At 59.5% G+C, this 55,563-nt stretch carries 57 protein-coding genes and 2 pseudogenes (2 of these 59 running past the window's edge); 17 read left to right on the top strand and 42 right to left on the bottom strand.

All coding sequences use genetic code 11. The features are described 5' to 3' along the window. Positions 1-204, top strand: partial view of a DNA polymerase III subunit psi gene (locus tag I6L37_RS07855; protein WP_216993692.1) — the 3' portion only. It extends 201 nt beyond the left edge of the window; only the last 204 of its 405 coding nucleotides appear in the window; its start codon lies beyond the left edge, outside the window; its stop codon occupies positions 202-204. A 130-nt stretch (positions 205-334) separates the two neighbouring features. Then, positions 335-784 (top strand): ribosomal protein S18-alanine N-acetyltransferase, encoded by a 450-nt coding sequence (rimI, locus tag I6L37_RS07850; RefSeq protein WP_216993691.1) that lies wholly within the window; start codon positions 335-337, stop codon positions 782-784. A gap of 29 nt (positions 785-813) precedes the next feature. Here rimI and I6L37_RS07845 read toward each other — a convergent pair whose 3' ends face one another. After that, entirely contained in the window at positions 814-1,356 is a 543-nt protein-coding gene (locus I6L37_RS07845; protein ID WP_216993690.1) for a thioredoxin family protein, read from the bottom strand. A 186-nt stretch (positions 1,357-1,542) separates the two neighbouring features. On the opposite strand from I6L37_RS07845, the gene I6L37_RS07840 reads away from it, so the two are divergent. Then, a complete protein-coding gene (locus tag I6L37_RS07840; protein ID WP_216993689.1) occupies positions 1,543-3,333 on the top strand; it encodes a long-chain fatty acid--CoA ligase in 1,791 nt (596 codons plus the stop codon). A 154-nt stretch (positions 3,334-3,487) separates the two neighbouring features. Next, on the top strand, positions 3,488-4,210 hold the full coding sequence (locus I6L37_RS07835) for a lipopolysaccharide kinase InaA family protein (RefSeq protein WP_216993688.1): 723 nt from the start codon (positions 3,488-3,490) through the stop codon (positions 4,208-4,210). A gap of 46 nt (positions 4,211-4,256) precedes the next feature. On the opposite strand, the gene gshA is transcribed toward I6L37_RS07835, so the two are convergent. The 4 genes from gshA to I6L37_RS07815 are packed head-to-tail and all read right to left on the bottom strand — an operon-like array spanning position 4,257 to position 10,177. After that, positions 4,257-5,855, bottom strand: a complete 1,599-nt coding sequence (gene gshA, locus I6L37_RS07830) for a glutamate--cysteine ligase (protein WP_201941666.1) — start codon at positions 5,853-5,855, stop codon at positions 4,257-4,259. Between the two features lie 59 nt (positions 5,856-5,914). Continuing rightward, the gene (locus tag I6L37_RS07825) at positions 5,915-8,728 is read right to left on the bottom strand and encodes a pitrilysin family protein (protein ID WP_216993687.1); all 2,814 of its coding nucleotides are present in this window, start codon (positions 8,726-8,728) and stop codon (positions 5,915-5,917) included. A 25-nt stretch (positions 8,729-8,753) separates the two neighbouring features. After that, positions 8,754-9,191 (bottom strand): YqaA family protein, encoded by a 438-nt coding sequence (locus I6L37_RS07820; protein WP_216993686.1) that lies wholly within the window; start codon positions 9,189-9,191, stop codon positions 8,754-8,756. Then, the gene (locus I6L37_RS07815; protein ID WP_216993685.1) at positions 9,188-10,177 is read right to left on the bottom strand and encodes an NADP-dependent oxidoreductase; all 990 of its coding nucleotides are present in this window, start codon (positions 10,175-10,177) and stop codon (positions 9,188-9,190) included. The genes I6L37_RS07820 and I6L37_RS07815 overlap by 4 nt, the downstream gene beginning before the upstream one ends. Positions 10,178-10,221: 44 nt before the next feature. Here I6L37_RS07815 and I6L37_RS07810 point away from each other — a divergent pair, with 44 nt between their 5' ends. Both I6L37_RS07810 and fos read left to right on the top strand, forming a co-directional pair. After that, positions 10,222-10,389 (top strand): hypothetical protein, encoded by a 168-nt coding sequence (locus I6L37_RS07810; protein WP_167335326.1) that lies wholly within the window; start codon positions 10,222-10,224, stop codon positions 10,387-10,389. Positions 10,390-10,421: 32 nt separating this feature from the next. Beyond that, positions 10,422-10,823 (top strand): fosfomycin resistance glutathione transferase, encoded by a 402-nt coding sequence (fos, locus tag I6L37_RS07805; protein ID WP_042025825.1) that lies wholly within the window; start codon positions 10,422-10,424, stop codon positions 10,821-10,823. A 7-nt stretch (positions 10,824-10,830) separates the two neighbouring features. Here fos and I6L37_RS07800 read toward each other — a convergent pair whose 3' ends face one another. Then, entirely contained in the window at positions 10,831-11,835 is a 1,005-nt protein-coding gene (locus I6L37_RS07800; protein ID WP_042025826.1) for a hypothetical protein, read from the bottom strand. Between the two features lie 257 nt (positions 11,836-12,092). Between I6L37_RS07800 and I6L37_RS07795 the strand changes: the two genes are divergently transcribed. Beyond that, complete coding sequence (locus tag I6L37_RS07795) at positions 12,093-12,389, top strand: hypothetical protein (protein ID WP_082037476.1); 297 nt, start codon at positions 12,093-12,095, stop codon at positions 12,387-12,389. A 33-nt stretch (positions 12,390-12,422) separates the two neighbouring features. Continuing rightward, entirely contained in the window at positions 12,423-12,743 is a 321-nt protein-coding gene (locus I6L37_RS07790) for a hypothetical protein (protein ID WP_082037480.1), read from the top strand. Between the two features lie 53 nt (positions 12,744-12,796). Here I6L37_RS07790 and I6L37_RS07785 read toward each other — a convergent pair whose 3' ends face one another. The 4 genes from I6L37_RS07785 to rpsF all read right to left on the bottom strand — a co-directional run bounded on the left by I6L37_RS07785 (position 12,797) and on the right by rpsF (position 14,787). Next, the gene (locus I6L37_RS07785) at positions 12,797-13,540 is read right to left on the bottom strand and encodes a ferredoxin--NADP reductase (protein ID WP_042025827.1); all 744 of its coding nucleotides are present in this window, start codon (positions 13,538-13,540) and stop codon (positions 12,797-12,799) included. Positions 13,541-13,640: 100 nt separating this feature from the next. After that, entirely contained in the window at positions 13,641-14,087 is a 447-nt protein-coding gene (rplI, locus tag I6L37_RS07780; RefSeq protein ID WP_026456575.1) for a 50S ribosomal protein L9, read from the bottom strand. A 52-nt stretch (positions 14,088-14,139) separates the two neighbouring features. Beyond that, positions 14,140-14,370: a 30S ribosomal protein S18 gene (rpsR, locus tag I6L37_RS07775; RefSeq protein ID WP_005308890.1), complete on the bottom strand. Its 231-nt coding sequence runs from the start codon at positions 14,368-14,370 to the stop codon at positions 14,140-14,142. Positions 14,371-14,400: 30 nt separating this feature from the next. Then, complete coding sequence (rpsF, locus tag I6L37_RS07770; RefSeq protein WP_026456576.1) at positions 14,401-14,787, bottom strand: 30S ribosomal protein S6; 387 nt, start codon at positions 14,785-14,787, stop codon at positions 14,401-14,403. Between the two features lie 237 nt (positions 14,788-15,024). Between rpsF and I6L37_RS07765 the strand changes: the two genes are divergently transcribed. Together I6L37_RS07765 and I6L37_RS07760 are read left to right on the top strand one after the other, a co-directional pair. Next, positions 15,025-16,248, top strand: coding sequence for an Nramp family divalent metal transporter (locus tag I6L37_RS07765; protein WP_042025828.1), 1,224 nt, complete (start codon positions 15,025-15,027; stop codon positions 16,246-16,248). 112 nt (positions 16,249-16,360) lie between these two features. Beyond that, a complete protein-coding gene (locus tag I6L37_RS07760; RefSeq protein WP_042071108.1) occupies positions 16,361-17,212 on the top strand; it encodes a hypothetical protein in 852 nt (283 codons plus the stop codon). A gap of 99 nt (positions 17,213-17,311) precedes the next feature. Here I6L37_RS07760 and hupA read toward each other — a convergent pair whose 3' ends face one another. Next, positions 17,312-17,584, bottom strand: coding sequence for a nucleoid-associated protein HU-alpha (gene hupA / locus I6L37_RS07755; protein WP_005340484.1), 273 nt, complete (start codon positions 17,582-17,584; stop codon positions 17,312-17,314). A 328-nt stretch (positions 17,585-17,912) separates the two neighbouring features. On the opposite strand from hupA, the gene I6L37_RS07750 reads away from it, so the two are divergent. Next, positions 17,913-18,395, top strand: a complete 483-nt coding sequence (locus I6L37_RS07750; protein WP_042071106.1) for an Rsd/AlgQ family anti-sigma factor — start codon at positions 17,913-17,915, stop codon at positions 18,393-18,395. Positions 18,396-18,493: 98 nt separating this feature from the next. Continuing rightward, positions 18,494-18,874 (top strand): PilZ domain-containing protein, encoded by a 381-nt coding sequence (locus tag I6L37_RS07745; RefSeq protein WP_026458689.1) that lies wholly within the window; start codon positions 18,494-18,496, stop codon positions 18,872-18,874. Positions 18,875-18,939: 65 nt separating this feature from the next. On the opposite strand, the gene radA is transcribed toward I6L37_RS07745, so the two are convergent. Next, complete coding sequence (gene radA, locus I6L37_RS07740) at positions 18,940-20,307, bottom strand: DNA repair protein RadA (RefSeq protein WP_042025830.1); 1,368 nt, start codon at positions 20,305-20,307, stop codon at positions 18,940-18,942. Between the two features lie 100 nt (positions 20,308-20,407). Between radA and I6L37_RS07735 the strand changes: the two genes are divergently transcribed. Then, positions 20,408-22,786, top strand: a complete 2,379-nt coding sequence (locus I6L37_RS07735; protein WP_216993684.1) for a PilZ domain-containing protein — start codon at positions 20,408-20,410, stop codon at positions 22,784-22,786. A 103-nt stretch (positions 22,787-22,889) separates the two neighbouring features. On the opposite strand, the gene I6L37_RS07730 is transcribed toward I6L37_RS07735, so the two are convergent. After that, a complete protein-coding gene (locus I6L37_RS07730) occupies positions 22,890-23,795 on the bottom strand; it encodes an alpha/beta fold hydrolase (RefSeq protein ID WP_201979547.1) in 906 nt (301 codons plus the stop codon). 61 nt (positions 23,796-23,856) lie between these two features. Further along, a complete protein-coding gene (gene serB, locus I6L37_RS07725; protein ID WP_216993683.1) occupies positions 23,857-24,864 on the bottom strand; it encodes a phosphoserine phosphatase SerB in 1,008 nt (335 codons plus the stop codon). A 118-nt stretch (positions 24,865-24,982) separates the two neighbouring features. Here serB and I6L37_RS07720 point away from each other — a divergent pair, with 118 nt between their 5' ends. Together I6L37_RS07720 and I6L37_RS07715 are read left to right on the top strand one after the other, a co-directional pair. Beyond that, complete coding sequence (locus I6L37_RS07720; RefSeq protein ID WP_042025835.1) at positions 24,983-25,603, top strand: AhpA/YtjB family protein; 621 nt, start codon at positions 24,983-24,985, stop codon at positions 25,601-25,603. A 55-nt stretch (positions 25,604-25,658) separates the two neighbouring features. Then, positions 25,659-27,905: a PAS domain S-box protein gene (locus tag I6L37_RS07715; protein WP_216993682.1), complete on the top strand. Its 2,247-nt coding sequence runs from the start codon at positions 25,659-25,661 to the stop codon at positions 27,903-27,905. Between the two features lie 60 nt (positions 27,906-27,965). Here the strand turns inward: I6L37_RS07715 and deoD are convergent, their stop codons facing one another. From deoD to I6L37_RS07670, 9 genes and pseudogenes are all read right to left on the bottom strand, one after another. After that, positions 27,966-28,682: a purine-nucleoside phosphorylase gene (gene deoD, locus I6L37_RS07710; protein WP_216993681.1), complete on the bottom strand. Its 717-nt coding sequence runs from the start codon at positions 28,680-28,682 to the stop codon at positions 27,966-27,968. A 78-nt stretch (positions 28,683-28,760) separates the two neighbouring features. Further along, complete coding sequence (locus I6L37_RS07705) at positions 28,761-29,969, bottom strand: phosphopentomutase (RefSeq protein ID WP_042071093.1); 1,209 nt, start codon at positions 29,967-29,969, stop codon at positions 28,761-28,763. 14 nt (positions 29,970-29,983) lie between these two features. Further along, a complete protein-coding gene (gene deoA, locus I6L37_RS07700; RefSeq protein WP_026458151.1) occupies positions 29,984-31,315 on the bottom strand; it encodes a thymidine phosphorylase in 1,332 nt (443 codons plus the stop codon). A 106-nt stretch (positions 31,316-31,421) separates the two neighbouring features. Next, the gene (gene deoC, locus I6L37_RS07695) at positions 31,422-32,195 is read right to left on the bottom strand and encodes a deoxyribose-phosphate aldolase (protein ID WP_042025838.1); all 774 of its coding nucleotides are present in this window, start codon (positions 32,193-32,195) and stop codon (positions 31,422-31,424) included. A gap of 390 nt (positions 32,196-32,585) precedes the next feature. Continuing rightward, a pseudogene (locus tag I6L37_RS07690) lies at positions 32,586-32,681 on the bottom strand (XapX domain-containing protein); the annotation flags it as partial. Between the two features lie 38 nt (positions 32,682-32,719). Beyond that, positions 32,720-33,807 (bottom strand): IS3-like element ISKpn10 family transposase gene (locus I6L37_RS07685; RefSeq protein ID WP_099368947.1). Its coding sequence is split into 2 segments (ribosomal slippage): positions 32,720-33,555 and positions 33,555-33,807, totalling 1,089 coding nucleotides; the frame shifts between segments, so codons are not numbered across the junction. A gap of 58 nt (positions 33,808-33,865) precedes the next feature. Further along, a pseudogene (locus tag I6L37_RS07680) lies at positions 33,866-33,958 on the bottom strand (XapX domain-containing protein); the annotation flags it as partial. A 124-nt stretch (positions 33,959-34,082) separates the two neighbouring features. Beyond that, positions 34,083-35,357 carry a NupC/NupG family nucleoside CNT transporter gene (locus I6L37_RS07675; protein ID WP_061476227.1) on the bottom strand — a complete coding sequence of 425 codons (1,275 nt, stop codon included), beginning with the start codon at positions 35,355-35,357 and terminating at the stop codon, positions 34,083-34,085. A gap of 216 nt (positions 35,358-35,573) precedes the next feature. Then, positions 35,574-36,353 carry a TatD family hydrolase gene (locus I6L37_RS07670; RefSeq protein ID WP_216993679.1) on the bottom strand — a complete coding sequence of 260 codons (780 nt, stop codon included), beginning with the start codon at positions 36,351-36,353 and terminating at the stop codon, positions 35,574-35,576. 47 nt (positions 36,354-36,400) lie between these two features. Between I6L37_RS07670 and I6L37_RS07665 the strand changes: the two genes are divergently transcribed. Then, a complete protein-coding gene (locus I6L37_RS07665; protein WP_042025841.1) occupies positions 36,401-37,033 on the top strand; it encodes a prepilin-type N-terminal cleavage/methylation domain-containing protein in 633 nt (210 codons plus the stop codon). Here the strand turns inward: I6L37_RS07665 and I6L37_RS22215 are convergent. From I6L37_RS22215 to I6L37_RS07620, 9 genes are all read right to left on the bottom strand, one after another. Continuing rightward, complete coding sequence (locus I6L37_RS22215; protein ID WP_082043404.1) at positions 37,002-37,181, bottom strand: DUF5363 family protein; 180 nt, start codon at positions 37,179-37,181, stop codon at positions 37,002-37,004. The two genes, I6L37_RS07665 and I6L37_RS22215, sit on opposite strands and share 32 nt — an antisense overlap. A gap of 159 nt (positions 37,182-37,340) precedes the next feature. Beyond that, positions 37,341-37,850, bottom strand: a complete 510-nt coding sequence (luxS, locus tag I6L37_RS07655) for an S-ribosylhomocysteine lyase (RefSeq protein ID WP_216993678.1) — start codon at positions 37,848-37,850, stop codon at positions 37,341-37,343. An 18-nt stretch (positions 37,851-37,868) separates the two neighbouring features. Then, a complete protein-coding gene (locus tag I6L37_RS07650) occupies positions 37,869-38,462 on the bottom strand; it encodes a transglycosylase SLT domain-containing protein (RefSeq protein WP_061476378.1) in 594 nt (197 codons plus the stop codon). Between the two features lie 5 nt (positions 38,463-38,467). Further along, positions 38,468-38,806: a nitrogen regulatory protein P-II gene (gene glnB, locus I6L37_RS07645; RefSeq protein WP_026455772.1), complete on the bottom strand. Its 339-nt coding sequence runs from the start codon at positions 38,804-38,806 to the stop codon at positions 38,468-38,470. A gap of 9 nt (positions 38,807-38,815) precedes the next feature. After that, entirely contained in the window at positions 38,816-40,438 is a 1,623-nt protein-coding gene (locus tag I6L37_RS07640; RefSeq protein ID WP_216993677.1) for an NAD+ synthase, read from the bottom strand. A 73-nt stretch (positions 40,439-40,511) separates the two neighbouring features. Continuing rightward, complete coding sequence (locus tag I6L37_RS07635; RefSeq protein WP_216993676.1) at positions 40,512-42,620, bottom strand: prepilin-type N-terminal cleavage/methylation domain-containing protein; 2,109 nt, start codon at positions 42,618-42,620, stop codon at positions 40,512-40,514. 8 nt (positions 42,621-42,628) lie between these two features. Next, complete coding sequence (locus I6L37_RS07630; protein WP_061476233.1) at positions 42,629-43,735, bottom strand: PilX N-terminal domain-containing pilus assembly protein; 1,107 nt, start codon at positions 43,733-43,735, stop codon at positions 42,629-42,631. Between the two features lie 4 nt (positions 43,736-43,739). Continuing rightward, positions 43,740-44,327, bottom strand: a complete 588-nt coding sequence (locus I6L37_RS07625) for a PilW family protein (protein WP_026455775.1) — start codon at positions 44,325-44,327, stop codon at positions 43,740-43,742. A gap of 20 nt (positions 44,328-44,347) precedes the next feature. Next, positions 44,348-44,881, bottom strand: coding sequence for a GspH/FimT family protein (locus I6L37_RS07620; RefSeq protein ID WP_216993675.1), 534 nt, complete (start codon positions 44,879-44,881; stop codon positions 44,348-44,350). A 95-nt stretch (positions 44,882-44,976) separates the two neighbouring features. Here I6L37_RS07620 and I6L37_RS07615 point away from each other — a divergent pair, with 95 nt between their 5' ends. After that, the gene (locus I6L37_RS07615) at positions 44,977-45,366 is read left to right on the top strand and encodes a type IV pilin protein (protein WP_026455777.1); all 390 of its coding nucleotides are present in this window, start codon (positions 44,977-44,979) and stop codon (positions 45,364-45,366) included. 3 nt (positions 45,367-45,369) lie between these two features. Here the strand turns inward: I6L37_RS07615 and tppA are convergent, their stop codons facing one another. The 10 genes from tppA to ileS all read right to left on the bottom strand — a co-directional run. Further along, the gene (tppA, locus tag I6L37_RS07610) at positions 45,370-45,771 is read right to left on the bottom strand and encodes a type IVa pilus pseudopilin TppA (protein WP_216993674.1); all 402 of its coding nucleotides are present in this window, start codon (positions 45,769-45,771) and stop codon (positions 45,370-45,372) included. Between the two features lie 8 nt (positions 45,772-45,779). Further along, on the bottom strand, positions 45,780-49,106 hold the full coding sequence (locus I6L37_RS07605; protein ID WP_216993673.1) for a pilus assembly protein: 3,327 nt from the start codon (positions 49,104-49,106) through the stop codon (positions 45,780-45,782). 10 nt (positions 49,107-49,116) lie between these two features. Beyond that, positions 49,117-49,593 (bottom strand): PilX N-terminal domain-containing pilus assembly protein, encoded by a 477-nt coding sequence (locus tag I6L37_RS07600; protein ID WP_223379144.1) that lies wholly within the window; start codon positions 49,591-49,593, stop codon positions 49,117-49,119. An 11-nt stretch (positions 49,594-49,604) separates the two neighbouring features. Then, positions 49,605-50,699 carry a PilW family protein gene (locus I6L37_RS07595; RefSeq protein ID WP_216993672.1) on the bottom strand — a complete coding sequence of 365 codons (1,095 nt, stop codon included), beginning with the start codon at positions 50,697-50,699 and terminating at the stop codon, positions 49,605-49,607. After that, positions 50,696-51,109, bottom strand: coding sequence for a type IV pilus modification protein PilV (gene pilV / locus I6L37_RS07590; RefSeq protein ID WP_216993671.1), 414 nt, complete (start codon positions 51,107-51,109; stop codon positions 50,696-50,698). Before pilV ends, I6L37_RS07595 begins: the two co-directional genes overlap by 4 nt. After that, positions 51,106-51,609, bottom strand: coding sequence for a type IVa pilus pseudopilin TppE (gene tppE, locus I6L37_RS07585; RefSeq protein WP_216993670.1), 504 nt, complete (start codon positions 51,607-51,609; stop codon positions 51,106-51,108). The genes pilV and tppE overlap by 4 nt, the downstream gene beginning before the upstream one ends. 256 nt (positions 51,610-51,865) lie before the next feature. Continuing rightward, a complete protein-coding gene (gene ispH / locus I6L37_RS07580; RefSeq protein ID WP_216993669.1) occupies positions 51,866-52,801 on the bottom strand; it encodes a 4-hydroxy-3-methylbut-2-enyl diphosphate reductase in 936 nt (311 codons plus the stop codon). Next, the gene (gene fkpB, locus I6L37_RS07575) at positions 52,801-53,253 is read right to left on the bottom strand and encodes an FKBP-type peptidyl-prolyl cis-trans isomerase (RefSeq protein WP_042071069.1); all 453 of its coding nucleotides are present in this window, start codon (positions 53,251-53,253) and stop codon (positions 52,801-52,803) included. The genes ispH and fkpB overlap by 1 nt, the downstream gene beginning before the upstream one ends. Beyond that, on the bottom strand, positions 53,250-53,765 hold the full coding sequence (gene lspA / locus I6L37_RS07570; protein ID WP_042025854.1) for a signal peptidase II: 516 nt from the start codon (positions 53,763-53,765) through the stop codon (positions 53,250-53,252). The genes fkpB and lspA overlap by 4 nt, the downstream gene beginning before the upstream one ends. After that, positions 53,765-55,563 carry the 3' portion of an isoleucine--tRNA ligase gene (gene ileS, locus I6L37_RS07565; protein WP_216993668.1) on the bottom strand. It continues 1,063 nt past the right edge of the window, so 1,799 of the gene's 2,862 nt are visible here — the last part of the coding sequence; its start codon lies off the right edge, out of view; the stop codon is at positions 53,765-53,767. The genes lspA and ileS overlap by 1 nt, the downstream gene beginning before the upstream one ends.

Genomic DNA, 55,563 nt, shown 5'->3' with positions numbered 1-55,563 from the left:
GATATCTGCCAGCTGCTCGGCATTACGCCGGAGGAGGTGTCACTGCTTGGGGAGATGCCCGCCGGCGAGCCGCCCCTGCTCTGGTTGACCGAGGGCGATCCCCGCTGGCCCGACGCCCTGATCTGCCCGCTCGCGCCCAACGGGACGCAGAAGCGGGCGCTGTGGCAACAGCTGCGTCAACGACTGGCCGCGACGGCGGCATAAGAGGGCATCTTGTCGCAAGCCGGCCCGGTGATGCCGCTCTTTTTACCTGATTTTACAAAGGCGGCACGCCACCTGGTTCGGCGGATGCCAGTGCGGCTTGTCGCCATTTTTCCCTAGTTTCGGAGTTTCCATGGCTGAGTTTCGTCCCCTGCTCGAGAGCGATTTCGAGCTTGTCTATCCCATTGAGCAGGCCGCCCACAAGGAGCCCTGGAGTCAGGCCAACCTGCTCTCCTGCTTTGGCCCCCGTTATCTCAACGGCCTGATGCTGGTGGATGGCCGCCCGGCCGGTTTCTACATCTCGGATCTGGTGGCCGGCGACAGCTCGCTGATGAACATCTGTGTGCTCCCTGATTTTCAGGGCAAGGGGCTGGGCCGGGCGCTGCTGAAGGAGTATCTGGCTCGCAGCAAGGCGAAGGGGGCCGAGGCCTGGTTTCTCGAGGTGCGCGCCAGCAATCTGGCCGCCATCGGCCTCTACGAGAGCGCCGGCTTTGCAGAATATTGTCGCCGGGCCGACTACTACGGCACCGGCAGCGAGCGGGAAGATGCGATCCTGATGTCGCGCCTGTTCGACTTCGGCTGACATCAGGGCTTTGGTGACCTGCCTCGGCATCACTCCAGCGGGGCATTGTCTAGGGCGGGATCCTGCAGCGCCAGGGTGGTCTCGAGCACGGCCTCGAAGGCTGCCGCCGAGAGCGGCATATAGAAGCCCCGCTGCCAGGTCTTGCCCGGCATCCAGATCTGGTTGATATCCACCACCAGCTTGATGGGCTTCAAGGGTTCACCCGGTCGCTGTACGTAGATGCCGGGCGGCGTCGCCACCCTGGGGAAGCGGCGCAGGATCTGCTCGCTGCCATCCCCGCTCCCCGGATTGAGCCTCACCTTCACCAGTCGCGAGAGGGGGCCCACCATCTCGTCGCTCTGCCAGAAGCGCTGATCCAGCGCCTTGCAGCGGCGGCACTTCGGGGTTTCCAGTACATAGAGCAGCGGCTGGCCAGATGACAGCGCCTGGCGCTGCGCGCTCTGATACCCCTCATCCCCCTGATACCAGGCGCTGGCAGCTTGATCCGCCTCACTGCCCGAGAAGAACCAGGCGACGCCCCCCGCCACCATGAGCCCCCCGGCGGCCAATCCCCCTTTAAGCCATAAATTCATATTGTTACCTCCACTGTACACACTTTTTTTATATCGGCTGCCCTGTGCAGAGATAGAGCTATTTGCACTCTTTGTGATCCAGAACAAACAGCGAACACTTGTAAGCCGTAATGGTCGAGTTTAAACTCTAGCCCGATTTTTAGTGCCCTCGCGGGCGTACAACTTTAATTAAAGGATGTTTGATTGATGCCGAAGCTTCATCTGGTTCGACTGATGCGTGAGCGCATTGCCCAGCTTGGCAACAAGGCCGCCCTGCGGGTTCAGCAGGATGGTCAATGGCGTGCCATCGGCTGGCGCACCCTGGGCCAGGCCATGGACTACTGCGCCCAGGCGCTGATCCGCGCCGGCCACCAGCCCACCGAAATGGTCGGCATCTATGCCCGCAACATGCCGGAGTGGACCCAGGCCGATCTCGGCATCCTTGCCGCCCGCGGCGTCAGCGTTCCCATCTATCCCACCAGCACCCTCGATCAGCTGCGCTACATAGTACGCGATGCCAACATCGGCCTGCTGTTCGTCGGTGAGCAGCCCCAGTTTGATCAGGCGCTGACCCTGCTGCAAGCCGGCGAGATCCGCCAGATCGTCGCCCTCGATGGCACAGTCGATCTGCGTGGCTGCCCGCAGGCCAGCCACTTCCAGACTTTCCTGGTTTCCGGCAACCATCAGGCCAGCGAACAGGAGCTGCGGGAGCGCGAAAGCCAGTACCGGATGGACGACCTGCTGACCCTGATCTACACCTCGGGCACCACGGGCGAGCCCAAGGGGGTCATGCTCGATTTTGCCAACATCGCCGCCTGCTTCGAGATGCACAACAGCCGCCTCGATCTGAACGAGCAGGATGTATCGCTGTGCATGCTGCCGCTTAGCCATGTATTCGAGCGCGCCTGGACCTATTACGTGCTCTATTGCGGTGCCGAGAACGTCTACATCCGCGACCCGCAGAAGGTGATGGAGGTCATCGGCGAGGTGAAACCGACCGTGATGTGCGCCGTGCCGCGCCTCTACGAGAAGGCCTACGCCATGATCCAGGCCAAAGTCGCCCAGGCGCCGCGCCTGCGCCGCACCCTGTTTGGCTGGGCCACCCGGGTCGGCAAGCAGATGGTCGCCACCCGTCAGCAGGGCAAGTCCGCTTCCCCCTGGCTCTACGCCCAGCTGGCCCTGGCCGAACGCCTGGTATTTCGCAAGCTGCGCGCCCGCTTCGGCGGTCGTACCCGCTTCCTGCCGGTGGCTGGCGCCCGCCTGGCCGATGACGTGAACCTCTTCTTCCAGGCCATGGGGCTCAACCTCAAGTACGGCTACGGCATGACCGAAACCACCGCCACTGTCTGCTGCTACGAGGATAGCCAATTCAAGCTGGGATCCATCGGCACCGCCCTGAACGGCATCGAAGTGAAACTCGGCGAGAACAACGAGCTGCTGGTGCGCTCCCCGACCGTGATGCGCGGCTACTACAACAAACCCGAGGCCACTGCCGAGGTGATGACCGAGGATGGCTTCCTGCGCACCGGCGATGCCGGCGAGCTCGACGGCGAGGGCAACATCTACTTCACCGAACGGCTGAAGGAGCTGATGAAGACCTCCAACGGCAAGTACGTGGCCCCCCAGCTGGTAGAAGGGACCCTCGGCAAGGATCGCTTCATCGAGCAGATCGCCATCGTCGCCGATGCCCGCCACTTCGTCTCGGCGCTGATCGTGCCCTGCTTCGAGTCACTGGAGGAGTACGCCCGCTCCATCAACCTGCAGTACCAGTGCAAAACCGAGCTGCTGCGCCACTCCAAGGTGGTGACCTTCTTCGAGGAGCGGATCCACGAGCTGCAAAAAGAGCTGGCCAAGTTCGAGCAGGTGAAGAAGTTCACCCTGCTACCGAGCGCCTTCTCCATGGAGCTGGGGGAGCTGACCCCGACCATGAAACTGCGCCGCAAGATCATCGAGGCCAAGTATCAGGACGAGATCGAGGCAATGTACAACCACGTCTGATCCCGCCGCTTCGCACCAACAAAGAGCCGCCCCTCCCCGGGGCGGCTTTTTTGTTGTTCATTCAGCTCCGGTCAGCAACAGGGTCGCACACTGGTACAGATAATCATCATCCCCTCGGGGATGGTACCTATCGTCCCGATCAACGCCCAATCCCATGACGCTGACCACACTCGACTTGCACGGCAAGAAACACTATTACCTGCTGCTCCATGACCAGCTCGAACTGGATCACTGGTCACTGCAGCAGACCGAGCAGACCCGCCGTCTGGAGCGCATCGCCAGCAGCCAGTTCTGGCTCCATCCCGCCAGCAACAGCCTGTGCAAGATAGTGCCCGACAAGTACCCGCGCTGGACCCTCGGCTGGTGGTGCCGGGATCAGCTCAGCAAGCGGTTGATCGGTCATATCGACGCCCTGCGCGAGTGGCAGAGCAATCGCCGCCTGCGCAAAGCCGGGCTCCAGGTTGTCCCCTGCAAGGCCGCCGGTATCGCCCTCAATCCGCTCAACCCCCACGCCTCTTTCCTGGCCGTGCACTACCTGGCGGAGCACAGCTCCGGCGAGCACTACTTCAAACAGGCAGGCGAGAGCGATCGCCTGGCCCTGTTGCACCGGCTCGCCAAGGATATCTATCACCTGGCAAAGCACGGCTACTATCATCGGGATCTTCATCTGGGCAACCTGATGCTCTCCCCTTCCGGCAACATCGTCTGGATCGATACCCATGTGCGCCGCCTGCCCAGCAATCTGGAGCGGCTGCGCCAGACGGTGATCGCCTCCCTCGAGCCCGGCAAGCTGTTCGGGCAGTTCTACCGGGATTATCTGCTGACCCAGCTGCGCCGTCTGGCTGGCCTGTCTCAGCCAGAATCCATGAAGCCTTAACCCATAAAAAAAGCCGCTCATCGAGCGGCTTCTGGTGTGCCTGATATCAGGCGGCAGTCGTGCTGGCTCCGAAGTAGTCGGCCAGGAAGTCGTCAAACGACTGGCTGTCGCTACGCTCCCGCTCCCGCTGCTTGATCAGGGAGTCCTTCGCCTCGCCGGCGAAATAGGCCTCATCCCAATATTGCAGCTCGGCCGCCAGCAGCTGCTCCCGGTAACGGGTCGCCAGCTTGTCGCCAAAGCAGCCGTTGTCCTCGCCGCTTGCCAGCAGATCTTTGAGGATGCGGGCCGAGTAGGTCAGCTCGGGGTCGAGCAGCTTTTCGCGGTGCTCGGCCAGCGTCTTGCGGTAATGGTGACGGCCGCAGCAGCGATCCAGCAGCTCGGCCACCTGAGCCAGCTCGTCAAACAGCTTGAGACCGAACTCCTTGAGACCGATGAGGCTGCCCTGCTCGTCCTCCAGCATCAAGCCGGGGCGACGCCCCTCCAGCACCACCTTGTTCTGGTTGCGGCGATTGCGGGCGATCTCCTCCTCGCCGAGCACGGGAGACGGACGCAACAGGCACCAGACCAGGAAAAGATCGAAGAAGCGGATCTGATCGGCCTCGATCCCCAGCGGGGTGAAGGGGTTGACGTCCACGGTGCGCAGCTCGATGTACTCGATGCCGCGCTGCTCCAGCGCGTCAGACGGTTTCTCGCCGCTGCGCGGGGTGCGTTTGGGACGGATCGGGGCATACAGCTCGTTCTCCAGCTGCAACACATTGTCGTTGAGCTGGCGGTACTCGCCGTCCACCTTGACCCCAATCTTGGCAAAGTCAGGATCATGGGTGTTGATGGCACGACGCAGGCTGCTCACATAGGCAGGCAGGCTGTCATGGCTGATCTTGAGCCCGGCCTGGGCGCTGTTGGTATAGCCGAGATCGGAGAGGCGCAGTGCGGTGGCGTAGGGCAGGTAGAGGGTGCCCTTGCCGGTCTTCTGGAACGGCAGCGCGCTCTTGCGCCCCTTGAGGAAGGATTCGCAGATGGCCGGGGATGCCCCAAACAGATAGGGTACCAGCCAGCCGAAACGGTAGACGTTGCGAATAAGCCCCATGTACTTGTCGGAGATGAAGCGCTGGCTGCAACAACCGGCGCACTCCAGCTCCTGCCACTCGCACCAGAAGCTGTCCGGCATGGAGAAGTTGAAGTGGACCCCGGCGATCACCTGCATCAGGCTGCCGTAACGGTTCTTGAGCCCCTGACGGTAGAGGGTCTTCATCCGCCCGATATTGGAGCTGCCGTACTGGGCCAGCCGGATGCTCTCCTCGCCACCCACGAAGCAGGGCATGGAGAGAGGCCAAATCCGCTCGTCACCCAGGTGCTGCATCACATGGTGATGGATATCGCCGAGCTGCTCCATCAGGCTGTCGATGGAGTCGGTGGCCGGGGTGATGAACTCCAGCAGGCTCTCGGAGTAGTCGGTGGTGATATTGGGGTGGGTCAGGGCTGACCCCAGCGCTCGCGGATGATCACTCTGGGCGAGCCGGCCTTCCGGCGTGATGCGCAAACATTCACGCTCGAGCCCGCGCCGGATCCCCTTGAGGGCAGTCAGGCGTTCCGGCGCTCCCAGCGCCCCCAGCAACTCGGTGAGCGACAAGCTTGTTGTAGTCATATTCTCGGCTCATGTGAGGCCGCCCCGTCCGGGGCGGCTCTATTGATATGAAGTACCAGTTACGGCAATTGCAGCGGATAGATGGGAAGATGAAGCTCCTTCAGGGGTTTTTCAAGCTTTTGCTTGTCTCCCACCACCACAATCACCATGTCGGCCGGGTCGAGCCAGCGGGCCGCACTGGCCTTGAGCGTCTCGGGCGACACCGTCTTGATCAGCTTGCTCTGGGCCTGCACATAGTCCGGCTTGAGGTCATACATGATCATCTGCAACAGGAAACCCGCCTTCTGGCCGAGGGTCTCGTAGGAGAGGGCATCCTGCTGGGAGACGGCGCTGCGCATGTAGGCGAGTTCGACCGGTGTCGGCCCGCTCCTCCGGTAGTTGTCCATCTCCTTGAGGAACTGACGGATGGCATCCACAGTCGCATCGCTGCGCACATTGGCGCCAGTGGCGAAGGTGCCCACCTCGCGGTTGGCGGAGAAGCCGGAGCTGGCACCATAGGTGTAACCCTTGTCTTCCCGCAGGTTGAGGTTGATGCGGCTGTTGAAGTTGCCACCCAGGTTGAAGTTCATCAGGTTGGCGGTGAAGTAGTCCCCCGTGGTGTCGAACGGCAGGGCGCGGCGGCCGATGCGGATCACCGACTGGGGCGCCCCCGGCTTGTCCACCAGATAGATGCCGGGCTTGGCCTGCTCCCCCTTGAGCTTGAGGCTGCCCAGGGTCGGGGCAGTCCCCTTCCATTCAGTCAGGAAGCCGAGCTGCTCCTCGATCTGTTGGCGACCCGCATCACCGGCCACCACCACCTTGGCATTGGTCGGGTTGTAGTAGGTCTGGTAGAAGCGCTTCACGTCCGCCAGGGTCAGCTTGGCCACGTCGCCGATCACCCCGTCGGTTGGCTGGCCGAGGCGGTTCTCCTTGCCGTAGACCAGCTCGCGGAACGCCTGGCCCGCCAGCCATTCTGGCTGCTGCTCGCTCTGCTGCATCCCCTGCAGCAGCTGTACCTTGACCCGCTCAAAGTCAGCCTCGCGCATGCCGGGGCGCTCGTACACCTCGCGTACCAGCGCCATGGTCTGGGGCAACTTGTCCGCCAGCGCGCTGATGGTGATCAGGGTGTTGTACTGGGCGCTGGAGACATCGATGCTGGCGCCAAGCTTTTGCAGCTCGTCGCTGAGCTGGGCTTCGGTCAGACGTACCGACCCCTGCCCCATCATGGCGGCGGTCAGATTGGCCAGCCCGAGCTGCCCCTCCCCTTCGGCGCGGATGCCGCCCGGCAGGGCGATCATGATGGAGACGGCGGGGATCTCGTCGCTCTCGGTACCGATGATCTCGATGTTCTTCTCCAGCTTGCCGCGCCAGATGGCCGGCACCTTGACGCTCACCGCATCCGTCGCCTTGGGCTGGACGCTGCGATCGAAGCTGTCTTTCACCGGCCGCTCGGCGAGTGCCTTGTCATGCTTGCTGTAATCCGGCAGCTCGCGCTTGGCGGGGGTGAAGTTGGGGGTGGCTGCCTGCCAATCCGTCTTGCCCTTGGGCACCACGCTCAGCACCACCGCCGGTTTGTTCGCGATGAACTTGTCGTAGGCCTCCTTGACTTGCTCGGGCGTGACCTTGCCGATGGCATCCAGGGTCTTGAAGACATAGTTGGGATCCTGGGCGAAGACCTGGCCCATGGCGAGCTGGCTCACCTTGCCGGAGACGCTGTCCAGCCCCCAGATGGCGGAGGCGCGGTACTTGTTGATCGCCTTCTCCAGATCGTCGGACTTGAGGCCGCGCTCGGCAAACTCGCCGATCACCTTGTCCACCTCCCCCTTGAGGGTCTTGAGACTGCCATCCACTGCCGGGTTGGGATAGGCGTAGACGGTCAGGGTACAGGCCAGCTCTTCGCAGTAGTGGGAGGCCCCCGCATCGACTGCCTTGCCGGTTTTCACCAATGATTGGTAGAGCATGGAGCTGGCGGAACCGCCGAGCACGTCGGCGAACATGTCGAGCGCCGGCTCCTGGGGATCGCCAAGGGCAATCGTCGGGTAGCTGATGTAGAGCAGCGGCAGATGAACCTTGTCCTCGAGTGTCACATAGCGGGTCTTGGGCAGGGTCACCGGTTTGGGGGTTGGCTCCGCCACCTCGGGGCCGCGCGGGATGGGGCCAAAGTACTTCTCAATCCAGGCGAGCGCCTGCCTGGTATCAAAGTCGCCCCCCAGGGTCAGGGTGGCGTTGTTCGGACCATACCAGCGCAGGAAGAACTGCTTGAGATCGTTCACGTCGACCCGGTCGAGATCCTCCACATAGCCGATGGGCTGCCAGGAGTAGGGATGGGTGCGCGGATAGAGTGCCTCACCTACCTTCTCCCCCACCAGACCATAGGGCTGGTTGTCGACGCGCTGGGCACGCTCGTTCTTGACGGTGGCGCGCTGGATCTCGAACTTCTTCTGGCTCACCGCATCGAGCAGGAAGCCCATGCGATCCGCCTCCAGCCAGAGCACCTTCTCCAGCTGGTTAGCCGGCACTGTCTCGTAGTAGTTGGTGCGATCCCGGTTGGTGGTGCCGTTCATGTCGCCACCGGCCTCGTTGATGATCCGCATGTGCTCCTGATCACCGACGTTTTTCGAGCCCTGGAACATCATGTGTTCGAAGAAGTGGGCGAAGCCGGACTTGCCGACCGTCTCCCGCGACGAGCCCACGTGGTAGGTGACGTCGAGGTGCACCAGGGGATCGGATTTGTCGGGAGCCAGGATCACGGTCAGGCCGTTGTCGAGCTTGTACATCTGGTAGGGGATGGCGAGCTTGCCCTCCTCCTTGACCTGTTCCGACACCAGGGTTGGCGCTGCCAGCACCGGCAGAGTGAAGCCCAGCAGCATGCTTAATGGAATGAGTTTGTTCACGGTTACCTCGTGAGTGACAAAAGGGCTAGAAGATCTGCCTGGCCAGCAGAAAAATCAGGGTATAACGCAGCAACTTGCCGAGCCCGATGAGAACGAGAGAGCGCCAGAAAGAGAGACGCAGCCAGCCAGCCAACAGACAGAGTCCATCACCGACCACAGGCGTCCAGGCCAGCAGCAGGCACCAGTGGCCATGTTGTTTGAGCCAACCCAGGGCTTTTTGTTCCCCACGGCCTTGAAAATCTTCCGGTTTTTTCTTGAAGGTGGCGAGCCAGCCGAGCCACCAGGTGGTCATGGAGCCCAGGGTATTGCCGAGCGTCGCCCACCCGAGCAGGCTGGCCATGCTCCACTGCCCCTTGGCGGCCATGGCCCCCAGCAGCACTTCCGAGCCACCTGGCAGCAGAGTGGCCGAGGTGAAGGCGCTCAAAAAGAGCCACCCCAGCCCCATCTCAATCAGATCGTTCATGCAGGGTAGTCGTCGGCGGCGGGCATGCGCAGTACCAGCTTGCCGCGCACGTGTCCGCCCTCAATGGTTCTGTGGGCCAGCGCCCCCTCGGCCAGGGGGAACTCACCGGTGACAGTGATCTTCACCTCGCCCTGGCGCAGCAGCAACAGCATCTGGGCCAGCTGTTTCTGGTCGGGATGGACCAGCATGCCGAGTGCCTCGACTCCGGCCTCGGCCCCTGCATCCTTGATCTGCTGAGCCGTGATGGTCGGCACCGTCACCAGACGTCCGCCCGGCTTGACGCAGGCAAGGGCAGCCTTGCCGCTCTCGCCCCCCACCAGATCCAACACCAGATCGACCTGACCGCCCGCGGCCACTATCTTTTCGGCCCAGTCGGCATCGTGATAATCCACCTGAGTATTGGCACCCAAACCGTGCAGGAAGCTATGGTTATCGCCGCTGGCCGTGGCCACCACCTCGGCACCATAGGCGGCGGCAAACTGTACCGCCAGGTGGCCTACGCCGCCCGCACCGGCCAGGATCAGCACTCGCTGCCCCGCCTTGAGGCCGCCATGCTCGAACAATCCCTGCCAGGCGGTGAGCCCAGCCAGCGGCAGCGCCGCCCCCTGTTTGAGGCTGACGCCAGCGAGCCTGACCAGCTCCCCTTCACCGGCCACTACGGATTCTGCATAGGCCCCCGCCTGCAGCGGAAAGCCCACCATGCCGCACACTTGATCCCCTTCGACCAGCGAACTGACACCAGGGCCGACCTTCTCGACCACGCCGGCAACGTCATAGCCCGGCGTCCAGGGCAGCTTGTCCTTGTTCTGGGCCGCCGCCCAGCCAAGTCCGGCTCGAGTCTTGGCATCGATGGGGTTGACCCCCGCAAAGCAGATGCGCACCCGCACTTCCCCTTCTGCCAGCACCTTGTCGAGAGAAGGGTTGAGCCTGAGTACCGAGGGGTCACCGAATGCGGTAATCTGTAGTTGCGTCATTGCACAATCCATCCTGTTGATTGATCAAGGGTCAACAGAATAACAGCGAGGACACCATGGCTCGAATGTTTCTTATTCCCCTGTTGCTGGCGCTTGGCTGGTGGGCGTTTCTGCTCTACTTTCGTATCCCGCTCAAGCAGGGGGCCAAGGGGTTTTACTGGATCATCGGTCTGGGTGGCGGGCTGGCAGCATTTCTTGCCCTGATGATGGTGCTGACGCACTAGGGGCAAGAACGAACAAGGGAGCTGGAGGAATAATGCTGACTGGTCTGAACCATCTGACCCTGACAACAGGAGATCTCGACAAGAGCCTTGCCTTCTATGTCGAAATCCTGGGTTTCAAACCGCGTGTCCGCTGGACAAGAGGTGCCTATTTAACACTGGGCGAACTGTGGCTTTGCCTTTCCTGCGACCACCCGCACCCGGCAAGGGACTACACCCATGTTGCCTTCAGCATCGCCTCTGAACACTTTTCGGCGTTTTGTGCCCGCCTACGCCAGACGGGCATAGATGAATGGAAAACCAATCGCAGCGAAGGTGAATCCTTCTACTTGAAAGACCCTGACGGCCATCAACTTGAAATCCACGTTGGCAACCTTGAGAGCCGACTTTCCTCTCTCAGGGAGAGCCCCTATGAGGGATTGGTCTGGTACGACTGAACAGGATTCAGCTGTTTTCAGTACGCAGATGATAGTGGCGATTGCTCCCCTGCCCCAGCACCCCTTGTGACAAGAGATGATGGAATACCCTGTCCACCTCCTCCAGCGACAATGACAGCGCCTGGGCCACCGAGCGCTTGCTGCACTTGAGCTCGCCGCTCTCCAGGGCACCACGTACCCGCTCCACTACGGCCGGAGCCGGCTCGGGCTGAGCCACCACCTCGGGCTGGACAGGCGCCGGCACTTGCACAGCCTGCTGGGCCTCCCGGCGCTCCTGATCCTGCTGGCGCTGCCACTGGCGGCGGAAGCGGTTTTCCTCGCCAATCAGACTGACAAAGAAAGCGCCAAATACATCCAGCAGGATGGAGAGGAAGCAGACTAGCAGGAACTGCACCTGGCTGATGCTCATCCCCATACCATCTGCCAGGCTGCTCATCAGGCCCAGCATGGAGGACTGCTCATTGACTGGCTTGGCATCGCGCTGCTGGCGCAATTCGTCCTGTTGCAGGCGCAGGCGAGTATTGTCACGCTGCAGGGCGGTCACGCCGCTGGAGATGCGTGCCAGCTCGATATATTTGCGGGCCGCCTCCTCGTTGAGCTTGATCTGCCGCTCTATGCTGGCGATCTGCTCGTCAAAACGGGCGATAACCCGTTCATGGTGAGCCTGCTGGTTGAGGATGGTGTTGGTGGCACTGTTGATGCCGCCGATACTGCCACCGATGGAGATGGCCGCCAATACGCTGTAGAACAGCAGCGACCAGAGGGCACCGCCGAGATCCCGGCGCGCCTTGCGCTCACCATACTCATACCAGACATAGAACTTGCCCAGTTCGAAGATGATCGCCAGGCCGCCAAACAGCCACTTCATCAGCGGGTTGTCATCAATGGAGAGAAACAGCAGCAGGGAGAAGACGATGGAAGCCAGAATGGCCAGCCCGGTAAAACTGTATACCGTGGTCAGTGCGAACCATCCCTTGGGGTAGCGTTGGGCGGAAGAAGGCTGTGTTGTCATGATGAAGAGGTGGTGCTGTGGAGAAAAGGTGGCTGCCGATTATAGTCAGCGGACTCGCCGAGAGAAGGGCAATCATGCGAATTGCACGAGATCAGTGATCAGCTGCCCAGAGTGCGACCAAAACGGACAAATCGACAGCAAAAAGTCGGTACACTTTCTTACCACACTGAATAGTATGATGAGATTGGGTGCGGTTCCGCCCGGGTTCAGCCCGGCTGGAATAGACTGACCCGCAATGACAATTAACCGAGGCCATCATGAACAGAACGACTACCTTGTTACTGTCCCTTTTTCTCGTTACCGGTGCAGCACAGGCCGTATCACAGTACGAGGACGGGGGTGGTTCAGCGTTCTCCGTCGATGAGCTAACCTTCAATCTGGACTGGGATGACCAGCAGTTTGGCTGGTCACAAGCCGATTGCCTCGATCTGGGGGTGGGCGATACAGCCCCTTCCGAATGCCGGAGAGTCAGAATCGATCTCGATGATGAAGAGCACCGCAATCATCCACCCAGCACCAACCAGATGCCAACCACCTCGGGCAACGGCCAGTAACAACGGAGAATTCTCGTTATGACTCATAAAACCATGTTCAACAAAGGTGCCCTGCTGCTCTCCCTGCTGCTGGCTAATGGGGTCGCCTTTGCCGCCCCTCCCCACTCCAAGGACGGCGATGGCATCCGGATTTCCACCGACAATGTGAAGCTGAACGTCGACTGGGATGACAAGGAGTACGACTGGTGGCAGAACAACTGCCTGGATCTCGGCATCGGCGACAGCCGCATCAAGCTCAACTGCGACAAGATGGATGGCAAGTACCGGGATCACTACAACCGCAGCATTCACAGCGGCAACAACCCGGGTCAGGGGCACGACAAGTTCAAAGACAAAGGCAACAAGAAGCACTGACCTGTGTATCGCATCTATGAAACAGGGGCCCAAGGCCCCTGTTTTCATGTTGCCTACCAGTAGTTTTCCGCACTGATGTTGCCTGGCGCGCGCCGCAGGTTCTTGGCAAGCCCCAATCCCAGCAGGGTCTGTTGGGTCTCCTTCACCATCGCGGGATTCCCGCAGATCAGCACCTGACTGAACTCGGGTGAAAAATCGAGACCAACCCGTGCTTGCAGCTGACCATCACTAATGGCGGTAGGGATCCGCCCGGCCATCGCCCCCGACCACTCTTCCCGGCTGACGAAAGGCACATAACGAAAACGCGCCCCGTAACGCTCGCCAAAACTGGCGATAAGCGGCTGATAGCTCAGCTCTTCCCCTTTCCTCACCCCGTGCACCAACACCAGACTCTCGAAACGGGAGAATGCTTCCCCATCCGCCAGCATGGAGAGAAAGGGTCCGATGGCGGTCCCGGTGGAGAGCAACCAGAGATCGCGGCCAGCAGGCACTTCATCCAGAGTCAGGAAACCGGTGGCCTGAGACTGCACTAGCAAATTATCGCCTACCTGCAAGGAGCCCAGAGAGGGGGTCAACTCTCCGCTCGGGATCTCGACAAAATAGAATTCATGATAAGGCGAGGAAGGGGGATTGACGAAGGAGTAGGCTCGCTGGATGCGCCTCTCGCCCTGCTCGAGGGCCAGCTTGGTGAATTGCCCTGCCTCGTAGGGGGCAAGCTCTGCCGCCACGCGCAGGGAAAACAGGGTGGGTGTCCATTCGATGCGTTCAATGACGCGCCCTTCAACCCAGGCTGCCATAAGGATCTCCTCCAGAGGAACAGATCTTCACTCTACCCCCGGGCCCCAAAATAAAAAACCCGCGCATTTGCGCGGGTTTTTCTGCAACAGCGAATCGCTATTACAGGGCAACAACCTGAAGCTGTACGGTTGCTTTAACGTCAGCGTGCAGCTGAACGGCAACTTCGTACTCGCCAGTGTTGCGCAGAACGTTGCCCATGCGGACTTCGCTCTTGGCAACGGCTACGCCGGCAGCAGTGATGGCTTCAGCCACGTCACGGGTACCGATGGAACCGAACAGTTTACCTTCGTCACCAGCTTTGGAAGCGATAACAACGGCAGCCAGTTCACCCAGCTTGGCAGCGCGCTCTTCGGCAGCAGCTTTGTTGGCAGCCAGTTTGGCTTCCAGCTCAGCGCGACGAGCACCGAAGGCTTCGATGTTGGCCTTGGTGGCCATAACAGCTTTGCCTTGCGGGATCAGATAGTTACGGGCATAACCAGCTTTCACGGAAACTTGGTCACCCAGACCGCCCAGTTTGGCGATTTTGTCGAGCAGGATAACTTGCATTACCTTTCCTCTATAAATTTCGTTGAGTTAGGCTTAAGCGCCGGACCGATTCTTACTTGTTGTGCAGATCGGTGTACGGCAGCAGAGCCAGGTAACGAGCACGCTTGATGGCGCGTGCCAGCTGACGCTGATACTTGGCGCGGGTACCGGTGATACGGCTCGGTACGATCTTGCCAGATTCAGTGATGTAGTTTTTCAGAGTAACGATATCTTTGTAGTCGATCTCGGTAACGTTCTCGGCGGTGAAGCGGCAGAACTTACGACGACGGAAATAACGTGCCATGGCCTTTATCCTCTAGTCAGTGATCCAGAATTACTCTTCGGAAGCAGCTTCAGTAGCTTCTTCGCGGCGCTCGTCGTCACGACGGGAGAAGCGCTCTTCTTTGGCCTTGGCCATCGGAGAAACTTCGGTCACGGCGTGCTTGGTGCGCATGATCATGTTGCGGATAACGGCATCGTTGAAGCGGAAGCTGGTTTCCAGCTCATCGATAACGGCTTGCTCTGCTTCTACGTTCATCAGAACGTAGTGGGCTTTGTGCAGTTTGTCGATCGGGTAAGCCAGCTGACGACGGCCCCAATCTTCCAGGCGATGAATGGTACCACCGGAGGTGGTGATGGCGCCGGTGTAACGCTCGATCATGCCGGGTACTTGCTCGCTCTGGTCCGGATGAACCATGAAGACGATTTCGTAATGACGCATTTTAGCTCCTTACGGATTAATTCAGCCTCCGCCCAGGTGCAGCCAGACCTCGGAGGCAAGGAACATAAAGGTGTTTAGTCGCTGCTTTTCTAGGGCGGCATATTGTACGAAATCGCGCCCGTCACTGCAACTCACCGCCTCAAATGTTTTTCCCTATTGGTATGATACAAAACATCAATTGATAATGGTTATCATTTAGATCTATTCTTTCTCCATATCCTTATGGAGGGTGATGCCATGCAACCCGCACTGACCACGGCCATTCCGGCCAGCAAATTCAAGCTGACCCTGCTCGGGCCGGCCTTTATCGCCGCCATCGGCTACATAGATCCCGGCAACTTCGCCACCAATATCCAGGCGGGATCCACCTTCGGCTATCAACTGCTGTGGGTGGTAGTGTGGGCCAATCTGATGGCCATGGTGGTGCAGACCCTGTCGGCCAAGCTCGGCATCGTCACCGGCAAGAATCTGGCGGAACACATTCGCGACAAGCTGCCCAAGCCGGCAGTCTGGGCTTACTGGGTGCAGGCTGAGATTATCGCCATGGCCACCGATCTGGCCGAATTCATCGGCGCAGCGGTCGGCTTCAAGCTGCTGCTCGGGGTCACCCTGCTGGAAGGCGCCTGCATCACAGCCGTGCTCACCTGGGGCATCCTGATGCTGCAATCTCGCGGCCAGAAGCCGCTGGAATTCGTGGTCGGCGGTCTGCTGCTGTTCGTGGCGGCCGCTTACATCGTCGAGCTGGTGTTCTCCCGTCCCCATCTGCCGAGCCTGCTGGAAGGCGCTCTCTTCCCCGGGCTACCCAACGGTGACGCCGTCTATCTGGCAGCCGGCGTACTGGGGGCGACCGTCATGCCCCACGTCATCTATTTGCACTCGGCGTTGACCCAGCACACCCAGGATCGGGGCTCGGTCACCCAGCGGCTGCACACCACCCGGGTCGATGTGGCCATTGCCATGACCATCGCCGGCTTCGTCAATCTGGCGATGATGGCGATGGCGGCCGCCGCATTCCACAGCTCTGGCCACCAACAGGTCGCGGAGCTTGAATCCGCTTACCAGACCCTGACGCCACTATTGGGACAAGCTGCTGCGACCCTGTTTGGTCTGTCACTGGTGGCGTCCGGCATCTCCTCCACCGTGGTCGGAACCCTGGCAGGCCAGGTGGTGATGCAGGGCTTCGTACGCTTTACCATCCCGCTCTGGCTGCGACGCGCCATCACCATGGCCCCCGCCTTCGTGGTGATCGCCATGGGGCTCAACACCACCGAGATCCTGGTACTGAGCCAGGTGATCCTGAGCTTCGGTATCGCACTGGCCCTGATCCCGCTGTTGATGCTGACCGGCGATCGGGCACTGATGGGCGAGCATCGCAACCACCCCGTCACCCAGGCGCTCGGGCGCCTCATTGTGGCTCTGGTGATAGGGCTCAATGCCTATCTGCTGGTCGCCATGATCTAGCGCTCACCATGGAAACACACAGGGGCTCATTAACTGCGGTTAATGAGCCCCTGCTCGCTTTGGCGTATGCTGCCACCTTCCCCCCTATTCATTTCACAACGGGAGCCTTTCCATGGAACATACCCGAACCAGCTTCATGCTGGACCATCTCTGTGAGCAGGCCAAAGTACTCTATTGCCAAAATGGCGAGACCAGCCTGTTGGTCACCGATCTCACTCCATTTCACCCCCAGAGCCATCTCTGGCCCGATCAACCGGGTGATGTGGGCACAGCCCATTGGGAGGGCGGCGAAGCTGCTGTAGGCCCGTGTCGCATGGGCGCCATCAGCCCGGAGGGTAAGTTGTTCGTGGATCAGGACATCCCGGTCAAACGGGGCACCGAGGGGTGGGCCTTCGTGGTAGTGCATCCGCTGGCGGGTTGCCACACCCTGGCTGCTGGTACCCTGGTCGAACTGCGGGTGGATGGCGATGCCCGCTATGCCCTGAGTCTGGGCCACAGCGGCTGTCATCTGGCGGCACTGGCCCTCAACCGGGCACTTATCCCGTACTGGCGAAAAGAGGTGAGTGAGCGGGACGCTCTGGATCAGCCCGATTTCGACCGCCTCGCCATGCAGGCGTCACGGGTCGAGCCCATGGGCTGCCACGATCAATATCGCATCGGCAAGAGCCTGCGCAAGAAGGGAGTCAACGGCGAGACTTTGTTGACTGACCTCGCCCATATTGAAGCCAGTATCAACCAGCAACTGGGCAAGTGGTTGGCCGTTGGTGGCAGAATCCGCCGCAGCCGGGCTGGTGAGGCGATCATCGATTCGCGCTACTGGCACTGCACACTGGATAGGCAAGAGGTCACCATCCCTTGCGGGGGAACCCATGTCGCCGCTCTGGCCGAACTCGGGGAGGTTACCGTGCAGCTGGCACCTTCAGACGAGGGGTTCACCATGATCAGCCGGGTCTGTCCCCCATAAAGTGAGCCGATCCGGCTAGAAGACGCTATTTCACGGGCCAGATAAAAACAATGCCAGTCAGCTTGCTGACTGGCATTGGACAGAATTGGACTTTCGGACTTACTTGACAGCGTCTTTCAGAGCCTTGCCAGCCACAAATGAAGGCACGTTGGCAGCAGCAATCTGGATCTCTTTACCAGTTTGCGGGTTGCGACCGGTACGGCCAGCACGGTGGGTGACCTTGAAGGTGCCAAAACCAACCAGTTGCACAGCGTCACCTTCTTTCAGGCTCTGGGTAATACCATTGATGATCTCTTCCAGAGCCACTTTGGCCTGAGCCTTGCTCAGATCTGCTTTGGCGGCAATTGCATCGACAAGTTGAGCTTTGTTCATAACATTTCCTTTATGATCGGGCATTTAGCGCTGGGTCACTCTATGCAAAAAAAAACGCCCAGGCAAAGGCTTTATCGACCAGGAGACGTTAAACGCTGGGGTTTTCATCAAGATCTGCGGAAATAGTCACATTACACATGCCAAAAAGCGCGGACAGGCCCGAAACCTGCTAGCCCTGCCAACACGGGTCGTCTGATTCTTCACCAATGCACAATATCCGGGCAAGCCTATTGACGGTCGGACATATTTTCCATAGTTATAGGTGAGGTCACGGCTCAAACGGCTTGGGAGTCCCATCAATCGCCCGGCCTTGTCCCATGGAGGGATTATGTTGACGAAACTGGAACAGACCAAACAGGCGCTGGCAGGCAAACATAAGGCAATCGACGACTGGCTGGATGAAAGGCAAGCCTTGCTGGTCGAATACATGAGGCTGGCCGGCCTCACCCCGGCGCGCGCCAAGCAACGCAGCCTGCCCAAACCAGAAGAACTGCAGCACTTCTGTGACAAGTTGGTCGATTACGTCAGTGCAGGTCATTTCGAGATTTATCACCACGTTGTCACCGCCTTCGAACAGGCCAGCGGAGAGACCCTGGAGCTGGCCAAGCGCATCTACCCCCACATCCGCACCAGCACCGAGTTCGCTCTCGAGTTCAACGACAAGTACAGTGAAGCCGACGAAGCGCAGTTGCTGCTGCTGGATGAAGACCTCAATCAGTTGGGCCCGGTGCTTGAGGAGCGCTTCAAGCAGGAGGATCGCCTGGTCAAGGCGCTGCATATAGTGGAATCTTTGAGTGCCCAGCAGGCCTGAGCCCATTTTTGGAGCAAGTTCAAGATACTGGCGGTCAAGGTCGATTACACTCAGAACAGTGACCCAGCGTCTACAGCAATTGCATACAGGAGATGAGCATGTCTGAGCGCCGCCGTTTTGCACGGATCCTCTATTTGACCACGGCTGAACTAACTCAAGGGGAAGAGAAGTGGCAGACTCAGCTGGTCGACGTCTCCTTGCAGGGTGCTCTGCTGATAAGGCCCGATGACTGGGAAGAGCATGACAACAAGGAATACCAGATAAGTTTTGTTCTGAGTGGCAGCGACATCGAGATAAAGATGCAGGTCGAATTGACCCATACTGCCAGCAAGAAGCTGGGTTTCTACTGCCATCACATCGATATCGACAGCGCCACCCACCTCAAACGGATGATTGAACTCAACGTGGGTGATGAAGAACTGCTCCACCGGGAACTGGAGCAACTGCTAAGCGAGCACCTTGAGCACAACCAGCCTTGATGACAGGCCGTTCCGACAATAAAAAAGAGCGCCAAAGCGCTCTTTTTTATTGTGATTCAATATGGTTACAAGGCTTCCAGCGCATCGGCCAGCTTCTTCACCGGCACCACTTCCATCCCCTCGATGGGATGTTTGGGGGCATTGGCGTGGGGCACGATGGCGCGGCGAAAGCCATGTTTGGCTGCCTCCTGCAATCGCTCCTGGCCGGACGGTACCGGACGGATTTCGCCGGATAGCCCCACCTCCCCGAAAACCACCAGATCCTTGGGCAGCGCCTGATCGCGGAAACTGGAAACCATGGCCAGCAGCAGGGCCAGATCCGCACTGGTCTCTTCGACCTTGACGCCCCCCACTACGTTGATGAACACATCCTGATCCGCCATCTGCAAGCCACCGTGGCGATGCAGCACCGCCAGCAGCAGTGCGAGACGGTTGTGATCCATCCCCACCGCCACCCGGCGCGGGTTGGAGAGCTGGGAATAATCCACCAGCGCTTGCAGTTCCACCAGCAGGGGACGGGTGCCCTCCCAGATCACCATGACGATGGAACCTGGGGCCTGTTCTTCACCGCGGCTAAGGAAAATGGCGGAAGGGTTGCTGACTTCCCGCATCCCCTGTCCGGTCATGGCAAACACGCCGAGCTCATTGACCGCCCCGAAGCGATTCTTGTGGGAACGCAGGGTGCGAAAACGGGAGTCGTGCCCCCCGTCCAGCAGCACGGAACAATCGATACAATGTTCCAGCACCTTGGGGCCCGCCAGGGTGCCATCCTTGGTGACATGGCCCACCATGAAGATGGCCACGTGGTTTTGCTTGGCATAGCGGGTCAACAGGGCGGCTGCTTCCCGCACTTGGGAGACAGAACCCGGCGCCGACTGGACATCTGCCACATGCATCACCTGGATGGAGTCGATGACCATGATCTGGGGCTGTTCCTGCTGGGCGATCAGGCAAATTTGCTCGACGCTGGTTTCCGAGAGCATGCGCAGCTTGTCGGTGGGAAGCCCCAGGCGGTTGGCACGCATGGCCACTTGCTGCAGAGACTCCTCCCCGGTGACATACAGGGTCTTCATGCGCTCCGCCAGGCCGCACATGGTTTGCAGCAGCAGGGTGGACTTGCCCGCCCCCGGATTGCCGCCTATCAAAATGGCCGATCCCGGCACCACACCGCCACCGAGCACGCGGTCCAGCTCCTTGAAACCTGAGGTAAAACGGGGGATTTCAGTGGTGGCTATCTCTGCCAATGTCTGAACCTGGCTGCCGATGGCACCGGCATAGCCGGTGTAACGGGCGCTCTTGCCAGCGGGAGTCATCGAGCCGAGGCGCACCTCGGTGATGGTATTCCACTCCTTGCACTCGCTGCATTGGCCTTGCCAGCGTGTGAAGTCGGCACCACATTCGGAACATACATAAGCAGTTTTATTTTTAGCCATTGATAACTCGGGGACAGGATGAATTCCTGCTTGATATACTTGTTTGCGACCCACAGATCAAACCCAGAATCGGAAAAATGGATTTCCGTGGCAGGAACACATGGATTCAGCGCATCAGCAACATCTGATTGAACAACTCATCCCCTTGCTGCGGGAGAAGGATTTCGAAGAGATCTTCAACCGCCTGACCCAGGAGGAAAACAGCAACAGCCGTTTTCTGATCAAAATGGAGCTCAAACGCAAATGCTCCCCCTGCCGCAGGATCATCGACATGCGCGACGAGCTGGAGGACGAGTGCCAAGTGCACGAGTTTGAGGGGATCACCCACTTCATGCCCGCCGAGGCGGCAGGCTTGTTCCAGTCCCAGTGCTATCTCTATCGCGACATCTATACCCTGGGTGTCTATGAAGCCATGCAGCAGTGGCTGCGGCAACACCATGCCCGCTCAGACAGCCAGCTCACCCCTCCCGCAAGCCCTTTCCGGCAATACGATGTCAACACCATCTCCTTTGCCAGTTATTACGGCCGTCGTCAGGAGCGGATGCACTTCAGCTCTCCCCTGCTGATCAAGTTTCAGGATGGTGAAAAGCTGTTTGCCAAGAGCTCGGATCTGTCGCTGGGGGGAATGCGCGTCTCCGTCCCCTACCTGCCCAACTACCTGACCGGAGCCCAGGTGGAGGTCTTCTTCACCGGACTGGAACGGGACAACCCCAACCCCGTCCTGCACCAGCCCGTCAGCTACCAGATCCTCGGCGAGGAGAGCAAGGAGGGGAAGTACTGGCTGCGTCTGGTGCGCACCGGTGAACACTCCGCCTTCAATACCTTCCTTGAGGAGTTCATCGAAGCCAACAAGGCACGGTACCGGGTCAGTGTCGACTATCTGCTCTCCGCCGCCATCATCAAGGGGTATGAGCAGTTCTACCTGCCACGCATGACCGGCATGCCGCTGTTTTTCGGCAAGGGAGACAGCCCGTCTCTGGAAATCGCTCTGCGTACCGAGAACAACCAGCACCTGCTGGAGTACTGGCGAGACGAGAAAAACCGCGACACCCTGGCGAGTCTGTTCTACGCCGAACGGATGAAGCAGCTCTGTCCCCCCTCGGGCTCCACCAGCGAAACCCTGATCTACGCCTTCACCCATACGGTACGCAGCCATATCTACTTCTTCTCGGCGAGCGCCGAGGAGCTGCAGCAAAGCGGCCTGAAATCCCTGTTCTTCCAGGTGGGCTCACGGCGGCCCAGTTGGCGGGTCTACAAGTTTACCCTGGAGGCATGCGATCTGGTCGAGGCGGATATCGGTCAGCTGCAGGGGCAGGACAACCCGCAACTACAGGACATACTGCTGACCGAGCGGCTCAAACAGATTGGCTATGTCGGCCTGCTGCAGGACATTACCCAGGAGTCCCAGCGCGACGAGTTCCGCCCGCAGGAGACACTCAACGAGAATGCCAACGAGCTGCACTGCTATGCTCACGACCAGAAAGCGGCCCCGTTCGAAATCGAAACCCTGCACTATGTCCAGCTTCGCAAAGAGCTGCGCTACATCCACAAGACGGCGGTTGCCATCCATCACAAGGGCAAATCCTGGCTGGGCTGGACCCGGGACATCTCAACCCACGGCCTGCAGATTGAGCTGGAAGAGGCCTTCGACGGCGAAAAGAATGATGTGGTGACCATAGCGCTGCCCCGTCTGCAGGAGCTATCCAAGAGCATGGATCTGCAGCGTCTCTCCTACCGTCTGGTCAGCCTCAACACGACCCGCACCGTGCTGCATCTGTGTATTGAGGGGGATTCGGATCGCCACACCGGCCGCCAGTTCTTCAGCCTGCTGATAGAGAGCAACCAGAACAAGCTCAAGGCAGCGCAAGAGCAGCGGCGTTACCGGGGGCTGGCACGGGCGCTTCGCAACATCTATACCCATCACCTGTTCAACTCGCCGGTCTATATCAACAAGCTGAAAGGCGCCCCCAAACCGGCATCAATCGGCAAATCGCTGCAACCGCGCAGCCTTCACCAGCTGCTTGAGGCCTGTGCCGAATTGCCGGACCAGGACAACCTCTATCCTCTGTTTCAGGGGGGGCTGCTCAAGGAGTTGCTGATGAACCCGCTGCGGGCCATAGAGCGGGAAGACAAACCGAAGGAAGATGAGGTCTACATCGCCTGCGAGCAGACCAATACCGGCCTCCCGGTGTTTGACAGCCGGCTGGCCAGCAGTTTTACCAACGCGCAGGAGAAGCGCGCCTTCATCGAGCTGGCGTTAAAGAGAGGGGAGTTCTATTCGGTACTGGTCGGTATCTCCCGTACCGGACGCCCCGATACCAACTTCATCGCCAACGAGCTGGACTACATCGCCAAGTTCGCCATCCACAAGGCACGCAAGCTGGAAGAGGAGTTGTGGAGCGTGGTCGGCGTTGGCGAGCTGACCGATACCACCCGGGCCACGCTGTTCCGCCTTGGCATTGCGCCCCCCAGCCACTGAACGCTCATACAGGCGAGCCAGTTAACTCCGGACATCGCTCAGGCAAATCGGCAAGCAACCAATGGCGGGCACAGGCCCGCCATTGTTTCATTCCCGGCCTTCATCAAGCAGCCTGCGGGTCCTGCAACCACGCCAGGATCTGGGGGAAGTGATCCTCCTGAGCCTGTGGCGCCGTCAGCATGTTGATATGGTCATAGTCGAGGCGATTGCCATTGTCCCGCCCCAGCCGGGTGTGGCGCGCCGCCAACCCCATCTCGTCACTGAAGCGGCGCACATCGGTGGGATGTCCCAGCACCTTGTCGGCCTTGGCCGAAATCATCCAGAGCGGTGGCCAGTTCACCCGGGCCGCCGCCTCGTCATAGGCAAAGCCATCGTGGGGATCCAGCCAGGGGCCGCATTTGACCCAGGGAATGGTCTCCTGCAGGTAGCGCAGCGGCTCGTCATCGGCACCTATCTTCAGATTGCGCGCCGCCAGAAAACCGCGGCGCCTGGCCAGCCAGGGGGCCAGCCGGTTCCAGATCAGATCCACTTTCAGCCAGCGTTCCGGGTTTTGTACCGAGACGCCCCGCTTGGTACCGAAAAACAGCAGACTGGCCACCTGCCGGGCCAATTCGGGAAAACGGACCAAAGTCGAGGCCATGATGACGCCGCCCCAGGAGTGAGCGACCCAGTGCACCTTGAAGCCTGAATGGCGCTCGGCCACCCAGCGGTGCAACGCGGGCAGATCCTCGGTGATCAGTTCATGCTGGCCATGGCCGGCCTGCTCGGCGATGGCTGGCGTACTCAGGCCACGGCCCCGCAGATCGGCCACATAGACCTGATAGCCGTGACGGGCCAGGAAACACGCCAGTCCCTTGCCCGATTCGGTATAGAAGATCCGGCCATTCTCGATGGCACCGTGCACCATCAGGATCGGCTCGCCATGCACGGCGATGCCTGGCTGGATATGGCGAACATGCAGTTGATGTTCGCCACAGGGAATAAACAGAGATTGTTGCATCAGCTCCATGTGACTGTTACGTCCTCCATGACGTAGGGAGCGGTGTACCACCGCCCTGACATAAGGGATATCAGCGACTCCAGCGACGATCGCGACAGGCCAGTGCGCCCAGCAGACAGATCACCCCTTCCAGATCGTGATGATTGAGGGTCGCGGCAGCCTCGGCCCGCACCAACGGCTTGGCGTGAATGGCAATACCCAGCCCGGCAACCCCCATCATCTTGAGATCGTTGGCGCCATCGCCGATAGCCACGGTTTGGGATGCGGGCACACCAAACTCCTGCGCCAGCTGCTGCAACACCTCCGCCTTGACGCCGGCATCCACAATACGACCGCTGACCTGGCCGGTCAGCCGTTCCCCTTCCACAGCCAGCTCGTTGGCGAAGATGGCATCCAGCCCCAACGCCCGTTGCAGCTCGCCGGCAAAACGGGTGAACCCGCCCGAGGCGATCGCCACCTTCCAGCCAGCCCTCTTCAGGGTATCCACCATCAGTTGCAGTCCCGGCATCCAGGGCATCTCGGCGGCCACCTCGTCGAGAATGGCGACGGGAGCACCGGCCAGCAGGGCGACCCGGTTGCGCAGGCTGTCGGCAAACTCCAGCTTGCCCTGCATGGCGGCTGCCGTCACGGCGGCTACCTGTTCCCCGACACCGGCCAGCCGGGCTATCTCGTCAATGCATTCGATGCGAATGGCGGTAGAGTCCATGTCCATCACCAGCAAGCCGGGTTCGCTCAGGGTCGGCAATGCTGGCAGATGACAGAGATCGATGTCCCACTCTTCCTGTTTGAACTGTCTCACCAGTTCCTGGCTGAAACGTGCCGTGCCAAGCAGCATGAGCGGCACACCCGCCACTTCGGTCGGCGGATAGAGGCTGGCCTCCATCCCATTAGCCGCTAGCAAGGTTGCTACCCTGGCCAGATGAGCGGGGCCCAGTCCCTTACCAAACAGCACCAGCCAGGCGGCCGACAAGGGCGCGCTCGCAGGCTGCAAGGTCTCGCCTTCCAGCTGCCAGCAGGAAGAGTGAGACAACAGCGCAGGCCAATCGGACAACAATGGGGGGAGCTGGGACAACAACATAGAGGGACGCCTTCCTTGGTGATCTGGGGGTTAATAGTGCCGGCCCAGAGTAGCGTATTGCTTTTTGTACAGGCAAGCGCCAAGATCCCGCCACTCCTAGTCATCATGAGGCCTCGGCTTGCAGCGTCATCTTCCCATCAAACGTGTTCTCAGTCTGGGCGCCGGTATTTTGCTCGGATGCTGGGTGCTGGGCGTGCTCATCCATATGCAGGGCGAAAGCCAGGCTGCCCTGCACAGCGAAGCACGCAACCGTGCCCAGGCACTGGTGGCCTATGCGGCTCGCGACATGAAACGCTGGCTCAAGGAAGATAAAACCGGCGAACTGGAGCGGCTGGCCCGGGATCTGGCGGCCGAGCCGGAGATCCTCGATGTCACTCTGTACGATGCCCGCGGCATTCCTCTCGCCCAGTCGGAACAGGCCATGCCACTGGAGAGCCTGCTGCCCATCGGCAGTGACAACAAGTCGGTGCCGGAACAGGGCAAGGGACGCACCCAATACGTGCAGGAGATCCTGGATGGTGATCAAACCCTCGGCTACCTGCGCATCACCCTGGAAGAGCAGCAGTTGCTGGCGGACAAGGACACCCGACTCAAGGTAACGCAGGAGAAACAGCGGCTGATGCTGTTGGTGGCCCTGCTGGCAGGCCTGCTCCTCTCCTATGGAGTGCGTCGCAACTATATGCGGGTTCGCAAGCACAAGAAGAAGAGCAAACCGGTCGATCCGCCGCAAGGTGAGTAGACCCTATTGGTAACCTTGTATATAACCATGGCAATACCAACAGCAGGAGCGCTGCATGATTGCCCCCCCTCTGCCACTGGATGAGAAGAGTCGACTGGAGCGACTGCGCATCCTTGGCCTGCTCGACCGGGAACCCATCGATCAACTGGATCGCTTGACCCGCCTCATCACCCGACACTTCTCGCTGCCGATTGCCATGGTCTCCCTGACCGATGTGGATCGGCAGTGGTTCCTCTCCAAAAGCGGAGTGGAGATGTGCGAGATCAGCCGGGAACACTCCTTCTGCGGCCACGCCATCCTGCGTCCCGACATCATGCAGGTGCCCGATGCCAGGCGTGACCCGCGCTTCGCCGACAATCCGCTGGTGACAGAAGCGCCTCACGTGGTCTTCTATGCCGGCCGTCCGCTGCGGGCCCTCGACGGCGTGGTGCTCGGCACCCTCTGCCTGGTCGATCAGCACCCCCGCCAACTCGACCAGGCCCAATGTCAGGATCTGGACGACTTCGGCCGCCTGGTGGAGAACACCCTGCACGATCTGGAGCGACGCCATCAGGTACGCAGTCTGAACCAGATACTGGAAGACAAGGAACACCTCTTCACTCTCACCTTCAACCAGTCATCGGTCGGCATGGCCCTCTCCTCCCTTGAGGGACAGTGGTTGCGGGCCAACCCGGGGCTGGAGAGACTGCTTGGCTACAGCGAACAAGCGATGCTCGGGCTCACCTGGCATGACATGACTCATCCCGAAGATCTGGTCCGGGAGCTCCCCCTGTTTGAAGCGCTGATCGCGGGGCGGCGCCAGGACTATCGGCTGGAGAAGCGGATGATCCGCGCCGATGGCTCCCTGTGCTGGGTACAACTCAGCGTCGCCCTGTGCGAGAGCCGTACCGTGGCCCCCCATATGATCGCCGTGTTCGCCGATCTCAGCGAACGCAAGCAGGCCGAAGCCGAGCTGCTCACCCTGCAGCAAGGGCTGGAGCAGCAGGTGCGCGAACGTACTCACGAACTGTCGGAAACAGTGGTGCAGTTGCATCGGGAAATGAACGAACGCAGTGCCGTACAGCAAAGCCTGTGGCGAGAGCAGCGGCGCCTGCAGCATATGCTGGAGCACACCAGCAATGCCTTTCTCGAACTCGACGAGACACTCACCATCACCGGCTGGAACCCTGCCTCCACCACCCTGCTTGGCTGGCAAGCCGAAGAGATGCTGGGCCAGCCCCTGGCTCGCCTGCTTGAAGAGAATCATCCCCTGTTCACCCAGCTGCCGCTTTCCGGCGATCAGCCGCGGCGTCTGGAGTGCGACATCCATACCCGAGATGGGCGGCGTCTCCCGGTCGAGGTGATTGCCGAGCGTTACCGCTTCGATGACAAGGTTCGCCTGGCCCTTTTTCTACACGACATCACGGCCCGTCGCCGGGTGCAGGCCGAAATCGAGCGTGGCCGGGCCCGGCTGCGCGCCATCACCGACGGCCTGCCTGTCACCATCAGCATGGTGGCACCGAACGGTCGCTATCTGTTCGCCAATCAGGCTTACTGTCGCTACTTCGGGCTGGCCTCCGAGCAGCTGTTTGGCACGAGCCTGCGAGACAGCATGGGTGAAACCAGCTACCAGCGTGCCCAAGCCTATCTCGAGCGCGCCCAGGCCGGCGAGCAACTCAGCTTCGAGTCCCGCTTTACGCTGCCCATCGGAGAGCGAGATCTGCGCATCACCATGATCCCGAGTCGCAGCGATGAACAGGGCGTCTATATCCTCGGCACCGACATCACCGAGTACAAGGCATTGCAGGCTCAGCTTGAGCACGAGGCGGCCCACGATCCCCTCACCGGGCTGCCGAACCGGCGTGCCTTCACCCTGCGCCTGGCCCGCGAACTGGAGCGAGTACATTACAGTGCGGAGTCGCTCGGTCTGCTGTTTCTCGACCTGGACGGTTTCAAGCAGATCAATGATCGGCTGGGCCATCACGTCGGCGATGCCCTGCTGCAGCGCTTCGCCAGCGTGCTGACATCGGAAGTCCGCCCCGGCGACATGGTGGCTCGTCTTGCCGGCGACGAGTTCACCGTCGTACTGCCCGCCCTGCACCATCCCGAACAGGAGCTGCCCGCCCTGTGCGATCGCTTGCTGGCCGCCATGGCCGTGCCCGCCGATGTCGCGGGCCATCAGCTCTCCCTTGCCGGCAGCATAGGCGGGGCACTCTGCCGCTCGGGTCGGCACTCCCGGATCGATGATCTGCTGAATCGAGCCGATGCCGCCATGTACCGGGCCAAACAGGCCGGCAAGGGACGCTTCGTACTCGACCTCTAATCCCTGCTTCAGAAATGCAAAAAGGCGGCCCGAAGGCCGCCTTTTTCATACGCGAGGGAATTACTTGTCGCCCAGCAGGACAGAATCCAGCGCGATTTCGATCATGTCGTTGAAGGTCAGCTGACGTTCTTCGGAAGTGGTCTGCTCACCGGTACGGATATGGTCGGAGACGGTGCAGATGGTCAGTGCCTTGGCGCCATACTCTGCTGCCACGCCGTAGATACCGGCGGCTTCCATCTCGACACCCAGGATGCCGTATTTTTCCATGACGTCGAACATGGAGGGGTCCGGGGTGTAGAACAGGTCGGCGGAGAAGATGTTGCCTACGCGCACGGCCACGCCCTTGTTCTTGGCGGCCTGTACGGCATTGGCAACCAGATCGAAGTCGGCGATGGCGGCGAAGTCGTGATCCTTGAAGCGCAGACGGTTCACCTTGGAGTCGGTGCAGGCACCCATGCCGATCACCACGTCACGCAGTTTCACGTCTTCACGCACGGCACCGCAGGAACCGACGCGGATCAGGGTCTTCACGCCGTAATCGGTGATCAGCTCTTTTGCATAGATGGAGCAGGACGGGATGCCCATGCCGTGGCCCATGATGGAGATGCGACGACCTTTGTAGGTACCGGTGAAACCGAACATGTTGCGCACGTCGCAGATCTGCTCGACGTTCTCCAGGAAAGTCTCGGCGATGTACTTGGCACGCAGGGGGTCGCCCGGCATCAGTACGGTATCTGCAAACGCACCATCTTTCGCATTGATATGAGGAGTTGCCATTCTCTTGATTCCTTCACACTGGGTTGAGTTTTATTGTCTTTATTGGTTTGCCCGCCGCCGAGGCGGCGGGCGGGTAACTTACAGGAAGCTGGTACCGTATGCCAGCTTGGGCAGACCATGGTAGGCCGCGATGCTCTGGCCGATGTCGGCGAAAGTGTCGCGACGGCCGACGCTGCCAGCCTTGACCGGCTTGCCGTAGAACAGCACCGGAATGTATTCACGGGTGTGGTCGGTGCCGCTCCAGGTCGGGTCGCAACCGTGGTCGGCGGTCAGCACCACCACGTCACCATCCTGCATCAGCTCGAACAGCTCCGGCAGACGGGAGTCGAAATACTCCAGTGCATCGGCGTAACCCTTCACGTCACGGCGGTGACCATAGGAGGAGTCGAAGTCGACGAAGTTGGTGAAGACGATGGTGTTGTCACCGGCGGCCTTCACCTCTTCCAGGGTGCGATCCCACAGCTCGGTCAGGCCGGTGCCTTTCACTTGCTTGGTGATGCCCTGCTGGGCATAGATGTCGGCGATCTTGCCGATGGAAACCACCTGGCCACCCGCTTCTTTCATGTAGTCCAGCACAGTCGGCGCCGGCGGCAGTACCGAGTAGTCGTGACGGTTGCCGGTACGCTTGAAGTCACCCTTGCCACTGCCCACGAACGGACGGGCGATGACACGGCCGATATTGTAGGGCTCCAGCAGCTCGCGCACGATGTGGCACAGCTCATAGAGCTTCTCGAGGCCGTAGGTCTCTTCGTGGCAGGCAATCTGGAACACGGAGTCGGCAGAGGTGTAGAGGATCGGCTTGCCGGTGCGCATGTGCTCTTCGCCCAGGTCGTCCAGCACCTGGGTGCCGGAGGCGTGGCAGTTGCCCAGATACCCGGGCAGACCGGCCTTCTCGACAATGGCGTCCAGCAGCTCCTGCGGGAAGCTGTTCTGGTGATCCTTGAAGTAGCCCCACTCGAACAGCACGGGCACACCGGCGATCTCCCAGTGACCGGACGGGGTGTCCTTGCCGGAGGAGAGCTCCTGGGCGAAACCGTAGGCACCGACCACCTCGATGTCCTTGTTCAGACCCGCCGGGAAGGTGCCGGAAGCGAGTTCACCTGCGTGGCCCAGACCCAGCTTGTTGAGGTTCGGCAGGTTGAGCGGGCCACGACCCTCAATCTCGCCGGAGGCACAGGCTTTGGCGATATGGCCAAGGGTGTTGGCGCCCACATCTCCGAACTTGTCGGCATCGGCGGCAGCGCCAATACCGAAAGAGTCCATCATCAGAATAAAGGTACGTTTCATGGGACTTCCCCTTGTTACAAATCAGCCAGACCGATGCGACGGTAGACCTCGGGCAGCGCCTCTGGTCGGGTGTCACCGATCTTGACGGCTGCCTGCACCATGCCGGCAGCCTGAGCGAATTGCTCTTCAGTTTGAGCGTGGATCAGGGCGAGCGGCTTGTCTGCATCGACGCTCTGACCCAGGCGAATAAAGTCGGTCAGACCGACCGCGTAATCGAGTTTGTCACCGGCTGCGCGGCGACCGCCGCCCATGGCGACCACGGCCAGACCCAGTTCGCGGGTATCCATGGCGGTGACGAAACCGGCGTTGGCCGCGTAAACCGGGCGCACGATGGCAGCCTTGGGCAGGTAAGCGTCATAACGTTCCATAAAATCGGACGGGCCACCCAGACCGGTCACCATGCGGCCGAAGATCTCGGCCGCCTTGCCGTTGTCCAGCACTGCCTGCAGCTTGGCGCGGGCATCGACATCATTGCTGGCAAGCCCGGCGGAGATCAACATCTCGGTACACAGGGCCATGGTTACTTCATGGATCCGCGGATTGCGGTATTCACCGGTCAGGTAGCGCACCGCTTCGCGTACTTCCACCGCATTGCCGGCGCTGGAAGCCAAGACCTGGTTCATGTCGGTCAGGAGCGCAGAGGTACGGCAACCGGCCCCATTGGCCACGGCGACTATGCTTTTCGCCAGCTCTTCGGACGCCTCAAAAGTCGGCATGAAGGCGCCGGAGCCTACCTTGACGTCCATCACCAGCGCTTCCAGCCCGGAGGCCAGCTTCTTGGAGAGGATGGAGCCGGTGATCATGGCGATGGATTCGACGGTGGCGGTGATGTCGCGCACCGCATAGATACGCTTGTCGGCAGGGGCCAGATCGCCGGTCTGGCCGATGATGGCCACCCCCGCCTCTTTCACCACCTTCAGGAAACGGTCGTTGTCGACCGAGGTCTGGTAGCCCGGGATGGCATCCAGCTTGTCCAGGGTACCGCCGGTGTGGCCCAGACCACGGCCGGAAATCATAGGTACGAAACCGCCGCAGGCGGCGACCATGGGCCCAAGCATCAGGGAGACGACATCACCCACACCACCGGTGGAGTGCTTGTCGACGATGGGGCCGCCCAAGTTCAGATGATCCCAGGTCAGCACCATGCCAGAGTCGCGCATGGCGCAGGTCAGGGCAACCCGCTCATCCATGGTCATATCCTGAAAATAGACTGCCATCGCCAGTGCCGCGATCTGGCCCTCGCCGATGGTATTGTTGGTAATGCCTTGAACGAAAAATTGAATCTCTTGGGTACTGAGCGCTTCACCGTTGCGCTTCTTGCGAATAATTTCTTGAGGCAAAAACATCTTTCATTCCCTCCGCCATGACTGGCGTTACAAAAGCCGGACGCCCTGCCACAAGCCATGTAGCCGGGCATAACAGGGCGAGCCGGGCTCGCCCTCTCGGGTCAACTTAGTAACCGCTGGTGTTGGCCGGCTTTTCGCCGTGACCCAGGGTCGCCAGCAGGCTGGCCAGCAGGCTGGAGGCACCGAAGCGGAAGGTACGGGCGGATACCCAGTCCTTGCCCAGGATCTCTTCGGCCATGGCGAGGTACTGGCCGGCAACGGCGGCGTCTTTTACGCCACCGGCAGGCTTGAAGCCCACTTTCGGGTTCTTTGCCTTGATCACTTCCATCATGATGCGCGCCGCTTCCGGGGTCGCATTGACCGGCACCTTGCCGGTGGAGGTCTTGATGAAGTCGGCACCGGCATCGATACAGATCTCGGAAGCGCGACGGATCAACGCCTCTTCCTTCAACTCGCCGGTCTCGATGATCACTTTCAGCAGCACATCGGCGCCACAGGCTTCCTTACAGGCTTTGACCAGATCGAAACCAATCTGTTCATTGCCCGCCATGAAGGCGCGGTACGGGAACACCACGTCCACTTCGTCGGCACCGTAAGCGACGGCGGCGCGGGTTTCGGCCACGGCGATCTCGATATCGTCGTTGCCATGAGGGAAGTTGGTCACGGTCGCAATGCGCACGTCGGCAGCACCGATGTCACGCAGGGTCTTGCGAGCGATGGGAATGAAACGGGGATAGATACAGACGGCGGCGGTCAGACCGGCCGGAGACTTGGCCTTGTGACACAGGTCGATCACTTTCTGATCTGTGTCATCGTCGTTCAGGGTAGTCAGGTCCATCAGGTTCAGGGCACGCTGGGCGGCCAGTTTCAGATCAGTCATTCTGTTCTCCAAAGTCTCTAAGTAGTCCGGATCCCGGGGCAAAGGCCCGCTTGTTGCAACGCAACCGGCAAGACACGACTCCCAAGGATACGGGAATGGAATTACAGCGCGTATGCAGAGGCATAGCTGGCTGCAAATAAGGCAAGAGCCCTGTCACTTTCTTACAAAAGTGCGGACTTGGTTCCATGAAGACTTGAGAAAGGCCGACAACATCTGACCCGACTTCCCAATCAATTCCATTTGACCGCCAACACCCGATTTCATTGGGTATTAGTCAATGCCAGCACCCTGCTGGCAATGCCTATTTCAGCCGAGATACCCCGTGTTTGCAAGCCGGATTTGCCATTTTCAGAGATATCTCACATCTGGCAAACCCGGGTAGAAAACGCCTTACGAGAAGAAACGAGTGAGGATCCAGGAGTAGGCCAAGCCACCCAGATAGACCCCCACGATCCCCATCACCCCGGACAAGACCGGCGGCGCAGGGTAATCCCCCCATTTTTAGGGGCATTCAAAAGTAGAGGTCATGCGGCCTGTGCCAGACGCTGTTTCGGCGTGTAGCCACCCAGCGCCATATTGGGCCGCTCATGGTTATAAACCCACAGCCAGTTCGTGGCAAACTCCTGTAGTTCATTCAGTGACTCAAACAGGTAATGGCCCAGCCAGTCGTAGCGCACCGTGCGGTTAAACCGTTCGATGTAGGCATTCTGCTGCGGATTTCCTGGCTGGATATAGCCCAGGGTTATCCCCTCCTGTTTCGCCCATCGCTTGAGCTCTTCGCTGATGTATTCCGGGCCATTGTCACATCGGATAATGGCGGGCTTACCTCGCCACGTGATCACCTGCTCCAGCGCCCGTTTGACTCGTGAGGCGGGTAAGGAGAAATCCACCTCGATGCACAGCGCTTCACGATTGAAGTCATCGATCACATTAAACAGCCGCACCGAGCGGCCATCGCTGAGCTGGTCATGCATAAAGTCCATCGACCAGCACTGATTAGGCTGGTCGGGAACCGCCAACGGCTCTGGCTTAGCCCGAACCAACCGTTTCCTGGGTTTTATCCGCAGATTGAGCTCCAGCGCCCGATAGATCCGGTATACCCGTTTGTGATTCCAGCCAAAGCCTTGGACGTTGCGCAGGTACAAAAAGCATAACCCGAAGCCCCAGTTGCGCTGGCTGGCCGTGATACGTAGCAGCCAATCGGCAATTTCCTGGTTTTCATCGACCAGCACGGGCTGATAGCGATAGCAGCTTTCACTGACCTTGAAGATCCGGCAAGCCAGACGGATGGATATGGCGTAGTGAGTCACGGCTTTGGTCGCCATCTCCCGGCGGGCAGATGGCGTTACCACTTTTTTGCCATGGCCTCGGTGATGATCTCTGCCTTGAGGCGCTCCTCGGCGTACATCTTCTTGAGGCGGCGGTTTTCGTCCTCCAGCTCCTTGAGTCGAGCCATGAGGGAGGCATCCATCCCCCCGAATTTGGAACGCCACTTGTAGAAGGTGGTCGTGCTGATGCCATGCTCGCGGCAGAGCTCCGGGACGGGAGCTCCAGCCTCAGCTTGTTTGAGGATGGCGATGATCTGGGTATCGCTAAAGCGTGATGTTTTCATGTAGAACCTCCTGCGTTCAAGGTACGGGAAAATTCTACTTATGAGCACCCTGGTTTTTCGGGGGGATTACCGCAGGAATGGGCAATTTGAGGAAAGAAAACAACAAGCCAACGATAAAGCCGGCCACCATCGCCAGTAGCACTTCATTCATAAAACCTCCGATTTGACTCATTTTATTATTAGTTTAGATAGGAAAACGGTTGTCACCGCCCCATACACAAACGCCACGGCAGATGCCGTGGCGTTTGTGTTTATACCTGTCTGGTCAGGCGATATTACATGCCGGACAGCGCCAGGAAGAAGCCTGCAATAGTGGCAGACATCAGGTTGGACAGAGAGCCGGCCAGTACGGCTTTCAGACCAAATCGTGCAATGGTGCCGCGGCGGTTCGGTGCCATGGACCCCAGACCACCCAGCAGGATGGCAACAGAGGAGAGGTTGGCAAAGCCGCACAGAGCGAAGGAGATGATGGCCTTGGTGTGATCGGACATGACGGCGCCATTGATCAGCAGCTCATCTTTCAGGTACGGAGCGAAGTTCAGGTACGCCACGAATTCGTTCACCACCAGCTTCTGGCCGATGAAGGAGCCGGCAACCACGGCTTCGTTCCAGGGCACACCGATCAGGAAGGCCAGCGGGGAGAAGATCCAGCCCAGAATAAGCTCCAGAGAGAGCTCAGGCATGCCAAACCAGCCACCCACACCGGAGAAGATACCGTTTATCATGGCGATCAAACCGATGAACGCCAGCAGCATGGCACCTACGTTCAGGGCCAGTTGCATACCGGCAGAGGCACCGGCAGCGGCAGCGTCGATCACGTTGGCCGGCTTGTCATCCAGCTCGGCATCGGCGGCGCTTTCATCGTAGTTCGGGGTCTCGGTCTCGGGCACCAGCAGTTTGGCGAACAGCAGACCACCCGGAGCAGCCATGAAGGATGCTGCAATCAGGTACTCCATCTTGACGCCCATGGAGGCGTAACCGGCCAGTACGGAACCGGCTACGGAAGCCAGACCACCACACATGACGGCAAACAGCTCGGAGTCGGTCATCTTGGAGATGTAAGGACGAACTACCAGCGGGGCTTCAGTCTGGCCCACGAAGATGTTGGCAGTAGCAGAGAGAGATTCAGTGCGGGAGGTACCCAGCACTTTCTGCAGGCCACCGCCCAGCAGCTTGATCACCACCTGCATGATGCCCAGATAATAGAGCACTGCGATCAGGGAAGAGAAGAAGATGATGACCGGCAGAACACGGAAAGCAAACACGAAGCCACCGCCACCAAATACTTCAAACATCTTGTTGCTGACCAGACCACCGAACAGGAAGTCGATGCCGTTCTGGCCATAGCTGATCACACTGGATACGGCGTCGGATACGCCCACCAGAATATCGCGACCTACCGGTACATAGAGCACGAAAGCACCCAGACCGGCTTGAATTGCGAACGCACCCAGTACGGTACGTACGTTAATTGCCTTGCGATTGCTGGAGAACAGCACCGCGATAAGGACGAGCGTTGCCATCCCCACCAGACCCATGATTAAGCTCATTATTATCTTCCTCTAGTAGCACCTATCTTGTTAGCAACTTGTAACCTCAAGCCGCTAATCAAGGGGAGCGCATTATACTAATTAAAGGCCTTTAAAATAGAATCCTGGTCACATTTTATCAGTGTCAAAATGATCGATTGTCACAAAAGTAGACAGCAAACGATTTTTACGCTCATTTTTTTTTCTGCTGCCCAAAAGCCTTGTTGCATATATGTTTCAGCATTGACGCTCAGGATGGAAAAGTTCAAGGGTAGATTCATGCAACACCCTTGCAACATCCACCATGCCTTCCTCTCTTATTGAAGCCAGAGTAGTCACTATTTTTACTAATGACGCCGGGGTATTGCGCTGCCCCTGGTCCCCTTGCAACGGCATGTCGGGCGCATCGGTTTCCAGCAACAGAGATGAAAGCGGCATATCACGAAATGCCTCACGGGTCTTGTTGGCCCGCTCATAACTGATCACCCCACCGACCCCCAAGCGAAATCCCATCTGCCAGAAAGTGTCGGCTTGCTGCCGGGAGCCGCTGAATGCATGAATCACCCCACCCCTGGCTGGTTTGAAACGGCGCAATAGTTTGGCAACCGTGTCATTGGCCCGTACCGAATGCACGATTAATGGCAGCTCATATTCACAAGCCAACCTGATTTGCGCCTCAAATAGATCCAGCTGCCCCTTCTGGGGAACATGGGAACGCAGATCCAGCCCGCACTCGCCTATCGCCACCAACCCGGCCGGGCGGCGAGCCACCAGCATCCGCAGCCGTTCCATCACCCCTTCCTGCTGTGCGTCGGCATACCAGGGGTGAATGCCCAAGCCATAGAAAATATCGGCATGCTGGCCTGCCAAAGCCATTACCCGCTCCCAGTTATCCTCAGCGATGGCAGGGATGATATACTCCCGGATCCCAAGCTGCCGGCAATGAGCCAGTAACACCTCCCTGTCCTTGTCGAAGACGGGAAAGTCGAGATGGCAATGACTGTCAATCAGCTGCATATCACTACACCTATTTGTTTGCGGTATTTAATGGGTCATTCAACACAATGAAACACAGACACCATGGTTTTACCCTGATTGAACTGGTACTGGTCATCATAGTGCTGGGTATTCTGGCAGTCATCGCCCTGCCCCGTTTTATCAATATCAAGGATGATGCGTTAAGAAGCAGTGTCGCGGCGACGGCGGGTAGTTTTGCCAGTGCGGTGCAGCTGGCCCATGCAGGATGGGCTGTTGCCACCAAGGGAGAGGCGGTCGCACTTTACAATTTGGGGAGCCATGGGGAGGGCAAGTCGGACATCAATCGCTACGGATGGCCGTCAGGCTCCGAAGAGGATTACAACCAACCCGCCAATACCCCCTATCAGCCCGGTTCAGGAAACCATATCTCGGTCAGCAATCAATCGGATTGCCGTTTGCTGTTTACCGACCTCCTTGATGGCGACCAGACGGTAGCTTCTACCAACCAACCTGATGAGATCAAAAAGCAGGCGGACTATCTTTCGGACATGGTTGGCCCGGGACATCCTGATGAGGAGGAGGGTGATGAGATGCATTACAACTGCCGCTATATCCTGCGCGACTCGATGGGCCGCTTCCAGACGGGTTCAGATTATAAAAACGGCCTCGGCTTTGAGTACAACAGCGTTACCGGTGCCGTGACCCGCAATTTTGACTAGAGGAAGAAGAGGTCTTTTCCGACTGATCTTTTGATGACTCCTCATCGTAACGCACCGGCGTGCAGCAGCGCCGGTTTTGCGGTGTGAGCCCCCACTCTTCGCACCATGCGTCGTAACGGGCCAACCAACGCAGCAAGACTCCTTTCATGCTCATAGCATCCCTCTTTTCTTGTTCAGTCGAACACCATGCTACCAGAGAACACTCGCTGAACAAGCTGCCTGTCTGCCTGCATCAGTACCAATAAAAAAGCCGGGCAAGCAGTGCTGACCGGCTTCTCTGGATTGATTTACGAGGCATATGCCTGGCTTAGAGGCTCTTGAGCTTCTCTTCGGGCAGGGCCAGCTCGTCGTTGTGGTTGACCCCGATCCCCCGTTCCAGCACGTGACGGGCGATGGCGTGCGCCTCTTCCAGAGAGTGCATGCTGAAGGTACCGCACTGGTATTCGTTAAGCTCGGGGATCTGCTTCTGATCCTGCACGGTCAGCACGTCGCTCATGGCCGCCTGCCAAGCCGCCCCCACCCGCGCCTCGTCCGGCGCACCAATCAGGCTCATGTAGAAACCGGTACGACAGCCCATGGGGGAGATGTCGATGATCTCGACCCCGTTACCGTTCAGGTGATCCCGCATGAAACCGGCAAACAGGTGCTCGAGGGTATGGATGCCACGCTCGGAGAGGATCTCCTGGTTGGGCACACAGAAACGCAGATCGAACACGGTAATGGTGTCCTTGTTCGGGGTCTGCATGGTCTTGGCCACGCGTACCGCAGGGGCTTCCATACGGGTGTGGTCAACGGTAAAACTGTCCAATAACGGCATTTCTGACTCCTGATTGGGTTACCAGAACCAGCCCCCGGTGGAGAGCTGATCCTTGCATTGTCGATACTGGGCGCCGTAGCGTTGGGCTCGGGCCTCTACCTTGCGGGAGGTTTTCATCAACCAGCCCTTGCTTCGGTAGCTGCCACGCCGGTAGCCACCCCACCCTTCGTGATAGTTGAGATACTGGCCATACGCATCCCACTTGGAGGTGCCGTTCAGCCGCTGGGCCTTGTGAGTGTACCAGCCCATAAAATCGATGGCGTCGGCAAAATCGTCCCGATCACTCCAGCTGTTGCCGGTTTCCCGCTGGTAATCGGCCCAGGTTTCATCTTTCACCTGAGCGTAGCCATAGGCGGAACTGGCCCGCCCGGTCGGGATGAAGAGGAAATACTCCATGGGCGGCTGGGCGTCATGTACGAAGGAGGACTCCTGATACATCATGGCCATGACCACCTGGATCGGGGTACCCCACTTCTCGTTCATCTTGAGGGCCGCCTCATGCCAGTCAGGCTTCTCGCGAAAGATCTGGCACAGGTTTTCCGGCTGGGCCGGCGGCCGGCTACTACAGGCGGTCAGGCCAGCCAACAGGCCTGCCACCACAACGAGGCGCATCCACATCAGATGGCGTCTTCGTTCTCTTCGCCAGTACGGATACGAATGACCCGCTCCACGTCACAGACGAAGATCTTGCCGTCACCAATCTTGCCGGTGCGGGCTGTGTTCTGGATCGCTTCCAGGCAGGCATCGAGATCCTCATCCTGCACCACCAGTTCCAGCTTCACTTTCGGCAGAAAGTCCACCATGTATTCGGCACCGCGATAAAGCTCGGTGTGCCCCTTCTGGCGGCCAAAACCTTTGACTTCGGATACCGTCATGCCGTTGATGCCAATCTCGGCCAGAGCCTCGCGCACATCGTCCAGCTTGAACGGTTTGATGATGGCTTCAATCTTCTTCATGGTGACTCCTTACCAGTTCTGTTTGCCAAACCCGGATGTGATGGGGTAACGGCGATCCTTACCAAAGTTGCGGGCCGTGATGCGGGGACCGACTGCGGCCTGACGGCGCTTGTATTCGTTGAGATCCACCAGACGGATCACCTTGCGCACCACCGTCTCTTCGAACCCTTCGGCCACCATGTCGGCGACCGAGGCATCCTCTTCGACGTAGCGCTTGAGGATGGCATCCAGGATGTCATAGGGAGGCAGGCTGTCCTGATCCACCTGATCCGGCGCCAATTCTGCCGAAGGGGGACGGTCGATGACCCGCTGGGGGATCACATAATCGACCGAATTACGGTATTCGCACAGTTTGAAGACCAGGGTCTTGGGCACGTCTTTAAGCACGTCGAAACCGCCGGCCATGTCGCCATACAGGGTGGCATAACCCACCGCCATCTCGCTCTTGTTGCCGGTGGTGAGCACAATGCGACGACGCTTGTTGGAGAGCGCCATCAAGAGCACGCCGCGGCAGCGAGCCTGCAGGTTCTCTTCGGTGGTATCGCGAGCCGTGCCTGCAAACAGGGGCGCCAGCTGACCCATAAACCCTTCGAACATGGGCTCGATGGAGATGATGTTGAACTCAACACCCATCCGCTCGGCCTGCTCCTTAGCATCTTCCACGCTCATCTGGGCGGTATAGCGAAATGGCATCATCACCGCCTGCACCTTATCGGCACCGATGGCATCGGCCGCAATCGCCAGAGTCAGGGCAGAGTCGATACCGCCGGAAAGCCCCAGCACGGCGCCCTGAAAGCCGTTCTTGGTAACGTAATCGCGTACCGCCAGCACCAACGCCTGATAGGTTTCGGCCAAGGGCTCCAGCGGCGCAGCCGGTTCCCGCTCTTTCACCGGTTCACCATCGGCAAAGCGCACCAGCGCCAGCTCTTCAGCAAACGGCGCCAACCTGTGAGTCAGCTCGCCATGGCTATTGAAGACTTTTGAGCAGCCGTCGAAGATCAGCTCATCCTGGCCACACACCTGATTGAGGTAAATCAGCGGTACGCCGGTCTGATCGCAGCGCTCCGCCATCAACTCGCGGCGGATCCAGGGTTTCTCCTGATCGTAGGGTGAGGCATTGATGGTGAGCAGCAGCTCGGCTCCCGCCGCCCTGGCGGCCAGCGCCGGGCCTGCTTGCCAGAGGTCTTCGCAGATAAGCAGACCCAACTGATGACCACGGAACGGCACGACACATGTCTCGGTGCCTGCCGTGAAGTAACGCTTCTCGTCAAACACCCCGTAGTTGGGCAGATCCTGCTTGAAGTAGCGCGCCACCAGCTTGCCTTGCTCGTAGAGGGAGGCGGCGTTGTAAAGTGCCTCTCCTTCCCGCCAGGGGTGCCCCACCAGAATGGCGCAGTTGCCTGCCCAGGCTGCAATTCGAGCTAGCGCGGCATCAACCCGGAGCATGAGATCACTGCGCAGCAGCAGATCTTCCGGCGGATAGCCGGTCAGAGCCAGCTCGGAGCAGACCAGCAGATCGGCCTCTTGCCGCTCTGCCTCGGCGGCCGCAGCCAGTACCTTGTCACAGTTTTCTTCGATGGCGCCTACCGTCAGATTCAACTGGGCAAGCATCAGAGAGAGGGCTTTTGCCATGGCGATGCATCTTAAAATCAAAAATGATGGGGAATGATAAAGAAAAGGCGCTGGCTGTGCCAGCGCCCGAGGTTCAGGGGGTACAAGTCAGGTTTGCAGCATTGGTCACACCATTGTCCACCAACAGGGCACAGGGGCCCGTGATCACCTGGCCACTGGCAGGCGGCGTCATGGCGATACTGAGGGAGGCCGGCTTCAACAAGTAGGTTTTATTGCCCTGAGCGCTATAGGATAAATTCACAACCAGATTACTGTTTTGTGCGGCAGAACAAACGTATGTAGCGGGCTGGTTGTTGGTTTTTGGCACATCGATACGACAGGTGGCTCCCGTGGTTGTCGTAGTGACTGTCAGCCCGCTGAACGTGTTGGCCTTACAGGACTCTGGAGCGGAATTTTGCCCATTGCCCTGTTCAAGACACTCGATTCGTCCCGATACGGTCAGGGTCGGCACCGTCTGGGAGCTGGTATCGATCGCCACCGGCATGGTGGCACTCTTGGCCTCGCTCTGATCCACCTGAGAGATGAGCGAAGCGGTGATCCCCGAGTTCCCCTGATAGGCCGTCACCTTGATCGAGGCGCTCTGCAACACGTTGGACGCATCCTTGGTGCTCTTCTTGGCCGACAAATAACCACGGCTGTAACTGCCAAAGTAGTAGTTGCTGAGATCAACCACCGTCTTGACCGTCTCGTTGGTCACTCCCACGTAATCAGAGGTACTGCCGGTGAGCTGGCCATTCAGGGGCACCAGGCTCCACTCCGCCAGCATGGTCAGGTTGATGTCCTGAAACGGGATTCGGGCCAACAAATCCTGTGATGTCAGATCAAGCTTCGCGAGATTGTCTGGTGAGAGCACATCCACATAGATACCCCGGGCAATCAGCTGGGCCGTCCCGGTGTTCATGGTGATCTTGGTGCTGGTGTCTCCTCCCGCTGCCGCGTTGGTAGGCAGCCAGTCGGCAAATTCAATGATCGAGGGGGGCGTAGCCGTGGGATTCGAAGTCCAGTTGAGAGTGTTCTTCTGCCAGGTAACATAAGTGGTAACAACGTACTTGATGTAGTTCTGGTAGCTGGTCTGGTTCTCAGCCTTGGCGAGGAAGTCGGCGCTGGTCACTATGACTTTGATCAGGTTCCAGTCCGGCAGGGGACGATAGTAGCCATCGAGCCGGACAAAGCGGCAGGCATCGACATAATTCCCGCTATTAACCGATGAAAGGGAGCTGCTGTAGCGCTGTCGGCTGGTATGAAGCGGCGAGTAAAACTGGTCGAAACTGCTGCCACTGCCATCGAAGTGATCCTTGCAGCAACTGGTACAGAGGGCCGGTTGATCCTTGACGCTGCTGTTGAGTACCCCTGTCTGCTTGATCACCTGGGAGCCCGCATTCCAATAAAGCAAATTGCTGCTGGTCAGGGTGGCCTGGCCGGGCAGGTAAGCGTTTATGCTCGAGCCATAGCTGCAGGAACAGGAGACCGAGGCCAGATCCTGCAGCACCTGCTGGGTGTTGCCACCATTGTCGGGCTTGTAGGTGACCGTCTCGAACTGCACCAGCTTGCCAACCGCACCATCCTTGGAGGTCACGGTCGGCAGCGGCTTGCTGGTCTCCTGCTTGCGGCCTTCCTGATCGATCTGGATCGAGATGACATCAGGCGCAACTCCGGGGGTATAGACCACGTGGGGCGGCTCGCGACTGGTATCCAGCCCGCCGTTGAACTGATTCTGAGTCAGCGATTCCGCCGGCGACACGGCCCCGGAGAGTAGCAAGGAATGAGCCTGCCCGACGTTGTCGCTCCAGCTGACGGTCACATTGACTATCTTTCTGCCAGGATAGGAGTACAGATAACCCGCCGGGATCGTGGTCTGCCAGGCAGAGCCATTCCAGTACTGGTTGCTGACGGTCCAACTCAGGGCATAAGTCCCCCCGCCATCGGCGGGAGTGGCCGAACTGGTGCCCGCCGTTATGTTGTTGTAGGCCGTGAGCGGCGAAACCGCACTCACCACCCCGTTGAAGGTGCGAAACGCATCGAGTTGTGACTCGGCCAGCCGCATGGCCACCTCGTAGCGGCGACTATCCTGGGAGGTATTGAGCAATGAGCGAGACATAGCCACCAGACCTGCCACACCCACCCCAAGCAGAACCAGGGTGATCAAAATCTCCAACAGCCCAAATCCCTTGTGCGGTTTCATAGATGCTCCTACCAGTCCCGCCAGCTACCAGGCACCAGATTGATGCTCTGAAACGCCGCCCCATTTTCGATATTGCTCAACACCGCCTGATCATACTTGGCATCGAAGGTCCCATTGGCCGTCTTGCCCAGCTGATAGTTGGCTACTACCGCGCCGTTGACGATTGCTCCCCCCTTCAGGCTGACGTCGGTGGTGGCTGTGGCGGGCGTGGCTGAGTAGGCGAACACCAGCCCGTACAAGGTCGCATTCCCGTTCACCATCAGGTTGCCGTTGCGTATGATAAGCACGACCGGCGCTGCGATCGAACCGATCGACCCACCCGGTTTGCAATCACCATCGACGATGATGAGACCGCGCGAGGCGGTCGACAGTGAATCGCAATTTGTCAGCAGTTGCACCGCCCGAGACTCCAGATTGGCCCAGCCGGCAGCATCATCATTCTCGTTGAACAGATACCAGACCAGATCCGTGGGGAAGTCGGTATCGTTGTCCTTGATGTCCGATTGTTTGTCGCCCTTCTGGCTGATGTTGGCGCTGCAGCCTCCGCTGTAGTCCCCCTGATGGCAGGTCTGACCGGAGCCATTTGTCAGGTCCACATTACCATTGGTCCAGATGGAGAGCGGCACTCCCGGCCCCCCTCCGTTAGGATTGGCCACCACGGTAAAGTTGCCGGATACGGCCATGCCACCTGCTACCGTCAGGGGGGCTGCCGGGGTGCCGGCCAATACGCTTATCTTGATAGCCTTCACCTCAACCTCGGCATTGGCCGTCGCATCGACCAGGGTCGCCTGGGTGCGTATTTTCACCGGTGTTACACTCGCCCCCCCCACGATCACAGCCGGTTCATCCAGCGCAAAGAGGGTGTAATTGCCGGCCGATACGGTGACGGAAACACCGCTGCTAGGGGTACGCCAGGTGGCATCCTGCGCAAGCCGCCCGACCCCGTCCGACAACCCCAGCTCGGCCAGCGCCAGCGCCTGGCGATACTGCACCTCGTTGAGGCTGACACGACGATCCGCCACCATCAACTTGCCCACCAGCAACGAGATGCCAAGCAGGATCACGATAAGCAGCAGAGTAATGGTGAAGGTGGTAAAGCCAAGATGACGTTTCATGGCATCAATACCCATCGTTGCGCAGCTTGATATCGCGCTGCAGGGTGAGTTTGAGTGCGGAGTTCGCCTTGTACTGACCCGAGATGGCCATGCGCACCGTCCTCGCGCCGGCCGAGGCGCTACTGCCAAACAGCGAGAAGGTCAGATCGGTTACCTCTATGGTGTTGTCGGTGCTGAGCAGGTTGCCAGTGCTGCAACTGGTGCCAAGTTGCACCCCTTTGTCAGCGCTGTCATAGCTGTAAATAAAGGTTTCATCAGAGCCAAGAGACCCGTTGTTATCATCATCGTATTTCAGTCTGATGCAGCGATAAATCTTGGAACCACTGACGGTCTCATTCATCAGATCGCTGCTCGTATCGAAATAAAACGGGGATCTGGCTCCCGATGCAGCCCCAAGAAATGCGGTCGCCCCCTGATCGTAACCGGTTCGCTGCACGTCACGGGCTATCATGTCAGTGATGCTCTGCAGCTCCTGATTGAGGCGACTCACCTGCATGGATGTTTGATTGGCCTTGAGGATGGTGGCAAACAAAGATGTCACTGCAGCAACCAGAAACAGACCCGCGACCATGGCCACCATCAGCTCCACCACGTTGAATCCCCTTGGTGCTTTCAACATGCAGGCACTCCACTGACATTGCTGACACCACAGGTGCGCACACGCCCGACATTATTGGTCTTGACCTGCATGGAGTAGGTACCGGACGAAATGGCAATATTCCCCGCCGCCAAGGTGGCCCTTCTGGGCGAGATACTTAGAGGCCTGACATTGGTTACCGATTCACTGTAACTGGCCACCAGGCTGATACCGGGGTATTCGCTGGCATCTGCACCCTTGCGTCCCTCAATGCTTGAGCAGGAATCGCTGCAGCTGCTGCAGCTACCATCAATATGGATTCGATAACACCAGCTACTGGTGCCGCTGTTGAAGATAATAAACTGCAAGGTGCGATTACGTTTGATCGCCTCTGACTTGAGCAGCATCACATCCGTGTATACGGCCTGGGTGGCTGCTTTTACCATTTGTTCCTGGCGCAAAGACTGATAGCTGGGGATCGCCACGGTCAGGAGCAACGCGACCAGCGCCAGGGCAATCATCAATTCAATCATGGTAAAACCGGCGGAGCGGCACTCTGCGCATTCCATTGGCTAAAGACTCCTTTCTTTTCGCACATGCCAGTAGAGTGTGGTGTCAGTACTATCCTATAGTATCTATCTGTTTAACGAACCCTGCCGCCCCCATGAGAATCAAACAATCAGGTATTACCCTGCTGGAATTGATGGTGGTAGTCGCCATCGTCGCCATCATTGCCGCTGTCGCCTACCCCAGTTTTACAGATGGTCTGCGTAAATCCCGTCGGGCTGAAGCCGTCAAGGGATTGCTGACCATGCAGCTCAAACAGGAAGAGTTCCGCATCTCCAACGCCAGCTACAGCAGTGCCGTAGCCAATGTGGGCAACCCGACCAGCGATTACTATACCTTCACCATTTCAGGTGCCACTGCCACCGCCTACACCCTGGTTGCGACCAGCAAGGGAGCCCAGGTCGGCGACAAGTCCGGCAGCACCAGCTGCGACAGCCTGACCATCAACAAGGCCGATATCAAGACCCCGACCGAGTGCTGGAAATAAGTTCTACCAGCATTCGGCCGTTGTCATGGTGGCACGCGATACCCCCTGCTGTCCGCTCTGATCGAGAGTCAACAATCCACAGGGGTCGCCATTCATCACACCGGTCGGAATAGCCGTCAGGGTATAACGGGCCCCGCTGGCATTGAGCGCCAGATGGTAATAAGCCGTACCACCGTCCCTGGGCAGGGTCGCCAAGCCGGCAGAGGCCAGGTTGCCAGTGTCGTAATGGCCATTGGCGGTAAACTCCCGCTCCAGATATTGCGCGGCTTCCAGCAAAGTCGCTTTGGCTTCGGCCCGCTTGGCGGACGCCATGTAGTTGTTGTAACTGGGATATGCGATCGCAGCCAGAATGGCGACCACGACCACCACTATCATCAACTCAATCAGGGTAAATCCACGTTCCATTCCAGCCTCTACTCCAGTTGCAACCAGGACTGACGACCACCCAGATCGCCCGCCCCCTCTTCCAGCGTGACCGAGATGTTGCCGCTGGAGCCGCTGATGTATTTACGCTCCATATCGGCATCCTCCACTACGCTCGGCGTCGTGGTGAGCTCGTCAAATTGCTTGCCGCTGACCGGCACCTTGATGTCATTGCCAGCCTCATCCTTGATCCCGACATAGTCATCATCGTTGACGGCTCCGTCGCCATTGACGTCGAATACCGAGTAGGTGAGGCGGGCGCCCGAAACAGGATCCAGCTCCATCAGCCAGGAGCGGCCACCAAAATCGCAGGCATCCGCCGACGGTATCAAGGTGTTGAAGATGAGCCGCTTGTGCCGGTACAGCATCTCGGAAACTGCCCGCTCCCCGACCCCCTTGCTCAGCCCGGGTGATTTCAACACCAGATACCAGCCCTTCTGGCTGGTGTAATTGACATCCCTGCTGGAGGCCACCCGCACATTGAACTTGATGGTGGTGCCATTGGCCACGAATTCATGGGTAATGCTCTGCTGCAACAACTGGCTGCGGCTCACCTCGCTCCCAGTGTCCCAAATGCCGTAGACGGCCTCCAATCTTGGATTGGTGGGCAATGACTTGTCATCATTGGTGAAATAGCTGCCCGTGCCCATCAGCACCATGCTCCCACCCCTGGGATGGCGGATCGCCAGCGGCCGCATGGTGATGGGCTGGCGCGTGCTGGTCGAGCAGGCGCCATCGCAAGCCTGAAACAGCGGCTTGGGTTTGTTGCCGGCCTTGAACGCGATTCCCCATTGGGCGCTGTTGTTGTCACTCAGGTCGAATTTCCAGAGATTGCCCTGCAAATCGCCAGCATAGACATAGTCGACCACCCGATCGCCATCCTCATCCACAGGCAATGGCGAAGAGAGGCCATTGGGCTCGCTGGCCGAGCCTACCTGGGTGTCAATCTCCTTGATGACGGCGCCGGTCGCCAAATCCAGCACAAACAGCCGTGCCGTCTGGCTGTTACTGTTGTACCCGTTGGCCACCAGGGCGACCCACTTGTTGTCGGCCTTGACCCGTACCAGCGTCGGGGCGGCCAACGCGATCCCCATCTCGGAATGGGTGAACTCCCACAGCATCTTGTCAGCGGTGAAGTTGTTCGGTGCGGTCACATCGATGGCGAACACCGCCTTGCCTCCCGCTCCGGTAGAGCCCAGCAAGAGGGTCTTCCAGCGACTCCCCAGATAGGCATCCCCGACCCTGGGCGTCCCGTCCACATAGTAGCGGTGGTTGTAATCCGGCCTGGTCAGCTGGGGCAGTTCCTCCAGCAGGCTGGCCGGGATATAGGCCAGTTGCTCGACACCGTCGGCCACCCGAAAGCCGTGCAGCATGCCGTCATTGGCACCGACATAGAGCATGGGCGGGCGACGGGCGATCGCCGTCGAGCTGAGGAACGCCTGATAGCTCTCCCGCTCGGTCTGGGTCAGGCCAGTCGCGCTGCTGTAGCCGTAATCGCGCTTGCCCACATAGACGGGATCCGAGTTGATGATGTCACCGAGCAGATCGCTGCGATTGCGAAATACCCCGCCATTGCGCTGCTCGCCACTGCGCTCACCGCGCAGATAGGCAACCCGACTTTCTCCCAGATTGTCACCAGCAATATTGAATAGGGCGCGATTGGTATTGTTAAGCGCCTCCCAGGTGAAGGCGATGCCGGCCCCGCCTTGCCGGGTGAAGATGCTGCGTGCCGAAGGCTCCGGTATCTGGGTGGCGGCATCCCAGGCGATATTCCCCAGAGAGCCATCACTGTTAAGCGGGATCGAGACCAGTTGTCCCGACCAGTCACCGCTGTTGTAACGGGCCTGGTAGATATGGGTGTTGCTGTCGAGACGGGTGGCGTTGGCCGTTACCGAACTGGCGGAGCTGTTGCGGGCGGCAATCTGTGCCAACGTACTGCTCAGGGCCTCGGCGAAGGTATCCGGATCCGCCGCGCTGAAGAAACTCCCCTTGCTGTTGACAGCCGCATGCCACAGATCGTCGATCTTGAACTCATCGGAATCATAAGGATTCGGCCAGCTGCCCGGGATACCGTTGGCTGGATTGAGCGAACCGTTGACCCCGAGCCCTACGGTAAAGTTGACCAGATGCTGCCAGTTGGCAGGGTCTGCCGTACTGGTCGGCACCTTGTTGGCCAGGTCGCTACGCAGATCCGTCTTCCAGTATTTGTAGGCCACGTCCGCCAGGGTGTTCTTGATGCCATCCTGGTCCTGATCGCCGACCGAGGGCGAATCACCGTTCCAGTAGCCATCCGTCATCAGAATGTTGTAGCTCTGGCGGCAGGTCAGATGAGGAAGTGTGCTGCCGGCACGGGCAGACCAGGGGCCGTTATTGTCACTGCGGGAAAAATACTCCCCTACCTCTTTCAGACTGGTGCGCAGCGGTGTCCCCTTCGCCGGAATGTCGCGGCCATACAGCTCATCGAAAAAAGCGGTTCGATCAGTACCTGAAAAAGGGGTGACACCGCGGATCACGCTGCCGCTGGCATTGATGGTGGCAAAGCCGACCCGAATGGCCTCCCCCTGGCTGGCGAAGGCTCTTCCTACTCCGGCCCGGGCCGCCAGGATCCGCGAACGGTAATAGGTGTACCAGTTGGCAAAGTTCTGAATTTCCTCGTCAAAGGTACAAACGGGCGCATTTTTGCAGTCACTGCGATTGGGGCGACCGTCATAGATGGTGGCCACCGCTTTGTTTATCACCACCCGGGTATAGTTCTTGGCGTTGAATACATTGCCACTTCCCTTGTAGTCAAAATAGACAGCCGGCCAGAAACTCTCGTCTTGGTTGTAATAATAAGGAGAAAACTCAGTGTAATAGATTGCCCACCATGCTCGATTGGTTTGAGTCAGGTCGCGACAACCGGCCGCCGTCTTCAAAGGGTTGTGAGGGGCACAGGTCACTTTGGCATTGACCATCAAGGAGCCATCCGCATTGGCCCAGGGACGATAGGTCAGCTGCGGGTTGTAATAGAGCTTGTTGTTATGGCTGGAGCGCACGTAGGCATTGCGGGCATTGTCGCTGGCAAAGGTGATCGTATAGTTGGCGTAATCGTCATTCCCATAAACATTGTTGGCTCGTGGGTAGACATAGCGTGCATCGTTCTCGATCAAGGACTCTGGCATGATCTCGAAATGCATGGAGCCCGAATCATCCAGGGTAAACATGATATTGGGATCGGCCCGAGTGCCAAGATAGAGGGGAACCTGGGCAATATCGAGCGCCGCCTGCGCCGAAGCGCAGCAGAGCATCATCGAGAGTCCAAAACCGAGTTTGCCCATACCCCGCCTCCTAGCGACTATAGGTCGATTGCAACAGCACCCGGCTCTCGTCCGAGAGACCAAATCCCCTTGCCGTGATGCGATAGAGGCGACGCTCGCTGATGGGCTCATCGACCGCCAGATTCTCGCTGCCCCCCTGGGTATAGGGCAGCCGTTCGATAAAGTACTCGGGGGCACGCCCCGCCAGACCGCTGTTGGCATAGGTGCGCCAGGATGTGGAGGGTGATGCGGGATCCACCGCAGTATCGACAAATTCATACAGGCCCGAGCTGTTGTCATAAGGACCCGAGTTGCCAGCCTCGATATAGCGTTCGGCGGCGCGCAATCCCGCTTCTGCCGCCTGCAGCGCTTGCAGCGCCTCCTTCTGGTTGCCAGCCATCTTCTCCTGCAGCTGCGCGCCCCGCATGCCGGCCATGCCCAGCAGGCTCACCATGACCAGAAAAATCAGGCTGATCACCAGCGCCATCCCCTGTTGTCGATGCATCATGACTGGGCTCCTCAAGGTAACCGGTTACGCAGCGCGACCGTGGTCTCGGCTACCCAGTACCAGTTGCGATCGGTCGCCTGAAAGGTGGCGCCGGCAAAGCTCAGGGCTTGCGGGGCCGACACTACATTGCCCTGATTGCTGCGCATCAGAAGCTGCACCCCAATCCCCAGGACGTTGTCCCAGTTTGGAGTGCTGGCGGCGCTCACATAGCGATCCGTCGCCCGATCCCGGTTCTGATCCTCCCCGAACGTGAGCTGCATATTGGCAACCCCTTCGATAAGGGGCATGCCCGCGGCGACTCCGCTCTTGCGATAGAGGGCGTAGGGGCTGTTGGCCGAAGGGCGAGCAATATAGTAGAGGCGGGTTTCCACCCGGTTCAGTGTCGAGCCTGGGCCGAAGCGCTCCTCGACCGGGCTGCTTGCACCGCCCCAGGAGCTGGTGGCATTGCCTGGCGTGAATTTGTTGTCATTGGAGTGGCCGATATTGACCTCGTCGCTCCCGCCGACCAGCTGGGTCTGGGTGATCTGGAAGATCCTCGCCTTCTGGCAATCGGATACCATAACGATATCCCCCTCGCACAGGTCGCTGTAACCCTGCTTGCCGGTGCCGCAATAATCCACCTTGCTGGAGAGATGCTGGACAAACAGCTGGGCGGCGCTGTTGTTGCGCACCACGGGTACCCCGACGCCGGTAGGCCCCTGCACCAGCAGCACATCGCTACCCGGCATGGGTCTGGGCTCGGCTCCCGTGAACAGGGCAGAAAGAGGGGCTGGCAAGGTGGCCGTCACATTGTCATAGCCACGCAAAAAGGTAGTGAAGTTGTAGGGCAGTGTCGCGTTGTTGTTGAGGGTATTGGTGATATTGACCCCCTGTTTGCTGAGGCACCCCTGATAGCCCACCATCCGCAGCTCTTTTTGCAGCAGATTGATGGCAAACCGGCTGTCTTCCTGTACCCGGGCAATGGCCTCGCCAGTGAGATAGGTTTTGTGATTGCCAAGAAATACCTGAATGATGACTCCCACAGTCACCAGGGAGAGCACCAGGGCGATCATCACCTCGACCAGGCCAATCCCGCGCTGGCGTAGGGGCAAACCGGCCCTGCTCATAGATCCGTCCTAAGGGTCATGCTGCGCGACGCAGGATCGGTGGCCAGCCGGCTGCTATCCCACTGAATGGTGATGGTGGCCCTTCCGGCGCTGACCGCCACGGCACCATCGCCACCCGGCAGCTCGCTCAATACCCGCTTCCAGTGCAGCAAGTCCTGTATCGCCATGGAACTGCCCGAGACCGTCTGGCCCAGATCGATATTGTATTGCCCGATCAGGGCCGCGCTGCGATTGGCCCGCATCATGTCGTTGATCATGTAGGCGTACTGGGTCGCTTCGGTGCGCGTCAGGGCAGTCTGATTGCTCTTGAGTGCCTGCAGCTGCAGGGTCGCCATGCCCAGAATGCCGATGGAGAGCACCAGCACCGAGATCATGATTTCAAGCAGTGACAAGCCCTGTTGTCGTGTCATGGGCAACGTACCTCGGCGATGGAGGGGCGACCTGCCGCAGTGATGGTGATATCGCGGGCAGCCTCGTTGCGACACCCTTCCGGGCGCAGGGTAAACACCTGCGATGCCTGTGAGCGGCCATCGAGAAAACCGTCGCCACTGAAGCGCAACAGAGAGGTATTGCTGCTCAGGGTACCTGCCTCCATATCGGGGAAACCCCGCAGCAACTCGCCGTTATCGAGCCTGCTGTTGCCATTGCCATCGACCCAGATCTGCCAACCGGCCTCCCAGTGATGCTGGGTCAGGTTCTCGGCCGAGGCGGACAGGGTCACCGCCGCATTGCGGCGAATGGCTTCGGAACGGGCAAGGTTGATAGCTGCCACAAAGTTGTTGGCCTGAGTATTGAGGGTCATGCTGCGCAGCAGAGAGTTGAAGGAGGGCACTCCCAGCGTCAGCAAGAGAGAGACGAGCGCTATGGTAACCATCAGCTCGACAAGGCTAAAACCTGAACGCAAAAACATCCTGTTTCGCTCTGATTTGTTCCGGGGATGCAGACACAGCTCCATGTGTGTTCAGCCAGAGTAGGGGCTTGCAGGCAGTCTATGCCGGACACCTTGGGTTTCAATCCTGTCTATTCAAAATTTCGAGCTACATCATCAATTTTCGCTGCGATCTGGTCGCGAACGTGCATGAAGGACTCGTTGGAACCAAAAACAGAAAGCCACCTCGAAAAGGTGGCTTTGGCAATACATGGTCATCCGGCGAGGATGAGACGCGTCAGAGGATGCGCAGCTCGGGCGGTACCTCGAACACCACATTCTCTTCGCGACCCGGGTGTTCAGCCACCATCTTGCCCCCCAGCTCGCGCAGGCGGGTGATGACGCTCTGCACCAGCACCTCGGGTGCCGAAGCTCCGGCAGTCACACCGATCGCCTTCACACCGTCCAGCCAGGCGGCATCGATCATGGAAGCATCATCGATGAGATAGGCCTTGGTGCCCACCTTCTCGGCCAGCTCGCGCAGCCGGTTGGAATTGGAGGAGTTGCGGGAACCCACCACCAGCATGGCATCGACCAGCTCTGCCATCTCCCGTACCGCGTCCTGACGGTTTTGGGTGGCGTAGCAGATGTCGTCCTTGCGCGGCCCCTGGATCTTGGGGAAGTACTGGCGCAGGGCATCAATCACCTCGGCGGTCTCGTCCATGCTGAGGGTGGTCTGGGTGACGAAGCAGAGATCATCCGGGTTCTTCACCTGGAGTTTGGCTACGTCATCCGGTGTCTCCACCAGATACATGCCCCCCTCGCGGTTCTCGTACTGTCCCATGGTGCCGATCACCTCGGGGTGGCCGGCGTGACCGATGAGCACTGCTTCGGAGCCCTTGCGGCTGGCGCGATGGACCTCCATGTGCACCTTGGTCACCAGTGGGCAGGTGGCGTCGAACACCTTGAGGGCGCGGGACTTGGCCATCTCGCGCACCGTCTTGGCGACACCGTGGGCGGAGAAGATGACGATGCTGTCATCGGGTACCTCATCCAGCTCCTCGACGAACACGGCTCCGGCATCCTTGAGCTTGTTCACCACATAGCGGTTGTGCACCACCTCATGGCGGACATAGATGGGGGCACCGAACTTCTCCAGTGCACTCTCGACGATGCTGATGGCGCGGTCGACACCGGCGCAAAAGCCGCGGGGATTGGCCAGCAAGATATCCATCAGAGCACCTTCTCCTCGTCGTCAACGCCCAGGATCTCCACCTCGAAGGTGACCGTATGACCGGCCAGCGGGTGGTTGAAATCGACCGTCACCGACATCCCTTCCACCGCCCGAATGATGCCGGGCAGCTCGCTACCGTTGGGCTGGTCGAACAGGATGATGGTGCCGACTTTCGGCTCCGCATCGGTACCAAACTTGGCTCTGTCCAGATGGTAGATGTTGTCAGGGTTGGAGAGACCAAAGGCCTGTTCAGGGGCCAGGGTAAAGCTCTTGCTCTCCCCTTCGCCCAGGCCGAGCAGACACTGCTCGAAGCTCGAAGTCAGGCTGCCATCCCCCATCCGCAGACGGGCCGGCTTGCCGTGCAGCGCCGTGCTGTCGGCAACCGAACCATCTTCCAGCTTGATGGCGAAATGAAACAGCACGCTGCTGTCAGCACCAATCTGTCGGCTCATGCCGCCCCCTTTTTCTCGCCTTGCTCACCCTTGGATGAGCGAAAGCCGTCCAGCACTATCATGGCGGCGCCGATGAAGATGAAGGTATCGGCCAGATTGAAGGCCGGCCAGTGGGCCCGGCCCCAGTAGAAGTCGAGGAAATCGACCACATGGCCCAGCACCAGCCGGTCGAACACATTGCCGAGCGCCCCGCCGATGATGAGGCTGTAGGCGATACCACTCCAGCGCTCGGTCACCGACTGCTTGCGCAGCCAGTGGATCAGCAGACCGCAGATGGCAAAGGCCAGCACGGCGAAGAACCAGCGCTGCCAGCCCCCCTGATCGGCCAGAAAGCTGAACGCTGCGCCCTTGTTGTAGACGTGGACCAGGTTGAAGAAGGGGGTGATCTCCACCCCCGGGTAGCCAAATGGCAGCAACTTGACCACGGCGAGCTTGCTCGCCTGGTCCAGTATGAAGGCCAGCACCGCCAGCCACAGCCAACGCAGGCCGCTTTTATGGTGAGTCATGTTCATCAGGCAAATTGACGAGTTTCGCCGTCACCCTCGACGTTGGTGACACAGCGGCCACAGATCTCTTCGTGACCAGCGATGGTACCCACGTCTTCCACATGGTGCCAGCAGCGGTCGCACTTGGCGGCGGCAGACTGGGCCACGCTCAGCCACAGGTCATCACGCTCGGTCGCTACAGTCCCTTCCGGAGCCGCATCGGCCACGACCACCTTGGCCTTGGAGGTGAGCAGCACGAAGCGCAGCTCGTCGGCCAGGGTGTTGAGGCGGGCAGCCAGCTCCGGCTTGGCGAACAGGGTCACTTCGGCCTGCAGGGAGCCACCGATGCGCTTCTCGCCACGGGCGGCCTCCAGCGCCTTGTTCACTTCACCACGCACAGTGAGGATCTCGGCCCAGAACTCGTCGTTCAGCACTTCACCCGCTTCCAGCCCAAACAGGCCGTCGTACCACTCCTCGGTGAACACGAACTCGCCACGCTCGCCCGGCAGCAGGGCCCAGATCTCGTCGGCAGTGAAGCTCATGATGGGTGCCATCCAGCGCACCATGGCCTCGGCGATGTGATAGAGAGCAGTCTGGCAGGAGCGGCGGGCCAGGCTGTCCGCCTTGGCGGTGTACTGACGGTCCTTGATGACATCCAGATAGAAGGAGCCCATCTCGATGGAGCAGAACTGCATCAGCTTCTGGGTAACGCCATGGAAGTTGTACTCGTCGAACGCAGCCACGATATCGGCCTGTACCGCCTTGGCACGGCCCACGGCCCAGCGATCCACCACTACCATGTCGGCAGGCGCGACCATGTCGGTCGCCGGATTGAAGCCGTTCAGGTTAGCCAGCAGGAAGCGGGCAGTGTTGCGGATGCGACGATAGGCGTCGGCGGAGCGCTTGAGGATCTCGTCGGAGACGGTCATCTCTCCGGTGTAGTCGGTGCTGGCAACCCACAGACGCAGGATGTCGGCCCCCAGCTTGTTCATCACGTCCTGGGGGCTCACCACGTTACCGATGGACTTGGACATCTTGCGGCCCTGACCGTCCACGGTGAAGCCGTGGGTCAGCACCTGGTTGTAGGGGGCCTTGTCCTTCATCGCCACGCCGATCATCAGGGAGGACATGAACCAGCCGCGGTGCTGGTCAGAGCCTTCCAGATACATGTCGGCCGGTTTGCCGTTGAACTCGGGACGAGCGTCGACCACGGAGGCGTGGGTAGAGCCGGAGTCGAACCAGACGTCCAGGGTGTCAGGCACCTTGTCGTACAGATCGGCATCGGCGCCGAGCAGCTCGGCCTTGTCCAGATCCCACCAGGCCTGGATGCCGGATTGCTCGACCCGCTTGGCCACTTCATGCATCAGGCGCACGGATTCCGGGTGCAGCTCCTGGGTCTCTTTATGGACGAACAGGGAGATGGGCACGCCCCAGGTACGCTGACGGGAGATACACCAGTCCGGGCGACCTTCCACCATGGCCTGGATGCGGTTCTTGCCCCATGCCGGGACCCAGCCGCTCTGGCCGTGCCGAGCGATGCCATCCTTCTCGATGCGATCGATCTCTTCCAGGGCGCGCTTGCGCAGACCGTTCTGATCCATGCTGATGAACCACTGCGGGGTAGCGCGGAAGATGATCGGAGTCTTGTGGCGCCAGCAGTGGGGGTAGGAGTGGTTGAACACCTTGTGGTGCAGCAGGGCGCCGCGCTCGGTCAGCACCTCGACCACGGCCGCATTGGCCTTGAAGACATGCTGGCCGGCAAACAGTTCGGTATCCGGCAGGTAGACGCCGTTGCTGCCCACCGGGTTGGCCACTTCCAGACCGT

The organism is Aeromonas sp. FDAARGOS 1407, assembly GCF_019048725.1.
Classification (GTDB): Bacteria; Pseudomonadota; Gammaproteobacteria; order Enterobacterales; family Aeromonadaceae; genus Aeromonas; species Aeromonas enteropelogenes.
The sequence above is the reverse complement of the archived record's forward strand: the minus strand, read 5'-3'. Positions and strand labels throughout refer to the sequence as shown.

Coding starts and splice junctions, on each gene's coding strand:
- fkpB (WP_042071069.1), bottom strand. CDS start 53,253: ATGAGCCGACAGATTGGTGCTGACAGCAGCGTGCTGTTTCATTTCGCC.
- luxS (WP_216993678.1), bottom strand. CDS start 37,850: ATGCCGTTATTGGACAGTTTTACCGTTGACCACACCCGTATGGAAGCC.
- I6L37_RS07730 (WP_201979547.1), bottom strand. CDS start 23,795: ATGGAGCTGATGCAACAATCTCTGTTTATTCCCTGTGGCGAACATCAA.
- I6L37_RS07800 (WP_042025826.1), bottom strand. CDS start 11,835: ATGACAACACAGCCTTCTTCCGCCCAACGCTACCCCAAGGGATGGTTC.
- I6L37_RS07750 (WP_042071106.1), top strand. CDS start 17,913: ATGTTGACGAAACTGGAACAGACCAAACAGGCGCTGGCAGGCAAACAT.
- I6L37_RS07605 (WP_216993673.1), bottom strand. CDS start 49,106: ATGGGCAAACTCGGTTTTGGACTCTCGATGATGCTCTGCTGCGCTTCG.
- I6L37_RS07785 (WP_042025827.1), bottom strand. CDS start 13,540: ATGGCAGCCTGGGTTGAAGGGCGCGTCATTGAACGCATCGAATGGACA.
- lspA (WP_042025854.1), bottom strand. CDS start 53,765: ATGAACATGACTCACCATAAAAGCGGCCTGCGTTGGCTGTGGCTGGCG.
- serB (WP_216993683.1), bottom strand. CDS start 24,864: ATGTTGTTGTCCCAGCTCCCCCCATTGTTGTCCGATTGGCCTGCGCTG.
- I6L37_RS07735 (WP_216993684.1), top strand. CDS start 20,408: ATGGATTCAGCGCATCAGCAACATCTGATTGAACAACTCATCCCCTTG.
- hupA (WP_005340484.1), bottom strand. CDS start 17,584: ATGAACAAAGCTCAACTTGTCGATGCAATTGCCGCCAAAGCAGATCTG.
- I6L37_RS07615 (WP_026455777.1), top strand. CDS start 44,977: ATGAGAATCAAACAATCAGGTATTACCCTGCTGGAATTGATGGTGGTA.
- I6L37_RS07640 (WP_216993677.1), bottom strand. CDS start 40,438: ATGGCAAAAGCCCTCTCTCTGATGCTTGCCCAGTTGAATCTGACGGTA.
- I6L37_RS07635 (WP_216993676.1), bottom strand. CDS start 42,620: ATGAAACCGCACAAGGGATTTGGGCTGTTGGAGATTTTGATCACCCTG.
- I6L37_RS07765 (WP_042025828.1), top strand. CDS start 15,025: ATGCAACCCGCACTGACCACGGCCATTCCGGCCAGCAAATTCAAGCTG.
- rimI (WP_216993691.1), top strand. CDS start 335: ATGGCTGAGTTTCGTCCCCTGCTCGAGAGCGATTTCGAGCTTGTCTAT.
- I6L37_RS07760 (WP_042071108.1), top strand. CDS start 16,361: ATGGAACATACCCGAACCAGCTTCATGCTGGACCATCTCTGTGAGCAG.
- I6L37_RS07670 (WP_216993679.1), bottom strand. CDS start 36,353: ATGCAGCTGATTGACAGTCATTGCCATCTCGACTTTCCCGTCTTCGAC.
- I6L37_RS07620 (WP_216993675.1), bottom strand. CDS start 44,881: ATGGAATGCGCAGAGTGCCGCTCCGCCGGTTTTACCATGATTGAATTG.
- rplI (WP_026456575.1), bottom strand. CDS start 14,087: ATGCAAGTTATCCTGCTCGACAAAATCGCCAAACTGGGCGGTCTGGGT.
- fos (WP_042025825.1), top strand. CDS start 10,422: ATGCTGACTGGTCTGAACCATCTGACCCTGACAACAGGAGATCTCGAC.
- I6L37_RS07815 (WP_216993685.1), bottom strand. CDS start 10,177: ATGGATTGTGCAATGACGCAACTACAGATTACCGCATTCGGTGACCCC.
- rpsF (WP_026456576.1), bottom strand. CDS start 14,787: ATGCGTCATTACGAAATCGTCTTCATGGTTCATCCGGACCAGAGCGAG.
- I6L37_RS07845 (WP_216993690.1), bottom strand. CDS start 1,356: ATGAATTTATGGCTTAAAGGGGGATTGGCCGCCGGGGGGCTCATGGTG.
- I6L37_RS07795 (WP_082037476.1), top strand. CDS start 12,093: ATGAACAGAACGACTACCTTGTTACTGTCCCTTTTTCTCGTTACCGGT.
- I6L37_RS07705 (WP_042071093.1), bottom strand. CDS start 29,969: ATGAAACGTACCTTTATTCTGATGATGGACTCTTTCGGTATTGGCGCT.
- I6L37_RS07595 (WP_216993672.1), bottom strand. CDS start 50,699: ATGAGCAGGGCCGGTTTGCCCCTACGCCAGCGCGGGATTGGCCTGGTC.
- tppA (WP_216993674.1), bottom strand. CDS start 45,771: ATGGAACGTGGATTTACCCTGATTGAGTTGATGATAGTGGTGGTCGTG.
- deoA (WP_026458151.1), bottom strand. CDS start 31,315: ATGTTTTTGCCTCAAGAAATTATTCGCAAGAAGCGCAACGGTGAAGCG.
- I6L37_RS07820 (WP_216993686.1), bottom strand. CDS start 9,191: ATGAACGATCTGATTGAGATGGGGCTGGGGTGGCTCTTTTTGAGCGCC.
- I6L37_RS07745 (WP_026458689.1), top strand. CDS start 18,494: ATGTCTGAGCGCCGCCGTTTTGCACGGATCCTCTATTTGACCACGGCT.
- I6L37_RS07650 (WP_061476378.1), bottom strand. CDS start 38,462: ATGCGCCTCGTTGTGGTGGCAGGCCTGTTGGCTGGCCTGACCGCCTGT.
- glnB (WP_026455772.1), bottom strand. CDS start 38,806: ATGAAGAAGATTGAAGCCATCATCAAACCGTTCAAGCTGGACGATGTG.
- deoC (WP_042025838.1), bottom strand. CDS start 32,195: ATGACTGATCTGAAACTGGCCGCCCAGCGTGCCCTGAACCTGATGGAC.
- I6L37_RS07810 (WP_167335326.1), top strand. CDS start 10,222: ATGGCTCGAATGTTTCTTATTCCCCTGTTGCTGGCGCTTGGCTGGTGG.
- gshA (WP_201941666.1), bottom strand. CDS start 5,855: ATGACTACAACAAGCTTGTCGCTCACCGAGTTGCTGGGGGCGCTGGGA.
- rpsR (WP_005308890.1), bottom strand. CDS start 14,370: ATGGCACGTTATTTCCGTCGTCGTAAGTTCTGCCGCTTCACCGCCGAG.
- I6L37_RS07790 (WP_082037480.1), top strand. CDS start 12,423: ATGTTCAACAAAGGTGCCCTGCTGCTCTCCCTGCTGCTGGCTAATGGG.
- I6L37_RS07630 (WP_061476233.1), bottom strand. CDS start 43,735: ATGAAACGTCATCTTGGCTTTACCACCTTCACCATTACTCTGCTGCTT.
- deoD (WP_216993681.1), bottom strand. CDS start 28,682: ATGGCAACTCCTCATATCAATGCGAAAGATGGTGCGTTTGCAGATACC.
- ispH (WP_216993669.1), bottom strand. CDS start 52,801: ATGGATATCTTGCTGGCCAATCCCCGCGGCTTTTGCGCCGGTGTCGAC.
- I6L37_RS07600 (WP_223379144.1), bottom strand. CDS start 49,593: ATGATGCATCGACAACAGGGGATGGCGCTGGTGATCAGCCTGATTTTT.
- I6L37_RS07665 (WP_042025841.1), top strand. CDS start 36,401: ATGAAACACAGACACCATGGTTTTACCCTGATTGAACTGGTACTGGTC.
- I6L37_RS07840 (WP_216993689.1), top strand. CDS start 1,543: ATGCCGAAGCTTCATCTGGTTCGACTGATGCGTGAGCGCATTGCCCAG.
- pilV (WP_216993671.1), bottom strand. CDS start 51,109: ATGACACGACAACAGGGCTTGTCACTGCTTGAAATCATGATCTCGGTG.
- I6L37_RS22215 (WP_082043404.1), bottom strand. CDS start 37,181: ATGAAAGGAGTCTTGCTGCGTTGGTTGGCCCGTTACGACGCATGGTGC.
- I6L37_RS07715 (WP_216993682.1), top strand. CDS start 25,659: ATGATTGCCCCCCCTCTGCCACTGGATGAGAAGAGTCGACTGGAGCGA.
- I6L37_RS07835 (WP_216993688.1), top strand. CDS start 3,488: ATGACGCTGACCACACTCGACTTGCACGGCAAGAAACACTATTACCTG.
- radA (WP_042025830.1), bottom strand. CDS start 20,307: ATGGCTAAAAATAAAACTGCTTATGTATGTTCCGAATGTGGTGCCGAC.
- I6L37_RS07675 (WP_061476227.1), bottom strand. CDS start 35,357: ATGAGCTTAATCATGGGTCTGGTGGGGATGGCAACGCTCGTCCTTATC.
- tppE (WP_216993670.1), bottom strand. CDS start 51,609: ATGTTTTTGCGTTCAGGTTTTAGCCTTGTCGAGCTGATGGTTACCATA.